Source organism: Candidatus Palauibacter soopunensis (genome assembly GCF_947581735.1).
Lineage (GTDB): Bacteria > Gemmatimonadota > Gemmatimonadetes > Palauibacterales > Palauibacteraceae > Palauibacter > Palauibacter soopunensis.
Map to the genome: position 1 here is coordinate 1 of NZ_CANPVT010000026.1, position 57,671 is coordinate 57,671.

At 69.0% G+C, this 57,671-nt stretch carries 46 protein-coding genes (1 of these 46 running past the window's edge); 23 read left to right on the forward strand and 23 right to left on the reverse strand.

The window, feature by feature from the left end:
* Nucleotides 1-174: 174 nt before the first annotated feature.
* Genes lipB through lipA form a run of 6 tightly spaced genes read right to left on the reverse strand, consistent with a single transcriptional unit; the run spans nt 175 to nt 6,807 of the window.
* On the reverse strand, nt 175-954 hold the full coding sequence (lipB, locus tag RN901_RS07950; RefSeq protein WP_310757729.1) for a lipoyl(octanoyl) transferase LipB: 780 nt from the start codon (nt 952-954) through the stop codon (nt 175-177).
* A gap of 25 nt (nt 955-979) precedes the next feature.
* Nucleotides 980-2,392: a dihydrolipoyl dehydrogenase gene (gene lpdA, locus RN901_RS07955; protein WP_310757731.1), complete on the reverse strand. Its 1,413-nt coding sequence runs from the start codon at nt 2,390-2,392 to the stop codon at nt 980-982.
* A 24-nt stretch (nt 2,393-2,416) separates the two neighbouring features.
* Complete coding sequence (locus tag RN901_RS07960) at nt 2,417-3,739, reverse strand: dihydrolipoamide acetyltransferase family protein (protein WP_310757733.1); 1,323 nt, start codon at nt 3,737-3,739, stop codon at nt 2,417-2,419.
* A 37-nt stretch (nt 3,740-3,776) separates the two neighbouring features.
* Nucleotides 3,777-4,760 carry a pyruvate dehydrogenase complex E1 component subunit beta gene (locus RN901_RS07965; RefSeq protein ID WP_310757735.1) on the reverse strand — a complete coding sequence of 328 codons (984 nt, stop codon included), beginning with the start codon at nt 4,758-4,760 and terminating at the stop codon, nt 3,777-3,779.
* A complete protein-coding gene (pdhA, locus tag RN901_RS07970; RefSeq protein WP_310757738.1) occupies nt 4,760-5,881 on the reverse strand; it encodes a pyruvate dehydrogenase (acetyl-transferring) E1 component subunit alpha in 1,122 nt (373 codons plus the stop codon). Before pdhA ends, RN901_RS07965 begins: the two co-directional genes overlap by 1 nt.
* Entirely contained in the window at nt 5,878-6,807 is a 930-nt protein-coding gene (gene lipA / locus RN901_RS07975; protein WP_310757740.1) for a lipoyl synthase, read from the reverse strand. Before lipA ends, pdhA begins: the two co-directional genes overlap by 4 nt.
* A gap of 194 nt (nt 6,808-7,001) precedes the next feature.
* On the opposite strand from lipA, the gene RN901_RS07980 reads away from it, so the two are divergent.
* The 4 genes from RN901_RS07980 to RN901_RS07995 are packed head-to-tail and all read left to right on the forward strand — an operon-like array spanning nt 7,002 to nt 9,640.
* Complete coding sequence (locus RN901_RS07980) at nt 7,002-7,250, forward strand: ferredoxin family protein (RefSeq protein ID WP_310757742.1); 249 nt, start codon at nt 7,002-7,004, stop codon at nt 7,248-7,250.
* A gap of 46 nt (nt 7,251-7,296) precedes the next feature.
* Nucleotides 7,297-8,409, forward strand: a complete 1,113-nt coding sequence (locus RN901_RS07985; RefSeq protein ID WP_310757744.1) for a hypothetical protein — start codon at nt 7,297-7,299, stop codon at nt 8,407-8,409.
* Between the two features lie 8 nt (nt 8,410-8,417).
* The gene (locus RN901_RS07990) at nt 8,418-9,371 is read left to right on the forward strand and encodes a DNA-formamidopyrimidine glycosylase family protein (RefSeq protein ID WP_310757745.1); all 954 of its coding nucleotides are present in this window, start codon (nt 8,418-8,420) and stop codon (nt 9,369-9,371) included.
* Nucleotides 9,368-9,640 (forward strand): DUF4031 domain-containing protein, encoded by a 273-nt coding sequence (locus RN901_RS07995; RefSeq protein WP_310757746.1) that lies wholly within the window; start codon nt 9,368-9,370, stop codon nt 9,638-9,640. The genes RN901_RS07990 and RN901_RS07995 overlap by 4 nt, the downstream gene beginning before the upstream one ends.
* Before the next feature lie 14 nt (nt 9,641-9,654).
* Here RN901_RS07995 and RN901_RS08000 read toward each other — a convergent pair whose 3' ends face one another.
* A complete protein-coding gene (locus RN901_RS08000; protein WP_310757747.1) occupies nt 9,655-11,823 on the reverse strand; it encodes a dehydrogenase E1 component subunit alpha/beta in 2,169 nt (722 codons plus the stop codon).
* 52 nt (nt 11,824-11,875) lie between these two features.
* Complete coding sequence (locus RN901_RS08005; protein ID WP_310757748.1) at nt 11,876-12,535, reverse strand: hypothetical protein; 660 nt, start codon at nt 12,533-12,535, stop codon at nt 11,876-11,878.
* A 167-nt stretch (nt 12,536-12,702) separates the two neighbouring features.
* Between RN901_RS08005 and RN901_RS08010 the strand changes: the two genes are divergently transcribed.
* From RN901_RS08010 to RN901_RS08020, 3 genes are read left to right on the forward strand one after another with little or no spacing between them, the layout of a single operon-like run.
* Nucleotides 12,703-15,000 carry a DUF5916 domain-containing protein gene (locus RN901_RS08010; RefSeq protein WP_310757749.1) on the forward strand — a complete coding sequence of 766 codons (2,298 nt, stop codon included), beginning with the start codon at nt 12,703-12,705 and terminating at the stop codon, nt 14,998-15,000.
* A 23-nt stretch (nt 15,001-15,023) separates the two neighbouring features.
* Nucleotides 15,024-15,437 (forward strand): arsenate reductase ArsC, encoded by a 414-nt coding sequence (locus RN901_RS08015; RefSeq protein WP_310757750.1) that lies wholly within the window; start codon nt 15,024-15,026, stop codon nt 15,435-15,437.
* Entirely contained in the window at nt 15,434-16,144 is a 711-nt protein-coding gene (locus tag RN901_RS08020; protein WP_310757751.1) for a molybdenum cofactor guanylyltransferase, read from the forward strand. Before RN901_RS08015 ends, RN901_RS08020 begins: the two co-directional genes overlap by 4 nt.
* A 12-nt stretch (nt 16,145-16,156) precedes the next feature.
* On the opposite strand, the gene RN901_RS08025 is transcribed toward RN901_RS08020, so the two are convergent.
* From RN901_RS08025 to RN901_RS08060, 8 genes are read right to left on the reverse strand one after another with little or no spacing between them, the layout of a single operon-like run.
* Nucleotides 16,157-17,377, reverse strand: coding sequence for a hypothetical protein (locus RN901_RS08025; protein ID WP_310757752.1), 1,221 nt, complete (start codon nt 17,375-17,377; stop codon nt 16,157-16,159).
* A gap of 9 nt (nt 17,378-17,386) precedes the next feature.
* A complete protein-coding gene (locus RN901_RS08030; RefSeq protein ID WP_310757753.1) occupies nt 17,387-18,190 on the reverse strand; it encodes a tryptophan 2,3-dioxygenase family protein in 804 nt (267 codons plus the stop codon).
* A 52-nt stretch (nt 18,191-18,242) separates the two neighbouring features.
* The gene (locus RN901_RS08035) at nt 18,243-20,549 is read right to left on the reverse strand and encodes a bifunctional salicylyl-CoA 5-hydroxylase/oxidoreductase (RefSeq protein WP_310757791.1); all 2,307 of its coding nucleotides are present in this window, start codon (nt 20,547-20,549) and stop codon (nt 18,243-18,245) included.
* Nucleotides 20,546-21,706, reverse strand: a complete 1,161-nt coding sequence (locus RN901_RS08040) for an acyl-CoA dehydrogenase family protein (protein WP_310757754.1) — start codon at nt 21,704-21,706, stop codon at nt 20,546-20,548. Before RN901_RS08040 ends, RN901_RS08035 begins: the two co-directional genes overlap by 4 nt.
* Nucleotides 21,703-22,503, reverse strand: a complete 801-nt coding sequence (locus RN901_RS08045) for an enoyl-CoA hydratase family protein (protein WP_310757755.1) — start codon at nt 22,501-22,503, stop codon at nt 21,703-21,705. Before RN901_RS08045 ends, RN901_RS08040 begins: the two co-directional genes overlap by 4 nt.
* A gap of 31 nt (nt 22,504-22,534) precedes the next feature.
* Entirely contained in the window at nt 22,535-22,942 is a 408-nt protein-coding gene (locus tag RN901_RS08050) for a RidA family protein (RefSeq protein ID WP_310757756.1), read from the reverse strand.
* On the reverse strand, nt 22,939-23,721 hold the full coding sequence (locus RN901_RS08055; RefSeq protein WP_310757757.1) for an SDR family NAD(P)-dependent oxidoreductase: 783 nt from the start codon (nt 23,719-23,721) through the stop codon (nt 22,939-22,941). The genes RN901_RS08050 and RN901_RS08055 overlap by 4 nt, the downstream gene beginning before the upstream one ends.
* Nucleotides 23,718-24,482: a creatininase family protein gene (locus RN901_RS08060; RefSeq protein ID WP_310757758.1), complete on the reverse strand. Its 765-nt coding sequence runs from the start codon at nt 24,480-24,482 to the stop codon at nt 23,718-23,720. Before RN901_RS08060 ends, RN901_RS08055 begins: the two co-directional genes overlap by 4 nt.
* A gap of 130 nt (nt 24,483-24,612) precedes the next feature.
* Here RN901_RS08060 and RN901_RS08065 point away from each other — a divergent pair, with 130 nt between their 5' ends.
* Nucleotides 24,613-26,211 (forward strand): benzoate-CoA ligase family protein, encoded by a 1,599-nt coding sequence (locus tag RN901_RS08065; RefSeq protein WP_310757759.1) that lies wholly within the window; start codon nt 24,613-24,615, stop codon nt 26,209-26,211.
* Nucleotides 26,212-26,224: 13 nt separating this feature from the next.
* Here the strand turns inward: RN901_RS08065 and RN901_RS08070 are convergent, their stop codons facing one another.
* Nucleotides 26,225-27,469, reverse strand: coding sequence for a DUF1015 family protein (locus RN901_RS08070; protein WP_310757760.1), 1,245 nt, complete (start codon nt 27,467-27,469; stop codon nt 26,225-26,227).
* Nucleotides 27,470-27,714: 245 nt separating this feature from the next.
* Here RN901_RS08070 and RN901_RS08075 point away from each other — a divergent pair, with 245 nt between their 5' ends.
* The 7 genes from RN901_RS08075 (at nt 27,715) to RN901_RS08105 (ending at nt 36,514) form a co-directional block, all read left to right on the forward strand.
* Nucleotides 27,715-28,263 carry a hypothetical protein gene (locus RN901_RS08075; protein WP_310757761.1) on the forward strand — a complete coding sequence of 183 codons (549 nt, stop codon included), beginning with the start codon at nt 27,715-27,717 and terminating at the stop codon, nt 28,261-28,263.
* Nucleotides 28,264-28,282: 19 nt separating this feature from the next.
* Nucleotides 28,283-29,059, forward strand: coding sequence for a DUF6065 family protein (locus tag RN901_RS08080; protein WP_310757762.1), 777 nt, complete (start codon nt 28,283-28,285; stop codon nt 29,057-29,059).
* A 106-nt stretch (nt 29,060-29,165) separates the two neighbouring features.
* Nucleotides 29,166-29,378 carry a cold shock domain-containing protein gene (locus RN901_RS08085; RefSeq protein ID WP_310757763.1) on the forward strand — a complete coding sequence of 71 codons (213 nt, stop codon included), beginning with the start codon at nt 29,166-29,168 and terminating at the stop codon, nt 29,376-29,378.
* Between the two features lie 186 nt (nt 29,379-29,564).
* Complete coding sequence (locus tag RN901_RS08090; protein WP_310757764.1) at nt 29,565-30,479, forward strand: hypothetical protein; 915 nt, start codon at nt 29,565-29,567, stop codon at nt 30,477-30,479.
* A gap of 121 nt (nt 30,480-30,600) precedes the next feature.
* Nucleotides 30,601-33,366: a TonB-dependent receptor gene (locus RN901_RS08095; protein WP_310757765.1), complete on the forward strand. Its 2,766-nt coding sequence runs from the start codon at nt 30,601-30,603 to the stop codon at nt 33,364-33,366.
* 161 nt (nt 33,367-33,527) lie between these two features.
* The gene (locus RN901_RS08100; RefSeq protein ID WP_310757766.1) at nt 33,528-34,964 is read left to right on the forward strand and encodes an aldehyde dehydrogenase family protein; all 1,437 of its coding nucleotides are present in this window, start codon (nt 33,528-33,530) and stop codon (nt 34,962-34,964) included.
* Between the two features lie 8 nt (nt 34,965-34,972).
* Nucleotides 34,973-36,514, forward strand: a complete 1,542-nt coding sequence (locus RN901_RS08105) for a CoA-acylating methylmalonate-semialdehyde dehydrogenase (protein ID WP_310757767.1) — start codon at nt 34,973-34,975, stop codon at nt 36,512-36,514.
* Nucleotide 36,515: 1 nt separating this feature from the next.
* Here the strand turns inward: RN901_RS08105 and RN901_RS08110 are convergent, their stop codons facing one another.
* The 5 genes from RN901_RS08110 to RN901_RS08130 all read right to left on the reverse strand — a co-directional run bounded on the left by RN901_RS08110 (nt 36,516) and on the right by RN901_RS08130 (nt 45,491).
* Nucleotides 36,516-38,639 carry a N,N-dimethylformamidase beta subunit family domain-containing protein gene (locus RN901_RS08110; RefSeq protein WP_310757768.1) on the reverse strand — a complete coding sequence of 708 codons (2,124 nt, stop codon included), beginning with the start codon at nt 38,637-38,639 and terminating at the stop codon, nt 36,516-36,518.
* A gap of 125 nt (nt 38,640-38,764) precedes the next feature.
* Entirely contained in the window at nt 38,765-40,867 is a 2,103-nt protein-coding gene (locus RN901_RS08115) for a N,N-dimethylformamidase beta subunit family domain-containing protein (protein WP_310757769.1), read from the reverse strand.
* 149 nt (nt 40,868-41,016) lie between these two features.
* Nucleotides 41,017-42,513, reverse strand: coding sequence for a calcineurin-like phosphoesterase family protein (locus RN901_RS08120; protein WP_310757770.1), 1,497 nt, complete (start codon nt 42,511-42,513; stop codon nt 41,017-41,019).
* Nucleotides 42,514-42,517: 4 nt separating this feature from the next.
* Nucleotides 42,518-44,086 (reverse strand): alkaline phosphatase family protein, encoded by a 1,569-nt coding sequence (locus tag RN901_RS08125; protein ID WP_310757771.1) that lies wholly within the window; start codon nt 44,084-44,086, stop codon nt 42,518-42,520.
* A gap of 19 nt (nt 44,087-44,105) precedes the next feature.
* Nucleotides 44,106-45,491 (reverse strand): sodium-dependent transporter, encoded by a 1,386-nt coding sequence (locus RN901_RS08130; RefSeq protein ID WP_310757772.1) that lies wholly within the window; start codon nt 45,489-45,491, stop codon nt 44,106-44,108.
* A 105-nt stretch (nt 45,492-45,596) separates the two neighbouring features.
* Here RN901_RS08130 and RN901_RS08135 point away from each other — a divergent pair, with 105 nt between their 5' ends.
* The 8 genes from RN901_RS08135 to RN901_RS08170 all read left to right on the forward strand — a co-directional run bounded on the left by RN901_RS08135 (nt 45,597) and on the right by RN901_RS08170 (nt 57,573).
* Nucleotides 45,597-46,553, forward strand: coding sequence for an adenosine deaminase (locus tag RN901_RS08135; RefSeq protein ID WP_310757773.1), 957 nt, complete (start codon nt 45,597-45,599; stop codon nt 46,551-46,553).
* Between the two features lie 77 nt (nt 46,554-46,630).
* Nucleotides 46,631-49,813: a PD-(D/E)XK nuclease family protein gene (locus RN901_RS08140; protein WP_310757774.1), complete on the forward strand. Its 3,183-nt coding sequence runs from the start codon at nt 46,631-46,633 to the stop codon at nt 49,811-49,813.
* Entirely contained in the window at nt 49,806-53,006 is a 3,201-nt protein-coding gene (locus tag RN901_RS08145) for a UvrD-helicase domain-containing protein (RefSeq protein ID WP_310757775.1), read from the forward strand. The genes RN901_RS08140 and RN901_RS08145 overlap by 8 nt, the downstream gene beginning before the upstream one ends.
* Nucleotides 53,007-53,076: 70 nt before the next feature.
* Nucleotides 53,077-54,375: an NCS2 family permease gene (locus RN901_RS08150; RefSeq protein WP_310757776.1), complete on the forward strand. Its 1,299-nt coding sequence runs from the start codon at nt 53,077-53,079 to the stop codon at nt 54,373-54,375.
* Nucleotides 54,376-54,427: 52 nt separating this feature from the next.
* A complete protein-coding gene (locus RN901_RS08155) occupies nt 54,428-55,213 on the forward strand; it encodes a hypothetical protein (protein WP_310757777.1) in 786 nt (261 codons plus the stop codon).
* Nucleotides 55,214-55,233: 20 nt separating this feature from the next.
* The gene (locus RN901_RS08160; RefSeq protein ID WP_310757778.1) at nt 55,234-56,007 is read left to right on the forward strand and encodes an aminopeptidase P N-terminal domain-containing protein; all 774 of its coding nucleotides are present in this window, start codon (nt 55,234-55,236) and stop codon (nt 56,005-56,007) included.
* On the forward strand, nt 55,958-56,623 hold the full coding sequence (locus tag RN901_RS08165) for a M24 family metallopeptidase (protein ID WP_310757779.1): 666 nt from the start codon (nt 55,958-55,960) through the stop codon (nt 56,621-56,623). The genes RN901_RS08160 and RN901_RS08165 overlap by 50 nt, the downstream gene beginning before the upstream one ends.
* Complete coding sequence (locus RN901_RS08170; RefSeq protein ID WP_310757780.1) at nt 56,620-57,573, forward strand: DUF1684 domain-containing protein; 954 nt, start codon at nt 56,620-56,622, stop codon at nt 57,571-57,573. Before RN901_RS08165 ends, RN901_RS08170 begins: the two co-directional genes overlap by 4 nt.
* Before the next feature lie 12 nt (nt 57,574-57,585).
* Here the strand turns inward: RN901_RS08170 and RN901_RS08175 are convergent, their stop codons facing one another.
* A protein-coding gene (locus RN901_RS08175; protein ID WP_310757781.1) for a GMC family oxidoreductase crosses the window boundary here: on the reverse strand, nt 57,586-57,671 show its 3' portion. 1,546 nt of this gene lie beyond the right edge of the window; the window shows 86 of its 1,632 coding nt (coding positions 1,547-1,632); its start codon lies beyond the right edge, outside the window — the gene reads right to left on this strand; it ends in the stop codon at nt 57,586-57,588.

The following is a 57,671-nucleotide window of genomic DNA, read 5'->3' on the forward strand; positions in this document are numbered from 1 at the left end:
CCCACCATAATACACACCACATGGCGGGAGATGCAAGGGGACGGAGCTAGCCGGTCCGGGATGAGAAAAATGCTCGCATCACGCGACAATATACTGAAAATAAGCTACTTATGGACGCTACGGGACCTGCTTGCACGACGCGAGCGTTTCGTAGAATACAGCCCCGCGGGAACGTCAGATGCGGAGGCCGACTTCCGGCGCGGGTGACGTCGCGAGGCTCGGGAACGCGGCGGGGAAGGCGCGCACCACGGCTTCGCCGGCCTCTTCCAGGGTGAGAGAGGCGCCCTCGGAGGCGAGGCTCGTCATGCGGACGCCGTGGATGCCGCACGCGACGATCCCGCGGAAGTTCTCAAGGGGCTCGGGCGTCACGTTGAGCGCGAAACCGTGCAGGGTGATCCAGCGACTCGCGTGCACGCCGATCGATGCGACCTTGCGGATCGCACCGGCCCCGATGAGGGCGTCCGCGCGTCCGGCGGCGACCGTTCCGAACCCGTCGTGCTCGACCGTCTCGAGGCTCCCGGCGGGTGGAGAACCCGTCCACACGCCGGTGTACGATTCGACCCGGAACGCGGGGAGGCCGCACTTCGCCAGGACGCGCAGCAGCACCTCCTCGATGCGGCGCAGATACCAGTGGAGGTCCTGCCGGTGCGCGCGGAGGTCCAGGATCGGGTAACCCACCAGCTGGCCGGGGCCGTGATACGTGAGGTCGCCGCCGCGCTCGATCTCGACCAGATCCAGCCCCGCCTCGGCGAGCCATGCCTGGTCGGGGGGGATGAAATCCTCCCTCGATCCCCGCCCGATGGTGATCACGGGGAGGTGTTCGACGAGGAGAAGAAGATCATGGTCCGGCGGAGATTTCCGCCGCCAGCGGGCGATGGAGCGCTGAAGCTCGAGCACCTCCCGGTACTCGCGCCGGCCGAGGTCGACCGCGCGGAGTTGCCGCTCCCCGCTCATCGAAGCTCCGCCTGCCCCCGCCCGCCTACATGTGGATCGAGCGCCCGAGCGCGGCGAACGCGGCCTCCATCACGGCCTCGGCCATGCTGGGGTGTGCGTGCGCGTGACCCACGATCTCGTCCAGCGTGGCTTCCAGTTCGCGCGCCATGCCGACCTCCGCCACGAGCTCGCTCACGTTGTGTCCGATCATGTGGACGCCCAGCACTTCACCGTACTTGGCGTCGGCCACGATCTTCACGAAACCGTCCGCGGATTCGGCGGTCAGCGCGCGTCCGTGCGCCCCGAGCGGGTACTTGCCGGTGACGACTTCGTAGCCCGCCTCCTCGGCTTGCGCCGCGGACATGCCGATCGAGGCGACTTCGGGGTGGCAGTATCCGACGGAGGGGATGTTCCCGTACGTCATCGGGTGCTTGGCGGCGCCGGCGATATGCTCGGCGGCGACGATGCCCTCGTGCGACCCGACGTGCGCCAGCATCGGCTGCCCGGCCACGTCCCCGATCGCGTAGACCCCCGGCTGGTTCGTCCGGCACCACTCGTCGATCCGGATGAAGCCGTTCTCCACGGCGACCCCGTTCTTCTCGAGGCCGAGATTCTCGGACACGGGCCGCCGTCCGACGGCCATGAGCACGAGATCCGTCTCCTCGGCGGTCTCACTGCCGTCGGGGTTCACGACCGTGAGGACCATCGGGCTCGCGTCGCGGTCAAGGTGCTTGACGCGGGTGTTCGTGAGATTGCGGATCCCCCGCTTCTTGAACGAGCGTTCGAGCGCCTTCCCGATCTCGGGATCCTCGAAGGGCACGAGCGTGTCGAGCGCCTCGATCAGCGTGACGTCCACGCCGAAGGCGTTGAAGACATCGGCGAACTCGACGCCCACGAATCCGGCGCCGACGACCGCCATCTTCGCCGGGAGTTCCTGGAGACCCAGCGCCTCGCGGCTGCCGATCACCTTCTCGCCGTCGAGTTCGAAGCCGGGGAAGGTCTTCATCACGGAACCCGTTGCGAAGACGACGTTGCGGGTGGCGATCTCCCGGGTCTCGCCGTCCTCCGACTCGACCGCGACGCGGCCCGCTCCCGCCAGCCGGCCGCGACCCTGCACGATGTCGACCTTGTTCTTCCCGAGCAGGTACTTCACGCCGGCCGTGAGCTTCCGGGTGATGATGCGGCTCCGCTTCACCGCCGCGGAGAAGTCGTACTCCACTTCGACCGGCTTCACGCCCATGCGGGCGCCGTGGTGCTGGAGGTTGTGCGCGAGCGCGGCGCTCTCGAGCAGCGCCTTGGCGGGGATGCAGCCCCAGTTCAGGCAGGTGCCGCCGAGGCCGCCCTCGTACGACCCGCTCTCGACGCAGGCGGTCCGAAGTCCGAGTTGGGCGGCCCGGATCGCGCATACGTAGCCGGCCGGTCCGGCCCCGACTACGACGACGTCGTATGTCTCCGACATCTATCCCTTCACTCTCTGGATTTTTTAGAGGATCATCTCGAGCGGGTTCTCGAGCATCGCCTTGAAGGCCCCGAGGAAAGCCGCGCCCGAGGCGCCATCGATGACGCGGTGATCGCACGACATGGTCACGCGCATCCGCTTGCGGACGACGACCTGGCCGTCCACGGCGACGGGCTTCTCGACCGTCTGTCCGATGGCGAGGATGCCGGCTTCCGGCGGATTGATGATCGCCGTGAACTGGTCGATCTCGAACATGCCGAGGTTGCTGACCGAGAAGGTCCCGCCCTGGTACTCCTCCGGCGCGAGCTTGCGCGCCCGCGCCCGGGCGATGAGGTCGCGCGCCTCGACCGAGATCTGCCGCAGCCCCTTGCGGCCCGCGTCGCGCAGCACCGGCGTGATGAGGCCTTCGTCGAGCGCGACCGCGATGCCGAGGTGGACCGCGCCGTGGTAGCGGATCGCGTTCTCCTCCCACGACGCGTTGACCGCCGGATGGCGGTTGAGGGCCTCGGCCGTCGCCTTCAGGAGCAGGTCCGTCACGCCGATCTTGCCGTCCGCGAAGCGGGCGTTGAGGTCCGCGCGCAACTCGAGCGCGCGGCCCATGTCGACCTCGGTCGTGAGGAAGAAGTGAGGGACGGGTCCGATCGACTGGCCGAGCCGGCGGGCGATCGCCTTCCGCATCTGGCTCGCCTCCTCGACCCGGTCCTCGAGACCGGGAGGGGGCGGCGCGGGCGCGGGTGGAAGGGGCGCCTCGGTGGGCGGCGCGGGCGCGGGCGCGGGGACCGGGGCGACGCCCGGGGCGCCGCCGGCCAGGGCGGCCTCGATGTCGGCCTTGACGATCCGGCCCCCCGGCCCGGACCCGGTGAGGCCCGCCAGCGCGATCCCGCTCTCCGCGGCCATTCGCCGCGCCACGGGCGAGGCCTTGATGCGGCCCCCGGCCACCGCGGCCGCGCCGCCGGGCGCCGCACCCGCCGGATCGGCCGCGACCTCGACCGGCGCGACGGGCTCCGGCGCCACCGCGGTCGCGGCGGGCTCCACGGCCGCCGTGGCGGGCTCCTCGGCCGGACCTTCCGCCGGCCCGTCGCCGCCGGCCGCTTCCGCTTCCGCGAGCAGGTCGTCGATGGCCTCGTCCGGCTCGGCGATCACGCCGATGAGCGCGCCCACCGGGACCGTGGCGCCCTCCTGCACGATGATCTTGCGCAGCACGCCGCCGCCGAGCGCCTCGACATCCATGTTCGCCTTGTCCGTCTCGATCTCCGCGACGACGTCTCCCTGCGCCACGGCATCGCCCTCGGCGACCTTCCACTCGATGAGCTTGCCCTCCTCCATCGTCGGGCTCAGCTGCGCCATCACGACTCTCGTAGGCATATCGGTCGACGTCCCGCGGCTAGTCGGCGTAGCACACGTGGCGCACCGCCGCCGCCACATGGTCCGCGTTGGGGGTCACGAGCTTCTCCAGGTTCTTCGCGTAGGGCATGGGCACATCCAGCCCGTTCACGCGCGCCACCGGCGCGTCCAGCGAGTCGAACGCCTCGCGCTGAATGTCGTCCACGACCTGGGCCCCGACGTTGCACATCGGCCACCCCTCCTCCGCGACCACGGCCCGGTTCGTCTTCCTCACCGACGCCACGATCGCGTCCACGTCCAGCGGACGTACGGTGCGCAGGTCCAGCACCTCCACATCGATATCTTCCTTCTCCAGCGCGCGGGCCGCCGCGAGCGCCTGGTGCACCATCTTCGAGTGGCACACCACAGTCACGTCCGACCCTTCGCGCTTCACCTCGGCCTTGCCGATCGGGGTCAGGTATTCCTCTTCCGGCACCTCGTCCCGGACGAGGTTGTACATGATCTCGCTCTCGATGAACACGACGGGGTCGTTGTCGCGGACCGCGCTCTTCAGGAGTCCCTTCGCGTCCTTCGCCGTGGCGGGCGCGATCACCTTCAGCCCCGGCACGTAGCTGTACCAGGGCTCCGGCGACTGCGAGTGCTGCGCCGCGAGCTGGAGCGCCGCGCCCCCCGGTCCCCGGAAGACGATGGGGACGTTGTACTGTCCGCCCGACATCTGGTACATCTTCGCCGCCGCGTTCACGACCTCGTCGATGGCGAGCAGGGCGAAGTTCCACGTCATGAACTCGACGATCGGCCGCAGACCCGCCATCGCCGCGCCCACCCCGAGCCCCGCGAACCCCAACTCGGCGATGGGGGCGTCCCGCACGCGCCATTCCCCGAACTGGTCGAGCAGCCCCTTCGTGACCTTGTAGGCGCCGTCGTACTCCCCCACCTCTTCGCCGATGATGAAGATCGAGTCGTCGCGCTCCATCTCTTCGCGGAGGGCGTCGTTCAGCGCTTCCCGATACGTGAGGACGGCCATCAGCGCAGCTCCTTCCGCCACGCGTCGCGCCGCCGCATGTCGTCGGGATACCCGTCCGAATACACGTAGCGATACAGCGCTTCCGAATCGGGGAAGGGGCTCCGGTCCGCGAAGGCCGCGGACTCTTCGGCGATGTCCTTCGCCTCGCGGTCGATCGCCTTGTACTCCTCCTCCGTCAGCCGCCCCGCGTCCATGAGTTGGCGGGTGAAGGAGAGGATCGGGTCATCCGACCGCCACTTCTCGACTTCCTCGCGCGTCCGGTACGTCCCGTGCATCGGATCCGCCATCGAGTGGCCCATGTAGCGGAAGCAGCGCGCCTCGATGAAGCTGGGCGTCTTCTCGTTCCGTGCCCGCTCGATCGCCTCCTCCATGGCCTGGCGGACCGCGAGCACATCCATGCCGTCCACATCGAGCGAGGTGAGGCCCTCGTACGCCCGGCCGCGGTCCTTGAGTTCCTTCACCGCCGCCACGCGCCGGAAGTCGGTCCCCATCCCGTACCGGTTGTTCTCGAGGAGGAAGATGACGGGCAGCTTCCAGCGCGCGGCCATGTTCATCGACTCGTGGAAGGCGCCGATGTTGACCACCGAGTCTCCGAAAAAGCAGAGGCAGACCTGGTCTCCGCCCCGGTACCGGATCGCGTAGCCGACCCCGACCGCGAGCGGCAGGTGGCTCCCGACGATGCCGTGTCCGCCCATGAAGTTGAGCGTCTTGTCGAACATGTGCATCGAGCCGCCGAAGCCCTTCGAGCAGCCGTCCACCCGTCCGTAGAGTTCGGCCATGACGGCGTTCGGCGTCATCCCGCGCGCGATCGCCTGCGCGTGGTCGCGATACGCCGTGACCACGTAGTCATCGTCCCGCAGCGGAGAGATCGATCCGGCGGAGACCGCTTCCTGCCCGATGTAGAGGTGGCAGAAGCCGCCGATCTTGCCGACCTGGTAGACCTCCGCCGCCTTCTCCTCGAAGCGGCGCTCGATGATCATCTCCCGCAGGAGTTCGACGCATTCCTCCTTCGAGAGTCCGAGGAAGGCGTCCGGGTCTCCGCTCGATGCCCCCTCGGGGGCCGCGCCCGCCGGAGCGTCGGAGATGGTGGCCGCGGACCGGTCGGAGTTCGCCGCGCTCATCCCGCCGCCAACGCCGCGACCCGCCGGCGCAGTTCGACCACCTGTTCGCGCGCATGATAGCTGGACCGAACGAGCGGCCCGCTCTCGACGTGCAGGAACCCCCGCGATTCCCCGATCTCCTTCCAGCGCAGGAACTCCTCCGGGGACACGTAGCGGTCGATCGGAAGATGGTCCCGGGACGGCCTCAGGTACTGGCCCAGCGTGAGGATCTGCACGCCGGCTTCGAGCGCGTCTCCCATGAACTCCTCGATGTCGGCGGCCGTCTCGCCGAGCCCGAGCATGATCCCCGTCTTGATGAGGACCCGGTCATCCAGTTGCCGTCCCGTCGTCAGGACGTCCAGAGAGCGGTCGTAGCGGCCGCCGGGCCGGGCGACCCGGTGCAGCCGGCGCACGGTCTCCATGTTGTGATTGAAGATCTCGGGCCTCGCGTCGATCACCGTGCGGATCGCCTCGGGATTCCCCTGGAAGTCCGGCGTCAGCACTTCGATCGAACACTCGGGACGGCGCAGCCGGATCTCGCGGATCATCTCGGCGAAGATCCAGGCGCCGCCATCGGGCAGGTCATCGCGGTCGACGGACGTGATGACGCAGTGGTTGAGTTGCAGTCGCTCGATGGCCTCCGCGACGCGTCGCGGCTCGTCCTCGTCGAGTTCCTCCGGCCGGCCGTGCGCGATCGCGCAGTAGGGGCAGTTGCGCGTGCACACGTCGCCCATGATGAGGAACGTCGCCGTCCCCGCCTCCCAGCACTCGCCGATGTTGGGGCAGCGCGCCTCCTCGCAGACGGAGCTGAGTTCCAGCCCTCGCATCAGTTCCTTGAGGCGCAGATAGTTGGGCCCTCCGGGCGCGCGCACCTTGAGCCAGCGCGGCTTCCGCGAAGGCCAGGCATCGGCCGTGCTCCCTCCCTGTATGACCTCTAGTGGCTTCAACGCCGCCGCCTTCTCGCCAAGTAATCCGCCCTGTATTTTCGGGTCCCGCGAACCCCGCCGAACCGTCCAGATGCCGTCCGCCCGGAACCATCCAAGATACCGGCTGTTGCACGACGGACCAACCCGATGCGCCCGTCCGCGCGGGCGGCATTGCGGAATTGCTCAGCCTTCGGGCCTCGGGTATGTTCCCGCGCATGACCTACATCATCACCGAACCATGCATGAGCGAGAAGGACGCATCCTGCGTGGATGTGTGCCCCGTCGACTGCATCTACGAGGGAGAGGATCAGTACTACATCCACCCCGAGGAGTGCATCGACTGCGGCGCCTGCGTGCCCGAGTGCCCCGTGGAGGCCATTTATCCGGACGACGAAGTGCCGGAACAGTACGACGCCTTCACCGCGAAGAACTACACCTACTTCGACGTTCCCCCGCCCGACTGACACCGGGCGTGAGCCTCGAGTCCGACCCCTGAGGCGAGCCACCGCGATGTGGAACCGGCGCCCGCGCGGCCTGCTCGGACCGCACCTGGTGAGCCTCGGTCTCCTGCTTTCGCCGTACGCCTCCGCCGCGCAGGAACACGCACACGAAGCCGCGGCGCATGCCGACGACTCGTCCCCGCCGCGCCTGCCCGCCGCGAGTCCGCTCATCGACGTGCGGGTGTACGCGGCCGATCGCGAGTTCGAGATCATCGTCGGCCCCGTCTCGCTGCCGGCCGGCGGTCCGCACCTGCGCCTCCCGGTGCAACTCGCGGACGTGCCGGTCGCGGGCTGGATGCACGGTTTCTCGTGGCGGATGCGGGACCGGGAGGGCAACCCGCTCCCCGACCGCCTTCTCCATCACGTCAACGTCATCGACCCGGACAGCCGCGAACTCTTCTCCGCCGTCCCGCGCCGTATTCTCGCCGCGGGCCGCGAGACGAAGAACGAGTTTCTGCCGGGCGTGCTGGGTTATCGCCTCGCGCCGGGCACCCGGGTCCTCGTAAGCGCGATGTTCGCCTCGCTCCCCGAAGCGTCGCACGACGAAGCCTTCCTCCACATCCGGCTTCCGTACACGCCGTTCGAGGATCCGGGCCTCGTGGGGCCCGTGGAAGTCTATCCGTTCTATCTCGACGTGATGGGCCCCGTCGGCGAGAAGGAGTTTCCGCTTCCGCCCGGGACCCACGGGATGAGTTGGGAGGGCAGCCCCGCCGTGGACGGACGCATCCTCGCCGTCGGAGGGCACCTGCACGACTACGGGGACTGGATTCGGCTCGAGGATCTCACAGCGAACAGGGTGATCTGGGAAATGGGGCCCGAGGTGGACGGCGAAGGCCGCACCGTCGGCGTGCCCACGAGCCGGCTCTGGTGGCGCGGGGGCGTGCGGATCCGGAAGGACCACCTCTACCGCATCTCCGTCCAGTACTCGAACCCGCTGGGACACCCGGCGCCGGACGGTGCGATGGGCGCGATCGGCGGCATCATCATCGCCGCAGACGCGGACTGGCCGGCATTCAGCCGGGACCACCCGGACTACGTCCAGGATCTCCGCAATACGCTCGAGAAACCGATCGAAGCCGCTCACGCCCACGGCCACGCATCCCGCTCGAGCGGTGGCGGCTGACGGGTAGCATGCCCGAGCTGCCCGACATCACGGTCTACCTGGAAGCGCTGGACGCGCGGATCCTGCGACGAACCCTCGAGCGCGTACGGCTTGCGAGTCCGTTTCTGCTCCGGAGCTTCGAGCCGCCGCTGACCGAGGCGCACGGCCGCAGGGTCGTGGCCCTGCGTCGGCTGGGGAAGCGAATCGCGATCGGGCTGGCCGTCCCGGATGACGGCGAAGACGAGCCGGAGCTGTGGCTCGTTCTCCACCTCATGATTGCGGGGCGGCTCCGGTGGCGGGATCCCGGCGTGACGATCCCGCGACGGCTCGGTCTCGCCGCCTTCGACTTCGCCGACGGGAGCCTCCTTCTCACCGAGGCCGGGACGAAGAAGCGGGCGTCGCTCCACGTCGTGAAGGGCGCCGAGGCCCTCGCCCGGCACGATCCCGGCGGCATCGATCCCCTCACCGCGGACCCGGACGTCTTCCGCGAGACGCTCACGGCCCGCAACCACACGCTGAAGCGGGCGCTCACGGACCCGCGGCTCTTCTCGGGCATCGGCAACGCGTATTCCGACGAGATCCTGCACCGGGCGAGGCTGTCGCCGATCAAGTGGACGAGCCGGCTCGACGACGAGGAGATTGGCCGGCTCCGCGAAGCCACGCGCCATACGCTCGAGCAATGGACGTGCCGGCTGCGCGACGAGCTGGCGGGGGAGTTCCCGGAGAAGGTGACCGCGTTCCACGACGAGATGGCGGTGCACGGGAAGTACGGGCGGCCGTGTCCGGAGTGCGCGGCGCCGGTGCAGCGGATCCGATACGCGGACAACGAAACGAACTACTGCGCCGCCTGCCAGACCGGCGGAAAGGTGCTGGCGGACCGGGCCCTCTCCCGGCTGCTGGGAAAGGACTGGCCCCGCAGCCTGGAAGCGCTCGAAGAGCTTCGGTCGGGAGGGCCGGAGCCGGCCCCCGGGGACGGCGCGTGATTCGCTACCACTACCACACGTCGCGGAAGGACATCCCCCGCCTCGGGATCGCGAAGGGGGACCCGCTGTGCCACGTCTACAGCGATGTCTCCCGCGAGGAACTGGAGGCGTGGGGCCGGCGGCACGGCCTCGAGCCCGCGTGGATCCACGACTCGACGCTCCCGCACTTCGACGCCTTCGGCGCCCGCCTGGAGTGGTGCGGCCCGGCCGTGACGCGGGCGGAACTAAAGGATCACATCCGCGCCTGGCGCGCCCGCAGGAGAGCTTAGGCTGGTTCTGCCGATTACCAGGTGGCGAGTTCCACGATCGCTTCGGCGATATCGTCGACCTGCGGCAGGGACGCGTTCTCGAGCGACGGCGCGTAGCCGATGAAGGTGTCCGTCGAGGTGATCCGCCGGATCGGCGCATCGAGCCACTCGAACAGTTCATCGGCCAGGCGGGCCGATATCTCGGCCCCGTAGCCCCACGATTTCGCATCCTCGTAGGCCACGAGCACGCGGTTCGTCTTCATCACGGAGCGGCGGATGGAATCCATGTCGACCGGGTTCAGCGACCGCAGGTCGATGAGGTCCGCCCGCACCGGCTCCCCCGCCCGGTCGAGCTTCAGGAGCGCCTTGCGCGTGCGCTCCACCATCGCCCCGTACGTGACGATCGTGAGATCGTCGCCCTCCGCGAGGAGCGCGGCCTTGCCGAACGGGATCATGTACTCGGGCCCCGGATAGACGCCCTTGTTGTACGTCTGCCGGTACAGGTGCTTGTGCTCGAGGAAGAGCACCGGGTCGTCGCACCGGATCGCGGTCCGCAGGAGCCCGTTCGCGTCGACCGCGTTCGAGGGGCAGATCACGTGCATGCCGGGCGTGTGCGTGAAGAGCGAGGCGCCCGTCTGCGAATGGTACATCGCGCCGCCCGAGATATAGCCGCCGTACGTGGTCCGGATGACGAGCGGGCACTTCCAGTGTCCCGCGGAGCGCCAGCGGAAGGTCGCGACCTCGTTCCGGAACTGGTGGTAGGCGGGCCAGATGTAGTCGAAGAACTGGACTTCGGCGACCGGCTTCAGCCCGCGCACGGCGAGACCCACGGCGCGTCCGACGATGTTCGCCTCCGCGAGGGGCGCGTTGTACACCCGCAGCGACCCGAACTCGCGCTGCAGCCCGTACGTCACCTTGAAGACGCCGCCCTTGCCCTTCACCTCATCGAGGATCTCCTCGCGGCTCGCGTCCGCCACATCCTGCCCGAACACGACGATCCGCGGATCGCGCCGCATCTCGTCGCGGATGCAGGCGTTGAGCAGGTCGACCATCGTCTTCGGATTCCCCTCGGGGTCGGGCCGGGCCTCCGTTTCGAAGGCGCTCGAGGTGGGGTCGACATCGTGCGAGTACACATGGGCGTAGACGGTCTCGGGGCCCGGCTGCGGACGGGTCATGGCCCGGTCCGCCGCGTCGGCCACATCGGCCTTGATCTCCGCCTTGAGCGATTCGAGTGCGTCGGCCTCGATCACGCCTTCCCGAACGAGGTAGTCGGCGAAGGTGAGGAGCGGGTCGCGCGCGGACTCGAGTTCCCGTTCGCCATCGGACTTGTAGAGCCGCTCATCGTCGGACATCGAGTGGCTGTAGGGGCGGGTGACATGCGCATGAACGAGCGCCGGACCCTGGCCGGACCGCACGTATCGTGCGGCGCGCCGCATGACGACATAGCTCTCGAGCGGATCCGTTCCATCGACCTCTTCGACGTGGAGGTTCGGGAAGTTCCGCACGAGACTCGAGATGCTGCCCCCGGCGGTGTTGACTTCCACCGGCACGGAGATCGCGTATCCGTTGTCCTCCACGAGGAAGAGGATGGGAAGCTGCAGGTTGGAGGCGGTGTTCATCGCCTCCCAGAACTCTCCTTCCGAGGTCGTGCCGTCCCCCGTGCAAACGAGCACGATCTCATCCGACTCCACGTGCGGGGCGACCGCGTCGAGCCCGTCGAGGCCGGCGGTCCGGGCGCGCACGATGCCCTCCGCGCACCCCACCGCCTGGTTGAACTGGGTGCCCGTCGGACTGGAAGGCGTGACGAGGCGCAGGGCCGGGGAACCGAAGTGCGCCGGCATCTGCCGTCCGCCCGTCGATGGATCCTCCTCCGCCCCGACCGCGCCGAGGAACATCTCGTACGGCGACATGCCGAGTTCGAGGCAGAGCGCGCGGTCGCGGTAGTACGTGAAGAACCAGTCGTAGCCGGGTCTGAGCGCGCGTCCCGCCGCGACGAGGAGCGCCTCGTGTCCGGCGCCGGAGATCTGGAAGAAGATGCGGTTCTGCCGCTTCATCGCGATTTCGCGGTCGTCGATCGTCCTCGACGTGTACATCACGCGATACATCGCGAGCAGGTCCTCGGCCTGGAGGTCCCGCCATTCGGGGCGGGCGAGGGCGCTGAGCGCGCGCTCCAGGTCGTCGGTCTGGTCGATAGGGGTTGCCATGTGGCGGGAATCTAATCGTCCCTCCGGCGTCTAGAAACCGTCCCTCCGACGTCTAGAAGCCGACCGTGCGAAAGCGGCGCAGTTGCGGGAGAATCGAGGTGGAGTGGTCCCCGATCGGGTCGCCGTCGCCGCTCTCGGGCATGAGCTGGCTCAGCGCGTGCAGCATCGCGACGGCGTAGTCGGAGAACGCCCGGTAGGGCGGCGCGTGGCGAAACCCCCACGCTCCCGGCGGAAGCAGGAGGAGCCAGCGCAGGTCCCCCGCCAGCTCGATGAGGTCCCCTTCATCCAGCGCCAGCTTCGGTTCGCCCATGGCCAGCCGCGTCAGCGCCGCCATGAAGAGGGCCGAAGCTTCCGGGGAGAGCAGTTCGAGGTCGGGATAGCGCGCCAGAACCCGAGTGGCGAACGAGCGCTCCCCGTCCGCCGGCGATCCCGCCTTCGTCTCGAGCCCCTCGGGCGCGGCGAGTCGCTCGGCGATCGTCGTCGGCTCGCCGTCGCCCAGAATCAGCCACTCGAGTCGGAGGCGAGGGAAGGCGCGCTTCAGCGCCGCCAGGAACTCGGCGCGCGGGCCCGCCCGCGAGGACCCGCCGGCCTCCCGTTCGTAGTTCGAGAGCGTGCCGAGGCTTACGCGCGCGTGCTCGGACAACTCCGCGTTGACGCGGCTGCGAAAATCGCGTAACGACAGTCCCTGAACATCTTTACGGAAGAATCGCATCCGTGATTGAACAGTGTCCATATATCTGAACATAGCGATGGTTCGTTCGCCGCTGCAACCGCGCGGAGCCGGTACGTGTTAGGTTTTCCGACGCGGCCACCGTCCGGGCGCCTGGACGCCCGGCGGGACCGGGCATGTGCAGGTCCACTCTCCAAGGCATTCGTCATATGAATTTCCGAAGAAACCATCGTCTCCCCGCCCGTCGACTCAGCCGTCGACCCGGGTTCGGGATCGCCTGTCTCATCGCCCTGTTGGTGCCGGCCGCGGAGTTGCGCGCGCAGGACGGTCCCGGGCAGCACGAACCGGAAGAGGCGCCGCCTCCGCCGCTGGAGGGTCTCGCGGTCCGCGCGGCGCAGGCTCCCGTCGTCGATGGCGTCCTGGACGATGCGGCCTGGAGCGGGGCACCGGTGATGACGGACTTCATCCAGCGCGAGCCCTTTGACGGGCAGCCGGCGTCCGAGCGCACCGAAGTGCGCATGGTGTTCGATGACGAGGCAATCTACATCGGGGTCTGGGCTCTCGACGGGGACCCCGCGGGGATCATCCCCGGGGACCGGATCCGGGACGCCGAGGTTTCCGAGGCCGACCACATCCTGCTCGCGTTCGACACCTATCACGACTACCAGAACGCGTTCGTGTTCGGGACGACCCCGGCGGGCATCGAGTACGACGGACAGGTCGCCAACGAAGGCCGCGGAGGCGGTTTCTTCCTGGGGGGCGGCTTCATCACCCAGCGGCGAATGCAGTCGGGCGCCGGCGGAGGCTTCAACAAGAACTGGGATGGCTCGTGGAACGTCGCGACGAGCCGCGACGGCGAGGGCTGGTACGCCGAGTTCCGGATTCCCTTCAACACGCTCCGCTACGGGACCGACCCGACGTGGGGCTTCAACGTCTCCCGCCAGATCCGGCGCCGGAACGAGGAATCCTTCTGGTCCGCCGTCCCACGCGAGTTCAGCCTCTACCGGCTCAACTACGCGGGCCACCTGACGGGGCTCCAGCTTCCCTTCCGGCGGCTCGGCTCGGTCACGCCGTACATGCTGGGTTCGACGGCGCGGGATTACGCGGGCGGGCAGACGGCGTTCGACCGGAACTACGAGTTCGGCGGCGAGGCGAAGCTCCAGCTTACGCGGGGGATGACGCTCGACGCGACGTACAACACGGACTTCGCGCAGGTCGAAGTGGACGACCAGCAGGTCAACCTCACGCGCTTCAGCCTGCTCTTCCCGGAAAAGCGCCCCTTCTTTCTCGAGAACGCGGGCTTCTTCGCGGTCGGGGGCGGCGGGGCGGATCTCTTCTTCAGCCGCCGCATCGGCATCGCCAACGGCCGGCAGGTCCCGATCACCGGCGGCGCCCGCGTGTCGGGGCGCGCGGCCGGATTCAACGTCGGGATGCTGCACATCGGGACCGACGGAATCGAGGGCGTCCAGGGCGCGAACGCGTATTCAGTCGCCCGCGTGGCGCGCGAGCTGCCGAACCGGTCGCGGATCGGCGGCGCCTTCATCAGCCGCGACGGGAGCGCTTCCGGCGATTACAACCGGACCTACGCGGTGGATGGACAACTGGGACTGGGGGAGGCGTGGACGTTGACGGCGTGGGGGGCGAGGACGGCGACCCCCGGATTGACGGACGCGGACCAGGCCTTCGACGCGACCTTCGGCCTCACGACCCGCAAGTGGCGGGGGAACGTCCAGTATCAGTACTTCGGCGAGAACTTCAACCCTGAAGTGGGCTTCCTGCGGCGGGCGGGCCACCAGTACTACCAGGTCTTTCTGATGCACAACATCCATCCGGCCGAGACCTTCCGCGAGATCCGCCCGCACGTCTCGTACTACACCTTCCGGAGCGACAAGACGGGCGTGCAGCCGGGGTTCGAGGAGTCGGCCCGGCTCCACATCGACACGCACTGGGAGTTCAACGACGGGATGGAGGCCCACACCGGCGTCAACTGGGTTCGGGAAGGGCTGTACGAACCGTTCACGATCTTCGGCACGGACGTCACCGTGCCCACCGGCACGTACGACGGGTGGGAGACGCAGCTGCGCTTCTGGACGAACGAATCGGCGAAGGTCTCCTTCAACAGCGGGGCGAACATCGGCTCGTTCCTGTCGGGTTCGCGCCGCAGCCTGAACGGGACGCTGACCGTGCGGCCGGGCTCGTCGTTCAGCACGTCGCTCCGGCTCGACTACAACAACGTCACGCTGGAACACGGGGACTTCGTCACGACCCTGGCCGGGGTGAACTTCGGATACTTCTTCACGCCGCGGATCTACCTGCAGTCGCTCGTCCAGTACTCGACGCAGCTCGACACCTTCTCCGCCAACGTCCGGTTCGGGTGGCTCAACACGGCGGGGACCGGCCTGTTCATCGTCTACAACGACATCCAGGGGATCCAGGATCTGCATGGGCCGCAGGGCCGCTCGCTGATCGTCAAGTTCAGCCGGCAGTTCAACGTCCTCGGGGGCTAGTGCCGAGGCTCCTCTTCGTCTGCGTGGAGAACTCCTGCCGCAGCCAGATGGCGGAGGCGTTCGCACGCATGTTGACGGGTGACGGCGTGGAGGCGTCGAGCGGGGGTTCAAGGCCTTCGGGCGTCGTGAATCCGCGGGCGATCGAGTCCATGGCGGAGTTGGGCTACGATCTCGGCGTCCACCGGTCGGAGGGGTTGGACGACGTGCCGCCCGGGCCGTTCGATGCGGTCGTGACGATGGGGTGCGGCGACGCGTGTCCGCACGTGCCCGCCCGGCGGCGGGAGGACTGGGAGGTGCGGGACCCGAAGGATCTGCCGGCGGAGGAGTTCCGCGCGGTGCGGGACGACATTCGCCGGCGGGTGGCCGCGTTGCTCGCGGATCTCGGCGTGGCGCCCGGGGCGGAGGCGACGGGCCCCGGAGGGCCTCCCGGGGCGTGAGCGGGCCGGACAGGTCGCTCGTGATCGTGGCCGGCGGACGTTCACGCCGCCTCGGCCGCGACAAGCCGCTGGTCGAGATCGGCGGCCGCACCGTGCTGTCGCGGATCCTGGAAGCCACGGCGCGGTTCGAGGACGTGGTCCTGGCGGTACGCGAAGTGCCGCCCTTCCGGCGCGCCCTCGCGGCGGAGGGCTGGGAAGCCGACACGGAACGTGTCGCCCCCCCGCCGGGCTCCGTCGCGCTCCGCGGCCCCGAAGGCCGCGCCCTCCTCATCGTGCCCGACCCCGTGCCCGACCTCGGCCCCCTCGCCGGCGTGGCCTCCGGGGTGAACGCGGCGCGCGGCGCGATCTGCGTCGTGCTGGCGGGCGACCTCCCCTTCGTCACGCCGGATCTCGTCGACCGCTTGAGCCGTGAACTCGAGGGCGACGCCGAGTCGGACGCCGTCGTGCCGCACGCGCGCGGCCGGACCCAGCCGCTGTGCGCCGCCTATCGGGGAGAGGTCGGCTGGCTGGCCAGCCGGCTCGTGGCGCGTCCTGCCGCGTCCGGCGACCCGTCCCCGTCGATGATGAGCTTCCTCGAGCGGTTGCGGGTGCGAACCGTCACGGCGGAACAACTGGCCGGGATCGGCGACCTCGAGACGATGATCCGCGGCGTGGACAGCCGGGCCGACCTGGACTGGGCCGAACGGAGCGCCGACCGATCCGACTAGCGTTACGTTACGCTAGAACCCGGCCGCCACCTCTCCCAGAGCGGCTACCGCATCGTCGAGTTGCCGGTCGCTGAGATAGGGGGCCGGGCCCAGCCGCAGCAGGTCGTCGCGGTAGTCCGTCGCCACGCCCCGTGCCGCGAGGGCTTCGTGGAAGTCCCGTGCCCGCGGCGTGCGGAGCGCGAGGAAGCCGCCCACCGCCTCGGGCGGCGTCTCCCGGTCGCGGTCCAGGAGTTCAGGATCCGCGTCGAGCCCGTCGAACCCGCGCGTGAGACGGTCCATCTGATGCCGGCTCACCGCGCGCAGAAACTCCGGAGAGAGTCCCCGCTCCCGGAAGAAGTCGAACACTTCGGCGGCACGGTAGTGGCTCGTCGGATCGTATGTGCTGCCCGCGAACCGTTCCGCTCCCGGCCCGTACCTCACCCGCCCCGCGTCCTCCCCCCCGTGCAGCGTCGAAAACTCCGCGAACCACCCCGTGATGGCGGGGCGCAGCCGGCAGCCCGGCGGCACCCGCAGGAAGCAGTTCCCCTCGCCGAGCTGGCAGTACTTGTACCCGCCGCCCACCACGAACGCGCCTTCAAGTCCGAGGCTCGAGAGATCGAAGGGGATCGCGTTCAGCGCGTGATAGGCGTCCACGAGGAGATGGGCCCCCACCCCTTCGCAGCGTTCCGCCACGCGGTCGAGCCCGCCGACGATGCGGGCGTCCCGGTAGAGGACGGCGGAGACCAGCACCCCCGCCGTCTCGTCGTCCGTCGCGAGGCCGAGCCGCTCGGACAGTGAGTCGATCGGGTCCACGGGCACGCGAACGATGGACAGCCCCTCCTCCTCCAAGCGGTCGAGCTGGCGTCGGATGGAGTGAAACTCCCCGGCGGTCGTGACGAGGCGGGGCCGCGCGCGCAGGGGCAGGGCGGAGAGCAGGCGGACAACGAGTTCGTGCGTGTTCGAGCCCAGGGCGTAGTCCCCGTCGTCCGGACGTTCCGGGCGGCCGAGAAGTTCGGCGTACCCGGTGCGTACCCGGTTCCCGCGGGCGAACGCCTCCTCCCACTTCCCGTCCACCAGGCGGGCGGCGTCCTCCCAGGCCCGGAGCTGTCCCGCGAATCCGCAGTCGGGCCACGCCTGGTGCGAATGGCCCGTGAGGAGCAGCCGCTCCGAGACCCGGAAGCGGGAGTAGTGTGGAGCGAGCGCGTTCGGCTCCCGGTACAGGTCCTCCGGCGCGAAGCTAGTGTGGTGTCGCATGAATCCTGGTCACAGGTCGGTGCGGATCGCCCACAGGTCGGGAAATACGGGGCGGTTCAGCGACTTCCTCAGGTAGGCGGCGCCTCCGGTCTGGCCGGTCCCGGGCCGCGCCCCGATCGTGCGCTCCACCATCTTCACATGCCGGTAGCGCCACTCCTGAAGTCCCTCGTCGAGGTCCACGAATCGCTCGCACAACTGGACGAGCTGCGGATCCTCCCGGTACAGCCGGATGAGGGCGGCCCGCACGCCCGCGGATGGCTCGGTCGGCGCCGTGACGTCCCGCTCCAGGTCCTCCGCCGGGATCGCGTACCCGCGCGCGTGGAGAAAGCGAAGGAAGGCCGCCCACAGCGACGGCGCCTCGTAGCGGGATTCGAGCCGCCGGCGCGCGTCGCTTCCAGCCGGGTATCGGTCGAAGACGTCCCACCGCTTGTGGCCGAGAATGAATTCAAGCTCGCGGAACTGGTACGATTGCAGGCCGCTCGCCTCCTCCAGCCTCTGCCGGAAGGCGAGGAACTCCAGCGGACGCATCGTCTCGAGGATGTCCAGCTGGGCGACCTGGACCTTCAGGATCGTGAGGATGCGTTCCATCGTATGGAGGAGCCGCGGCATGTCGTCCGCACCCATCCGGTCGCACGCGAACTCGAGTTCGTGCAGAAGCTGCTTGAACCACAACTCGTATACCTGGTGGATGATGATGAACAGCATCTCATCGTGCTCGCGGCTCCCGTCCTCGCCCGATTGCTCCACCTGGAGCGACAGCAGCTCGTCAAGGTGCAGGTACCCCGAATAGGTCAGGTATTTTCCGTGCGCCATGAATCTCCCTCCGGCGGCCCGCCCTCGGGCTCGCGTCATCAGGCCCGCATCCTCAGTACCCCCACTCGAATCTCGGCGTGTAGCCGTCCAGCGACGAATACTGCGGAGGCCAGGGGATCGGCGCCCCCGACGCGTAGGCGGCGTGCCGGGTCCAGTATGGGTCCCAGAGGTGTGCGCGGGCGAGACAGCAGAGGTCCGCGCGCCCCGCCGCGAGGATCGTGTTCACGTCCATGAACGAGGAGATGTTGCCCACGGCCATGGTCGCGATCCCCGCCTCGTGCCGGATGCGGTCCGAGAAGGGGGTCTGGTACTGGCGGCCGTAGACGGGCTCCTGCCAGGGGACGGTCTGCCCCGCCGAGACGTCGATGATGTCCACGCCCGCCTCGTTCAGGCGGTGCGCGACCTCGACGGCTCCGTCCGGCGTCATTCCGCCCTCGGCCCAGTCCACCGCGGAGATCCGGACGGAGATCGGCTTCTCCGGCGGCCACGCGGATCGCACCGCCGCCAGCACCTCGAGCGGGAAACGCAGCCGGCCGTCCACGTCGCCCCCGTATTCGTCCTCACGGACGTTGGTGAGAGGAGAGATGAAGCTGGCCAGCAGGTAGCCGTGCGCGAAGTGGATCTCCAGCAGGTCGAACCCGGCTTCCTCCGACATCTCCGCCGCGCGGCGGAACTCGGCCGTCACCCGATCCATGTCCTGCCGCGTCATTTCGCGCGGAACCGGGCTGTGCTCGAACCAGGGCACGGCGGAGGCCGCCATGATCGGCCAGCCGCCCTCTTCGAGCGGTTCGTTGTCGCCCTCCCACGACAAATGCGTGGAAGCCTTCCGGCCCGCGTGGCCGAGCTGCATCCCGATCGCCGCGTCGGAATGGCGGTGCACGAAGTCGACGATCCGCTTCCAGGCGCCCACATGCGCGGGAGCGTACATCCCTGTGCAGCCCAGCGAGATGCGGCCCTCCCGGCTCACGTCCGTCATCTCCGACATCACGAGGCCGGCGCCGCCGATCGCGCGGCTGCCGAGGTTCACCAGGTGCCAGTCGTCCGGCGTCCCGTCCTCCGCCGAGTACTGGCACATGGCCGAGACGACGACCCGGTTCTTCAACTCGAGCTCCCGGAGCCGGAACGGGGCGAGGAGCGGGGGCGGCGCCGGGCCGCCCCGGATGGTCCCGGGGGGAGGTGCTCCGGCCCCGGCTGCCGCGTCCGCCGCGGCCCGCTCCGCGAACCAGCGGTCGACGCGCGCGGTGAACTCCGGATCGCGCAGGGCGAGGTTGGAATGGGTGATGCGAAGGCTGCGCGTGATGAGATTGAAGGCGAACTGCACGGGGTCCGTCTCCAGGAAGCGCTCGGTGCCCTCGAACCATTCGAGGCTCGCCTGGGCCGCCCTCTGCACGCTCTCGACCTCCGGCCTGCGGGCCGTCTCGTAGGCCTCCAGCGCGGGAGCCACCGCGAGATCGTGGGCGAGAAGCGACTCGTGAAGCGAGATCGCGTCGATCATCGCAAGCCGGGTGCCCGACCCGATGGAGAAGTGGGCCGAGTGCGCGGCGTCGCCGACGAGCACGATGTTGCCGTGGCGCCACGATCGGTTCCGGACGGTCGGGAAGCCCCGCCAGATCGAGCGATTCGCGATAAGTCGATGGGAGCCCAGTTCCTCGCGGAAGGTGTCCTCGAGGAAGGCGACGGTCTCCTCTTCGGAGGCGGCGTCCATGCCGGCGGCGCGCCACGTCGCCTCGGTCGCCTCGACGATGAAGGTGGAGACGGCTTCGTCCCCGGCGCCGCCGGGCCTGTACTGATACGCGTGTACCCGCCACAGACCGTGTTCGGTCTCCCGAAAATGGAACGTGAAGGCGGGGAACGGCTTCGTCGTGCCGAGCCACACGAACCGGTTGGGACGGAGATCGATGCGGGGGCCGAACGCGTCCGCGTATCGGTCCCGCATGCGGCTGTTCACTCCATCGGCGGCGAGCACGAGATCGGCGTCCGCGTACGCGTCCTCCGACTCGACGTCCACGCCGTACTTCAGATCGACGCCGAGTTCGCGCGCCCGCGACTCCAGGATCTCGAGGAGCGTGGTGCGCGCGAGGCCGCTGAACCCGTGTCCGGTCGACGTGAGCCGGTGGCCCCGGTAGTGGATGTCGATGTCGTCCCAGTGGTGGAAGGACCGCGTGATCGCGTCGTAACTCTCGCGGTCGGCGGCGGCCAGTTCCTCCAGCGTGGCGTCGGAGAACACGACGCCGAAGCCGTAGGTGTCGCCGGGATGGTTGCGCTCGAGGACGACGACGTCGTGCGCCGGGCCCGAGCGCTTCATCAGGATCGCGAAGTACAGGCCGGCCGGCCCGCCTCCGACGCAGACGATCCTCAGAGGTCGTCCTCGTCGCGCGCGGCGTCGAGCAGATGACGCGCGATGATGAGACGCTGAATCTCCGTTGCGCCCTCGTAGATGCGGAGGGCTCTCACGGAGCGGTAGAGCCGGTCGACCGGATGGTCCGCCAGCACGCCGCGTCCGCCGAGGATCTGCACGGCGTCGTCCACCACCCCCTGCGCGATTTCGGTCGCGAAGGACTTTGCCATGGCGGCTTCGAGGTCGGTGCGGTCCGCCCCGCCGTCGCGTTCCCAGGCGGCTCGATACACAAGAAGCCGGGCGGCGGTCAGGTCGGTGCCCATGCGTCCCACCTTCTCCTGCGTGATCTGGAAGTCGGCGAGCGCCCGTCCGAACTGTCGGCGCGAGAGGGCGTGGTGGAGCGCTTCGTGCAGCGCGCGCCCCGCCATCCCGCACGCCGCGGCTCCGACGGTGGGGCGCAGGCGGTCGAGCGTCGCGAGCCCGAGCTTGTACCCTTCGCCCTCGGCTCCGACGCGGGCCGCGGCCGGCAGCCGACAGTCCTCGAGCGCGATCTCGCCCAGCGGGTGGGGGTCGGCCATCACAAGCGGCCGCACGAAGCGGAACCCCTTCGTGTCCGCCGGGAGGAGGAAGGCGGAGATCCCCGCCACGCCCTCGCCGGGGTCGGTGACCGCGAACAGGAGATAGAAATCCGCGATCCCGGCGTTCGAGATGAAGGTCTTCACGCCGTTGAGGATGTAATCGTTCCCGTCACGGACGGCGGCCGTGCGCATGGCGGCGACGTCGGACCCCGCCTCCGGCTCGCTCATCGCGAAAGCGGCCACGGCTCGCCCCCGGATGGCGCGGTCGAGCCACAGCCGCCGCTGCCGCTCGTCGCCGGCCAGTGCGATCGGGGTCGAGCCCAACGCCTGGAGCGCGAACATCGCGTCCGCGAGCGGCGAGTAGAAGGCCAGCGTCTCACGGATCACGGAACAAGCCCGGAAGTCCTGTCGGGCGATCGCCTTCAGCCAGCCGCCACGCCCGAGGGATGCGCAGATCTCCCGTGCATACCGGCGGGCGAGATCATCGTCGTCCCGATGCGCGTGTTCGGCGAACTCGGACGCCGCGTAGCGCTCGAGGCCCTCCCCGAGTTCGAGGTGCCGCGGTTCGAGAAAGGCGCGGACCGGATGGAGGTCGATCACGAGAATACCGCCGCCCGCTTCTCGACGAAGGCCCGGAAGCCCTCGCGGAAGTTCGGGTCCTCCATGCAGGCGGCCTGCAGACGGGCCTCCTCGGCGAGCGCGTCGCGTAGCGTCATGTGCGCCTCCCTCTCCAGCGCGTGCTTGGTGACGGACAGCGCGGAGGATGGTCCCGCCGCCAGCCGCGCCGCCCACTCCGTTCCCGCGGCGAGCGCTTCGCCATCGGGCACGACCCGATTGTACAGCCCGAGACGGAGCGCCTCCCGAGCGTCGAGAAAGTCGCCCGTCATCAAAAGCTCCGTCGCCCGCCCGAGACCGATGATTCGCGGCAGGAGCCAGGCGATGCCCATGTCGGCGCCGGAAAGCCCGACGCGGGTGAACAGGTAGGCGATCTTCGCGGATTCCGCCGCGATCCGCACATCGCACGCGGTTGCGATCACGGCCCCGGCTCCCGCCACCGTCCCGTTCAGGGCGCCGACGACGGGTCGGCCGCACTCCCGCATGGCGGCGATCAGGTCGCACGTCATTCGTGTGAAGTCGAGCAGTTCCGCGGAGTCCATTTCGAGGAGCGGCCCGATGATGTCGCGCACATCTCCGCCCGTGCAGAAGGCGGTGCCGGCCCCCGTGATCACGACCGCGCGGACCCCCGGTTCCGCGTCGAGTGCGCGGAACGTGTTTCGGAGTTCGTCGTAGACCTCGAAGGTCAGGGCGTTACGCCGTTCGGGGCGGTTCAGCGTGATCGTCGCCACGGAGGTCGCGGCATCGACATCGTACAGGAATGAAGTCGGGGTCAGAGGCACGGCGCGCTTCCTTCCGAGGGGTGGTGCGGGGTCACGGCAGGACGGCGGTCGCCTCGATCTCGACCTGCGCGCCGGCATCGACGAGCGCGCTGACCTCGACGAGCGCCATGGCGGGGTAGTGCCGGCCGAGCCGGGCGCGCCACGTCGCCCCGAGTTCGGAACGCGCGTCGCGGTAGGTGGCGAGATCCGTCACGTAGATGGTCATCCGTCCGATATGCGCAGGCTCTCCGCCCGCCGCCCGGACGACCGCCAGCACGCGGTCGAGCGCGAGCGCGAACTGCGCGGCGAAGTCCGGCGTCTCAATGCGTCCGCTCGATCCGCTCGCCGTTTGCCCGGCGACGAACAGCACGCGCCCGCCGGGAGGAGCGAGGAGCCCATGATTCCAGCCCCGCGGCTCGCCCAGCGCGGCCGGATTCAGCACCTCGAACGGGTCGGTCACTGGAGAGCCGACGTGGCGCCGCCGTCCAGCACGACGGTCTGGCCGTTGATGCTCAGCGCTTCGTCTTCACACAGGAACGCGATGGTTGCCGCGACCTCCCCGGGGGCGATGAGCCTCCGCTGCGGCGTCGTCGCAAGAATCGCGTCGAGCGCGTCCGTCTCTTCCATGTCCGTTCGCTTCACGATGTTCTCGATCGTTGCATCCGTCATCGGGGTGTCGACGTAGCCGGGACAGACCGCGTTCACCGTGACCCCGGCTCCGGCCACTTCGGCGGCGGCGGAGCGCGTGAGTCCGAGAAGGGCGTGCTTCGACGCGGCGTAGGCGGCGATGTAGCGTGCTCCGCGCAGCGCGGCGACCGAGGCCACGTTCACGATCCGGCCCCAGCCGCGTTCCATCATGCCGGGAAGCACGCCCTGCATCGCGAGCAACGCACCGGTCGCGTTGATGCGCCACAGCCGGTCCCACTCCTCCAGGGCGAGTTTCACGATGGCGGCCGAACTGGCCACGCCGGCATTGTTGACGAGGATGTCCACGGCTCCGAGCCGGTTCGCGGCCTCGCGGCACAGGTCCTCCACCTTCGCCGGGTCCGACACGTCGCACGTCGCCGCCCACGCCTCGCCGCCACGGTCCCGAAGCTCGGCCGCGACCGCCCCGATCTCCGCCGTGCTCCGCGCCGCGAGGACCAGTCGGACGCCTCGGTCCGCCAGCGTCCGTGCCGTCGCGGCTCCGATGCCGCGCCCTCCGCCCGTGATGAGAGCGCCACGTCCGGCGAGACTCATGCTTTCTCCTCCCTCAGGGCTTCTCCCACCGCTTCCGCGAGGATGTCTCCGAGCGTCTCAATGGTAGCACGTCCCTCTTCCGCCGTCGCCTGCGACGGGTAGCCGAAATAGGCCCGCGTCCCCCCCGCTTCCGCGAAGTCTCCCAGTCCGGCCCCAATCGCCGCGGAGAGGGAGACGGGATTGTCCTCCAGCTCGCGCATGATCTCCTCCCGCACGCGCCCGGGGCTGCGGGCGAGGAGGATCGAGCCCTCGTACTGCCCGGCATGACAGGCCCCGCTCCGGAACTCCTTCGTCAGCCGGTTTCCCCACGGCCGGCGCGTCACATCCGGAAACACGACGCGAATGGCGTCGCCCTCGGCGATCGCCGCGGCGGCGGCCCGGAGCGCCTCGAGGTTGGCGGGGTCGAAGTGCGCGTTCGCGATCGCCAGGGTGACGATCCCGGCCCGTCGCAGGCTGGCGGCGATGTCGACGAGCAGAGCGGTGAGCGTCGCGGGGCCGATGTCGATCGTGCCGGGAAACCTCGCGGCGAACGCGGCGGGCGTGTAGCGGAGGCCGTCGAGGAGCACGATCTGCAGACCGCGAGCCGAGAGTCGTCGCGCGCCGGCTTCCGCCATCGCTTCGGCGATGGTGACATCGGTGTCGAGAGGCAGGTGGGGGCCGTGCGCTTCGGTGGCTCCCACGGGCAGGATGGCGACCGTCCGATCGGAGTCGAGCGCCCCGACCTCTTCCCAGGTGAGGTCCGAAAGCCTGTACAGAGTCATGGAGTCTCGCTACGCCGTGCCAGAGAGGGGCGCAAGTCCGGGCGGGCCGCGTCGGTTGTAGACGCGCCGGGCCGCGCATACCACACTAGACCCGAGCCAGACGCCGGACGACCCCCGCCGACGGAGCCCGATGCGAGACCCCGCGCCGCAGCAGATCTTCGATCCGCCCGAGCGCTTCAACATCGCCGATTACTTCCTGGGCGACCGCATCCGGGAGGGGCGGGGCGGCCGCCGCGCGCTCCTCACCGACGACGGCGAGACGACCTATGCCGAGGTCGACGCGCTCGCGAACCGCTACGGCCACCTCCTGCGCCGCGCCGGCGTGCGACCGGAGGAGCGGGTCCTCATCGCGCTCCCGGACGGACCGGACTTCGTCGGCGCGCTCTTCGGCACGCTGCGGATCGGCGCCGTGGGCGTCATGCTGAACCCGTATCTTCGGCGCGACGAGATCTCGTACTTCTTTCGTTACACGCGCGGCGCCATCCTTCTCGTGGACTCCGGGCGCGCGGACGCCTTCCGCGAAGCCGGGTCCGCGACGGATGACGGAGGGGCGATCCGCTGGGGCGAAGGGATCTCCGCCCCGCGCGAAACGTTCGTTGTGGACCGGCCGCGGTTCAGGGAGCGTCTGGACGGCCAACCGGCGACGCTGGATCCGTACCCCACTCACCGGCACGATCCCGCCCTCTGGCTGTTCAGCGGCGGGACGACCGGTCGCCCGAAAGGCGTCGTGCAGACGCACGCTTCGTTCGCCAACACGACGGAGTGCTACGGCAAGCGGATACTGGGTCTGACGGAGGACGACATCACGCTTTCCGTCCCGAAACTGTTCTTCGGCTACGCCACCGGATCCAACCTCTTCTTCCCCTTCTCGGTCGGGGCGACCGCGGCCCTCTTCCCGGAGCGCTGCAGTCCGGACGTCCTGTTCGGGAAGATCGCGCGATTCCGCCCCACCGTACTCGTCAACGTGCCCACCATGATCCGGCTCATGGTGGCGCACCCGGACGCGGCCGCGAGCGATCTCTCATGCCTTCGTCTCGCGACCTCGGCGGGCGAGGCGCTGCCGCCCGAACTTCACCGGCGCTGGCGGGACGCGTGGGGCGTACCGCTCCTGGACGGGCTGGGGACGGCGGAAATGTGGCACATCTTTCTCAGCAACCGTCCGGACGAGGTGCATCCGGGCACGCTGGGGCGCGCGGTGCCGGGTTTCGAGGTGCGGGTCTGCGACGACGAGGGGCGAGAACTTCCGGACGGCGAAGTGGGTTGGCTCCGGGTCCGCGGCGGATCGCGGGCGCTGGGGTACTGGCAGCGGGCGCGGGCGACGGCGGAGGCCTTCCGGGGCGAGTGGTACGTGTCGGGCGACATGGTCGTCCGCGACGAACGGGGGGTCTTCCGCTACTGCGGGCGCGGCGACGACATGCTCAAGGTGAAGGGAAAGTGGCTGTCGCCCGGCGAGGTGGAGGACTGCCTGCTGCGGCACGAGGCCGTGGCGGAGGCGGCCGTGGTCGGCGTCCCGACCCCCGAGGGTCTCGTGGAGCCGGTCGCCTGGGTCGTCCCGACGAAACCGGCCGCCGGAAGAGCCGGCGAGCTTCCACCGGAACTCAGGGAATTCGTCGGTGCGCGGCTGTCCTCGTACAAGACGCCCGCCGCCGTTCACGTAGTGGCGGATCTGCCCAGGACACACCTCGGAAAGGTCGATCGCGCCGCACTCCGCGATCGATCCCGGAGCTGACCCCCGCGGCGTTCTAGTCGCCGTCGAGATGTGCCATGACGAGTCCGCTCCGGATCTTGGGCTCGAACCAGGTCGACTTGGGAGGCATCATCCGGCGCTGCCGGCAGACCGCGACAAACTGGTCCATCGTCACGGCGGGTAGCGTGACGGCCAGATCGGCTCGACCCCCGTCCACTTCGGCCGCGAGCCACGCCGCGTCCTTGTTGGCGCCGACGAAAGTGAGCCGCTCGTCGGCCGCATCGGGGATGCCCAGATCCGCGAAGAGCGTCCGCTGCACGATATCGTGGTCGATGGAGGCCGCGGCGTCCGCCTCGTCGTAGACGCCGGCCCGCGGCGAGGCGCGCCGCCAACCCCCGTCCGCCGTGTACACGCCGATCACATGTGTCTCTTCCGGCTGCAGGGGCCCGTCTCCGGCAAGCGCTACGTCGAACGAACGCGCCAGCGCCGACTCCACCGGCGCGACGCGGTCGCCGGGAAGCCGGGCCAGCCGATTGTAGGGGGAGATCCCCATCCGGTCGGCCGGAAAGAACACCGCGAGAAAGGACTCGTGTCCCAGCATGGCCGCGGCGGCGCTCCGGTGGTTCCCGTCGGCCACGTACGCCTCCGGCTGGTCCGCAAGAAGGCGCTGCAGACGCGTCACCGCGCCCGGCTCGGCGACGAGCCAGATGTGATGCGTCGTCCCCAGGCGCCCCTCGACCTCGAAATCGGCCGCCGTTCCGTCCGCATGACGCTCGAGCGCCGCCGCGAACGCCCCGGACTCGTCCGGGACCGCATTGTTCACGGTCCCGATGATGGCGCCCGTCGCCTCGATGAGCCGGGCGCGTCCCCTCGCCTTGGGCGGGCGAACCCCTTCGTTCCGGATGATTGGCCCGGCCGGCGTGTCTTCCGTCCGGATCTCGTCCGTGCGGGCCAATCCGCCGAGGCCGATCTGGCGCACGCCGGGGCGCCGCGGATCCACGATCTCATAGATGTACAGGGTCCTCTTCACCTCGTGCGTAAGCGGGGAGGCGCGCAGGCGCTCGAAGTTGCGGCGCGCCCGCGCGAGCGACTCCTCCGAGTCTCCCCTCAGGATCCGGTCCGGGCTCGTCACGGCGCAGTGCGCCATGGTGACGTTCAGCACCGAATCAGGTGCGTCCCGGATGGCTTCCCAGATCTCGTGGTCCCCCTGAAACTCATCGTAGTTGAGCGCGGAGACGCGGCGCGCGGCCGCGGAATCGACGGGCACGAGCGCGCGGCGGATGGGGCGTATCGTGAGCATTTCGCAACGAACCGGGTTCGAGTATCGAGTCGGGCGCGGTTGACCTCGCCAAGACCCTGTCAACCGGAGACATCCCGCGCAACGCCCCCTGGTGAAGGGAGCCTCCCGGCGCCTGATGCGCGGACGGCGGGTTGCCCGCGCGAGGCCGGAGCGTTTCTTATTCAGAGGAGTGTCGCGTCCCCCCGGCCGGCTCGGCCGTGCCCGGGGGGTGTGGCATGCCGGTCGAAACGAGTGCTGGAGGCTTCATGAGATCTCTGCGGGTCCGGAACATCGCGAGCGCGGCCACGGGCGCCATCCTCGCCGGCGGCATGGCGGCGTGCGAACTGGACAACAACCCGTACGGCCCCGCCTACCGGACCGTCCATCACACCATCGTCGGCGCCTACCGACCGCTCGAACTTCTCCAGCGCCAGGTGCCGGACCTCCCCGACGACTTCCAGCCTCTCCCCCCGGGTTCCGATGTCCGTCTGGTCTTCGGGTCGATCCAGAACCTGAGTTCACGGATCACGTTGACCGGACTTGGGCCGGGCGGTACGACCCTGGAAACCCGGTTCTACGGTTCGTGGGAGTACGACGTCGCCGCGCGGCGGATCACGATGAAGATCGACCCCAGCGCGACGACCGACGGTTTCGAGACCGTGCTCCAGGTGACGCTGCTCGACCGCTGGGTCCGCATACAGGGCGTCGCGGAGATCGGCGGCCGTCTCGTGCCTCTGGACCTGGGCAAGTCGCTCGTCGACGCTGTCGAGGGCGGAGGCGGAGGCGGGCCGGCGAACCGGGTCTCGGCGCGGTAAGGCGCACGGCGTCCGCCCGGTGGCGAAGAAGGCCAAGGCGCGGCCCCAATCCGCGCGCGGCATCGAACTGACGGCATTCCGGGTCGCCGACACCGCCCTCGAGATCGTGACGGGCGACCAGCGCCGCGAGTGGATGGACGAAACGCCGGACCGCTTTGCCTACCGCTGCCTCCCGCTCCTCATCGCGAACCAGGCCGGTTGGGATCTGCTCTGCCCCACGAAGTTCTGGCTTCGGTGGGACGGCGGGGCCGAGTTGGAGTCCATCCGTTTTCGCTGGGAGGACGAGCCCCACCCCGCCATCGCGAGCCATTTCGGGAGCGGAGTCGTGACGTTCACGCCCGGCTATCTGTTCCGTACCACGAAGGGCCACAACCTCTGGGCGCGAGGCTGCCCCAACCTCCCGAAGGACGGCATCGTCCCGCTCGACGGGATCATCGAGACCGACTGGGCCCCGTTCTCGTTCACAATGAACTGGAAGGTCACGCGGCCCAAGCACTGGATCCGCTTCGACGAGGGAGAGCCGATCTGCCGGATCATGCCCATGCCGCGACACTATCTCGAGAACGCGCGCCCCCGCACGCGCGAGCTCTGGGACGACAAGCTCATCGCGAAACAGTACACGGCATGGCACGAGTCCCGAGCCCAGTTCATTGACGACCTCCACGCCCACGACGAGGAGGCCGTTCAAGAGGGCTGGCAGCGGACCTACATTCGCGGCCAGAACATGCGCGGCATGCGGATGCAGGACCACCAGACGAAACTCCGGCTTCGCGATTTCATGTCCATGGGGAAATAGACGCGTCCCGTCCGGCGCATGGACAACCGCAAATTTCCCGTGTATTCTGGGCTCCGGAAAACGCGAACCGGATCAGGTTCACCGGCATTGTGGCCAGGAGCACGGCATGCGCAGAAGCGGCACAGTCAAGTGGTTCAACGATCAGAAGGGCTTCGGGTTCATCGCGCTCGATGATGGGTCCGCGGAGGTCTTCGTTCACCACACGGCGATCCAGGCGGATGGTTTTCGGAGCCTGGCGGAAGGTGAGAAGGTCGAACTCGATGTCGTCGACGGACCGAAGGGCCCCAAAGCCGAGAACGTGGTCAAACAGGCCTATTGATCCGACGGTATCATCACGGGTTACGTAGAGAGGTACATGGAAGGAAGGGCGTCCCGAGACTGGGCGCCCCCGTTTTTTCGCAGTCTCGCGCGACCCCTCTCGCACCGTCACATCTAGCAATCCCGCGCTCGTTTAATCAACTTGAAGGCGTAACGGCCGCCTAACCTCCAGCGCCGGGAGGGAAGCATGGAGATCGACCGAAGAAAGTTCCTCGCATCGGTTGGTGCCGGTGCCCTCGCGGTGATGACGCCCGAGGACAAGGCGGAGGCCCTGGAGCACTACATGTGCGATCTCCTCGACGGCGAGGATCCGGGTCACGCTCACGACCATCATCACCACCACGGTCCCGTCCCGCGGACCGAAGACCTCGACCCGCGGCTTCTCGACGAGAACGAGTTGCTCGCGGAGGCTGCGGAGGCCGAAGCGGAGTTCGCGGACGAAGACCACGACGACGATCACGACGACCACGCCGCCGCGCAGGAACTCAACGCCCCGCGCGGCACCGGCAACCTGTTCAGGCCCAGCGACGAGATTCTCGAACCCCTGCCGGCGAATCCGACGCTGGAAGATTTCTTCCGGCGGAGGTTCTGGCCCGCCCGGCATGTCCTGCAGAGCGCGACTCACGCGTTGAATGACGGGCAGCCCGAGGAAAACGTCCTCGCCGGCCTGCTCCACGACACCGTGCAGAACCTGATCAAGGTGGATCACGGCTGGTGGGGCGCGCAGTTGTACGAACCATACGTGCCCGAGTACGTGAGTTGGGGCATCCGGTATCACGGCGCGCTGCGCTTCTATCCGGACGAGGAGTACGGGTACGAGTACCCGGAGCTGTACAACCGGATCTTCGGCGAGGACTACATCCCGCCGGACTACATCAAGCAGGCTGCGGAATACGCGAAGGGCCATCCGCTGTACGTTTCGGCCCGCATGATCTGCGTCAACGACACGTATGCCTTCCAGGAGGGCATGGAGGTTTCGCTGGATCCGTTCATCGACATCGTCGGGCGCCACTTCAAGCAGCCAAAGGAGGGTCTCGGGTACGACAACAGTCCGGTTGCACACATGTGGAGGTCCCTCGAGATGCCCTGGGCTCCGCTCTAGAGCATCTCCGGATGTCCCGCGGGCCCCTCGGCTCGGGCCCTCGGGAACGGGAAGTTCCGAGCCGACCTGTTTGAACCGACCAACTTCGGGAGTTGAGTACAACCAACCTCAGGAGATGAGTATGCTGAAACGAGCATTGCTGGCCCTCGCCTTTCTGGCGGCGCCGGCGGCGGCGTATGCCCAGGGGACCATCGAGGGCAGGGTGACCAATCCGGCCGGCGCCGGCCTCAGCGGCGCGAGGGTCGCGATCCCCGCGCTCGACATATCGGTGGGCTCGGGCGCCGGCGGCGCCTATTCGATTTCCGGCGTTCCGGCCGGCGACCACGCGGTCGAAGTCCGGCTCATCGGTTACGCCATTCAGACGCAGACGGTCTCGGTCGTGAGCGGCCAGACGGCGAACCAGGACTTCGCGCTGGAACTCCAGGCGATCAACCTTGGTGAGCTGGTGGTCGTCGGAAGCCGCGCGCAGCCGCGAACGGTGACCGAGTCGATGGTGCCTGTGGACGTGATCCCGGTGTCCGAGATCACCAGCCAGGCAGAGACGAACATCGACTTTCTGCTTCGCACCGTGGTCCCGTCCTACAACGTCCGCGTCGAGCCCATCAGCGACGCCGCCACGATCACGCGTCCCGCGAACCTGCGGGGGCTCGCGTCCGATCACACGATGGTGCTGATCAACGGGAAGCGGCGGCACCGCGGGTCGATCATCACGTGGCTCGGGGCCGGTCTCTCGGATGGGGCCCAGGGCGTGGACATCGGCTCAATTCCCGGCATCGCGCTGCGGCAGGTGGAAGTCCTCCGCGACGGCGCCTCGGCGCAGTATGGTTCCGACGCCATCGCCGGCGTGATGAACTTCATCCTGAAGGACGACCGCGACGGCGGCATGATCGAGGTCAAGAGCGGCAGTTACTACGAGGGCGACGGCGACATGCTCACCGTCTCCGGCAACATCGGCGTCCCCCTGGGGGCCACCGGCTTCGCCAACCTCAGCGTGGAATACGGCAACCAGGATCCGACCGACCGGGCCATCCAGCGCGCCGACGCCATCGCACTCCTCTCGGCCGGCAACTCCGCCGTGCGGACGCCCACGGCCCAGATCTGGGGGTCGCCCGAGGTCAACGACGACCTCAAGGTGTGGCTCAACACGGGTTACACGTTCAGCGACGACGAGCAGTTCTACGCGTTCGGCAACCTCTCCACCAAGGAGGTGGACGGCGGGTTCTTCTTCCGTAATCCGAACACGCGCGGCTCTGTGTTCAGCGGTGACGGCGGGCAGTCGCTCCTCATCGGTGACGTGCTGGAGGCGAAGGGCCTCGGATCGGCGAACTGCCCCGAGGTCCTCATCACGAACCATGTCCCCGACCCGGTGGCGTTGGCGCAGGTCTTCGCCGACCCGAACTGCTTCTCGTTCCAGGAGATGTTCCCGGGCGGCTTCACACCCCAGTTCGGCGGCAACGTCACCGACTGGTCCGTCGTCAGCGGCGTCAAGGGCGGCAACGCGGACGGCTTTACCTGGGACGCGAGCGCCAGCTTCGGCAGCCACACCGCCGACTTCTTCATCTACAACACGGTGAACGCGGCGCTCGGGCCGGAGACGCCCACGCATTTCGACCCGGGGCTCTACCGGCAGGATGAGTTCAACATCAACCTCGACTTCGCGTACGACGCCAGCGAGCAGGTCCACGTCGCGGGCGGGCTCGAGCGGCGGGACGAGCGCTTCACGATCGGGCAGGGACAGGACGAGTCGTGGAAGATCGGGCCCTACGCCGCGCAGGGCTTCAGTTCGTCGTCCAACGGCTTCCCGGGCTTCAGCCCGATCGCCGCGGGAAACTGGGACCGCCAGAACGTGGCGATCTACGGAGACATTCACCTGGGCGGCAGCGAAGACCCGTGGACGCTCGGCGCCGCGTTGCGCTGGGAGGACTTCTCCGACTTCGGAAGCCAGGTGACGGGGAAGGTCTCGGGCCGCCTCGAGGTCAGCGACCGGCTCGCCCTGCGCGCCGGCGGGAGCACCGGCTTCCGCGCCCCGACGCCGGGGCAGCAGAACGCCTTCAACGTGTCGACCGTGTTCGACGCGACGATCGGCGACCTCGTCAACCGCGGCACGATCCCCTCGACGTCGGCCGTGGCGGCCCTTGAGGGCGGGCGGCAGCTGACGCCCGAGAAGGCGTTCAGCCTCACTGCCGGAGCCGTGTTCGACGCGGATGCGTTCAAGTTGACGGTGGATTACTACCGGATCGCGATCTCGGACCGCTTCGCGCAGACGCAGACGTTCAAGCTCGCGCCCGAAGACGTCACGCGCCTTCTGTCGGAGGGAGTCACCAGCGCCGCGAACCTCGCCGAGTTCCGGTTCTTCACCAATGACTTCAGCACGAGGACGCAGGGGCTCGATGTCGTGGCGAACTACACGCCCCCGGGGATGGGTGGCGCGACGAGCTTCAGCGCGCTCTTCAACTACAACGGCACGTCCGTCACCGATTTCAACCCTGACGTCATCGACACGGACCGGGTGGATCAGCTCGAGCAGTCCGTCCCCTCGTGGCGGGGTTCGCTCAACGTGCTGCACACGCTGGGCGGGGTGCGCGCTCTCGTCCGCGGTACCTGGTACGATTCGTGGGTGGACGTCGGCGGCGTGGTGATCGGCGGCGTGGAGGGCACGGCCTTCCCCGGCCGGTTCCTCGTCGACTTCGAGTTGTCGACCGACCTCACGGACGATGCAACAATCACGATCGGCGCGAACAACCTGTTCGACACGTATCCGGCCACGCAGGCTCCGGACACGGCCGACGACGTGGGTCTGCTCTATCCGGAGAGCTCGCCGTTCGGTTTCAACGGCGGCTACTACTACGTGCGCGTGAACTACCGGTGGTCGTGGTTGACCGGGTGAGTTTCGAAGCGTAGTCGGTGGGATCCGGGGTCGCCGGTAGTCGAGGCCGACCCCGGAGGGTAGGATCGACCCCGGCGGGAGGCGAAGGTCGCTCCCCGCCGGGGTCGTGTTTTTGTACGAACATCGTGACGCCGCATCGCGCGGCGCGGGAAAGGGGATCCGTGGAGAACCTCCGCAAGTTCTACATCGACGGCGCGTGGGTTGGACCGTCGGTCGATGAGACGCTGGATGTGGTCAACCCGGCCACCGAGGAAGTGATCGGAGCCATCGCGATGGGTGGGCAGGCTGATGCGGACGCCGCGGTGGCGGCCGCGAAGGCCGCGTTCGACCCCTTCTCGCAGACGAGCCGGGAGGAACGGGTCGCGCTGCTGGAACGCATCTGCGAGGGCTACGGGGCCCGTTCGGCGGAGTTGGCCGCGACCGTCAGCTCAGAGATGGGCGCGCCGATGGCGCTGGCCGCGCAGGCACAGGTTCCGTCCGGCATGGCCCACTTCCGAACCATGCTGAAGATCCTCGCGGACTTCGAGTTCGAGACCGACCTCGGAACGTCTCTCCTCGTAAGGGAGCCGGTGGGCGTGTGCGCCTTCATCACGCCGTGGAACTGGCCGCTGAACCAGATCGCCTGCAAGGTGGCGCCGGCGCTGGCGGCGGGGTGCACGATGGTGCTCAAGCCGTCGGAAGTCGCGCCGCTCAACGCGCTGATCTTCGCGGACATCCTGCATGAGGCCGGTGTGCCGCCGGGGGTCTTCAACCTCGTGAACGGAGCCGGTCCGGTGGTCGGCGCAGCGCTATCGTCGCACCCCGATGTCGACATGGTCTCGTTCACGGGCTCCACCCGGGCCGGGGTGGAGGTGGCACGGAACGCGGCGTCGACGGTGAAGCGCGTGGCCCAGGAACTGGGCGGCAAGTCGGCCAACATCATCCTGGACGACGCCGATTTCGGGCGAGCGGTGTCCCGGGGCGTCTTCGCCGTCTGCAACAACACGGGACAGTCCTGCAACGCGCCGACGCGCATGCTCGTGCCGCATTCGCGGATGGACGAGGCCGCGGACATCGCGGCCGCGGCGGCCGGGAAGGTGGTGGTCGGCGATCCGGGCACCGAGGGGACGACGATCGGCCCGGCGGTGTCCGACGTGCAGTTCGACAAGATCCAGCGGCTGATCGAGCGGGGAATCGAGGAGGGTGCCCGCCTCGCGACCGGAGGGCCCGGGCGACCGGAGGGACTGGAGCGGGGATACTACGTCCGGCCGACGGTCTTCTCGCACGTGAACAACGAGATGGTCGTCGCGCGCGAAGAGATCTTCGGTCCGGTCCTCGTGCTCATCGGATACGAGGACGACGATGACGCGGTTCGCATCGCGAACGACACGCTCTACGGCCTCGCCGGCTACGTGTCGGCGGGCGACCGCGAACGTGGGCGGTCCGTCGCGCGCCGGATCCGGTCGGGCCAGGTCAACCTGAACGGCGCGCGCCCGGACTTCAGGATGCCGTTCGGCGGCTACAAGCAATCCGGCAACGGGCGCGAGTGGGGCCGCCACGGACTCGAGGAGTTCCTCGAAGTGAAGGCGATCCTCGGCTACCACGAGGGGGCCAAGTGAGCACAGCGATGCCTTCGGCGTCAGCCGCGACGAACCGGGCGGCCGCCGATGCGCCGGATCCGGTCGAACGGATTCCACACCTGGTCGGCGGTGAACCGCGAGCCGGATCGTCCGGCCGGACCTCGCCCGTTTTCAATCCCGCGACCGGCCGGCAGACGGGCGAGCTGCCGATGGCGAACGCCGATGAAGTCGATGAGGCCGTGGCGGCGGCGCTCGCGGCGTTCGACGAGTGGCGCTGCGTCAGCGTCGCGCGGCGCACGAAGCTCATGTTTGCCTACCGCAACCTGGTTGTGGAAAATGCCGAAGAGATCGCGAAACGGCTCACCGCCGAGCACGGAAAGGTGCTGGCCGACGCGATCGGCGAGGTCGCGCGCGGCGTGGAGAACATCGAGTACGCCTGCGGCCTCTCCGAACACTTGAAGGGGACGTACAACGAGCAGGCATCCTCGGGCGTCGACGTCTATTCCGTCCGGCGGCCGCTCGGGGTCGTGGCGGGGATCACGCCGTTCAACTTCCCGGCCATGGTGCCGCTCTGGATGTTCCCGAACGCGGTCGCGTGCGGGAACACGTTCGTGCTGAAACCGTCACCGCGCGATCCCAGCGCCGCCAGCTTCATCGCGGAACTCTTCCACGAGGCCGGCTTCCCGGGGGGCGTTCTGAACGTCGTGCACGGAGACCACGTGGCCGTGAACCGCCTGCTCGAGCACCCTGAGGTGCAGGCCGTCAGCTTCGTGGGATCGACGCCGGTCGCCCGGCACGTGTACGAGACGGCCACCGCGCACGGAAAGCGTGTGCAGGCGCTCGGCGGCGCCAAGAACCACATGGTCGTGCTGCCCGACGCGGACATCGATCTCGCCGCGGACTCCGCCGTCTCCGCCGCGTACGGATCGGCTGGCGAGCGGTGCATGGCGATCTCCGTCGCGGTCGCGGTCGGCGACAGCGCCGATCCGCTCGTCGACGCCATCCGCGCCCGCATGGAGAAACTGCGCATCGGCCCCGGCGACGATCCCGCCTCCGAGATGGGCCCGCTCATCACGGCCGAGCACCGCGACCGCGTCGCGGATTACGTGCGCCAGGGCGCCGAAGCCGGGGCGCGCGTCGTCGTCGATGGTCGAAAGGCGCACTTCGAGGGCGACGGTTTCTTCCTCGGCGTCACGCTGCTCGACGAGGTGACGCCCGACATGACCGTCTATCGAGACGAGATCTTCGGTCCGGTCCTCTGCGTCGTGCGCGTGGGGACGTACCACGAAGCCGTCGACCTGTTGCGGCACAATCCCTGGGGGAACGGGGCCGCGATCTTCACGCGCGACGGCGGCGCCGCGCGGCAGTTCCAGGAGGATGCGGACGCGGGCATGGTCGGCCTCAACGTCCCGATTCCGGTTCCGGTCGGATATCACTCCTTCGGCGGCTGGAAGGAGTCGGCGTTCGGGGCGCACGCGATCTACGGCCCGGAGGGCGTGCACTTCTACACGAAACCGAAGGTGATGACGACGCGCTGGCCCGACCCCGCCGGCAGCCGCGTCGACCTGGGATTCCCGACGAACCGCTGAATCAGCCTCCCCCGTCCGCGCCGCCGGTGGTCGAGCTCGGCGTCTCGAGGTTGCCGCTGTCGTCCACCGCGCGGCTCAGGATCGAGACCTCGTCTCCGGCAGCGGCGGGGTCGTACTCGTAGCTCCAGTCCGTCCGGCCGCGGGCCGGGTGCCAGGTCGCTCCCCCGTCGAGCGAGACTTCGACGGCCGCGACAACGCCACCGCCGGTGTCCGACGCCGTCCCGGTGACGGTCACCATACCGCTCTCCTCGTTTGGCGCCGACGGCGGCCCGAACGAGGATGTGGGTGGCGTGCGATCCGTCGAAGCCGTCGCGGCCACCAGGTCCGGCTGCATCGTGGCGGGCTGCACGCCCATGTCCGCGAACAGGTTCATCGTCGCCTGCTGCAGGACGAGGTCGGGGCCATGCGGGTCGACGCCCACGCGGGTGTCGGCGCCGTTCTGACGCTCGGGGGGGACGCCCGTCTCCGTATCGTGGTGCGCGTCGAGCCCCCACGACCACTGCAGCGTCCCGGAGCCGAACACGAGCGCCCCGCCCTCGTGCCGGTACAGCACCGCGTGATGCGTGGCCGTGCCCGTCTCGCAGCCGCGCCCCGGGTGCACGCAGTAGAGGGTGTTGTCGATCTCCGTCGCGGCCACCTGGAACAGTCCGGGCGGCCGGAACCCGTTGTCGATGTCCGAGTCCCATTCATGGCCGAGGATTCCCTTGATGGAGACGTACCGCTCACCGGGCCGCAGGCGCGCGACCTCCGTATTGCGCCAGAAGCGCAGGTCGGCGAACTCGGCATCGACGATGATGGGGTCGTTCCGCCACGCGTTCACGGTGAACAGCGTCCCCGTGAGGGCGTTCTCCGGCCACGGCCCTTCGGCGTTGATCGATCGGTGGTCGCGGAACTCGCCGGTCCATTCGACAGGGTCCAGACGCCGGTGGTCCTGTGAGTCCTTGTACGTCACGAGTGTCCGGTAGGGCTCACCCGAGCCGTCGATGCTCGCCTCCCAGCGCACCTTCCAGTACACCTCGTTCGAACTGAAGAAGGCGAGGTTCAGGCCGGCGGCCCGGGCGGCCTCCACGTTCCGCCGCTGCCGTCCTGTCCAGTACTCATCGTGTCCGACCGAGAGGAAGACCTTGTGCTCGAGCAGTTCCTCGCCGCGGCGATCCGTGTCGATGCCCGAGAAATAGCTGACATCGTACCCGTTGCGCTCCAGCCAGCGGACCATCGGATACTCGGAGTTGAAGACCTTGTTCACGGCCCGGTAGTGGCGCGTCTCGAAGGGCCGGTTGTAGCTGACCTTGGGCGCCCGCGGCTCTCCGCCGTGGAGGCGGAGGCGCTCCGGGTTCAGCCGGCCGTACACGCTGTGCCCGCCGTAGCGGTTGTACGCCTGCCACGTGAGGTCCGACGTCTGGAAGAGCATGTCGGACTCCCCGTCGTCGTCCCGCACGACGAAGTAGATGTGGCTGGCGCGCGGCTCGCGCAGGCCGTTCCGCATCACGGCCCGGAAGCCGGGCGCCTCCCAAAGCGAGTCCTCACCGGTCGGCGGGAGCGGCGTCGCCCGGAACTGGTCGTTCTTCACCCAGCCCTCGATCGGGTCCTCGCGCACGAGCCGTGCGAAGTAGATGCCCGAGGTCGCATCCTCCGGCGCCTGCCAGGAGGCCGACACCGCCCAGTTGCCGCAGTCGACGAGCGGCGCGGGCCACGTCTCCATCCCGCCGCCCTCGGCCAGCACCGGGATCGGGCCCCGCAGACATTCGGGCTGGATCTGGGGCAGCGTCGCGGCGGGCTCGAAGGAATCCACCCGGCGCGCGCCCATGCCGCCGTAGTAGCCCATGCGGTAGATGTCGATCCGGTAGTCGTCCGAGTCCGTGTCGATCTTGAACTCGATCGTCTCGCCCTGGGCGATCGCGATGTCGGTGCCGAAGCCCTGGATGCTGGGGTCGCCGTAGCTGTTGATGTCCCACTCGGTCGGCGGGTGCCCCTCGAGACAGTTCTCGGCCACGATCTCGTTGGCGGGGTTCGCGCACGGATCCCCCGCGGACACCTGCAGGCTGCAGCCGGAGCCCGCGGCGACCACAACCAGGAAAAGGGAGGAGGCGGGGAACGGACGGAAGCGCGTTGGGGACGCGATCATGGCGACATCTCCGAGCCAGAGCAGGGCGTCGGCCGACCCCCGGCCGCCGCGTCTCCGCAACATGCCCCCGCCGTCAGGAGTCTACAACGTCGGCGGGGGCTCGCGTCGGCTCACATCGGCTCGGCTCAGCCGCCCTCGCCCGGAGTCTCCAGGTTGCCGCTGTCGTCCACGGCGCGGCTGAGGATCGAAACCTCGCCGCCCGACGCATCCGGATCCCACGCGTAGCTCCAGTTCGTGCGGCCACGGGCCGGGCGCCACGTCATCCCGCCGTCCAGCGACACCTCGACGGCAGCGACCACGCCGCCCCCGGCGTCCGAAGCCGTCCCGCTGACCGTCATCAGGCCGCTCTCCGCATCGGGCCCGGAGGGAGCCTCGAAGGAGGACGTCGGCGGGACGTCATCCGTCGAAGCCGTGGCCGGCACCAGGTCCGCCTGGATCGTGGCGGGCTGCACGCCCATGTCCGCGAACACGTTGAGCGTCGCCTGCTGCAACACCAGATCCGGGCCGTTCGGGTCCACTCCGACCCGCGTGTCCATGCCGTTCTGGCGCTCGGGCGGGACGCCGGTCTCGGTGTCGTGGTGGGCGTCGAGGCCCCACGGCCACTGCAGCGTCCCCGTGTCGAAGACGAGCGCACCGTTCTCGTGCCGGTACATGACCGCGTTGTGCGTGGCCGACCCCGTCTCGCAGCCCCGGCCCGGGTGGACGCAGTACTGCAGGTTGTCGATCGTCGTCGCGGAGAGCCGGAACAGCCCCGGCGGGCGGAAGCCGTTGTCGATGTCCGAGTCCCACTCGTGGCCGAGGATTCCCTTGATCGACACGTAGCGCTCACCGGGCTGGAGCCGTGCGACCTCCGTATTGCGCCAGAACCTGAGGCCGGCGAATTCGGCGTCCACCATGAGCGGGTCGTTCCGCCACGCGTTCACCGTGAACAGCGTCCCGGTGAGGGCGTTCGCCGGCCACGGGCCCTCCGGGTTGATCGAACGGTGATCGCGGAATAGACCCGTCCACTCGACCGGATCGAGCTTCCGGTGGTCCTGCGATTCCTTGTAGGTCACGAACGTGCGGTACGGCTGCTCCGATCCGTCGATGCTCGGCTCCCAGCGCACCTTCCAGAAGATGTCGTTCGAACCGAAGAAGCCGAGGTGAACGCCGGCCGCGAGCGCGGCCTCCACGTTGCGCCGCTGCTGGCCCGTCCAGTACTCGTCGTGTCCGACGGAGAGGAAGACCTTGTGCTCGAGCAGTTCCTCGCCCCTGCGATCCGTATCGACGCCGGACGTGTAACTCACGTCGTAGCCGTTGCGCTCGAGCCAGCGGACCATCGGGTACTCGGAGTTGAACACCATGTTCACGGCCCGGTAGTGCCGGTTCTCGAAGGGCCGGTTGTAGCTCACTTTCGGCGCGCGCGGGGGTCCGCCGTGGAGCCGGAGGCGCTCGGGATTCAGGCGCCCGTACACGCTGTGGCCGCCGTAGCGGTTGTACGCCTGCCAGTTGAGATCCGAGGTCTGGAAGAGCAGGTCGGATTCGCCGTCGTCATCACGGACGACGAAGTAGATGTGGCTGGCGCGCGCCTCGCGCAGCGGGTTCCGCATCACGGCGTGGAAGCCGGGAGCTTCCCAAAGCGAGTCCTCGCCCGTCGGCGGGAGCGGCGTCGGTTCGAACGCATCGTTCTTCACCCAGCCCTCGATCGGGTCCTCGCGTACGAGCCGGGCGAAGTAGATGCCCGAAGTCGCGTCGTCCGGCGCCTGCCATGAGGCCGACACCGCCCAGTTGCCGCAGTCCACGAGCGGCGCGGGCCACGTCTCGAGGCCGCCCCCCTCGGCGAGCACCGGGATCGGAGCGCGCAGGCACTCGGGCTGGATCTGGGGCAGCGTCGCGGCGGGATCGAAGGAATCCACCCGGCGCGCCCCCATGCCGCCGTAGTAGCCCATGCGGTAGATGTCGATCCGGTAGTCGTCGGAGTCGGTGTCGACCTTGAACTGGATCGTCTCGCCCCGGTTGACCGCGATGTCGGTCCCGAACCCCTGGATGCTGGGATCGCCGTAGCCGTTGATGTCCCACTCCGTGGGCGGGTGCCCCTCGAGACAGTTTTCCGCCACGATCTCGTTGGCGGGATCGGCGCACGCCTCCTCCATGGTCATTTGGGGCGGCGCGCAGGCGCCCGCGAGGAGCAGCGTCGAGGCGGGGAGGAAGAAGGAAGACGGACGGAAGCGCGGGCGTGGCTGGGTCATGGCTACATCTCCGGGCCCGGGTCAGCATGCGGACGGCCGACCCTCCGGCCGCCCCGTCCCCGCAACATGAGCCCGGAGTCCGAGGTCTACAACGCCTCGCCTCGCGCCCCACCGCTCGCGGCGCGGACGCGGGTTCTTGCCGCGGGCCGCTAGGGCAGTCGCAGGGCCTCGGAGTAGACGCGGCCGAAGCGGTCGGTGGCCTCCACCCGCACTTCCGCGATCCCCGGGTCGACGGGCGCCTGGAACATATGGTTCGTGATGCGCGGTTCGACCCACGATCGGCGCGGCGGGAGGTCGTCGCCCGTGTGCAGTTCGACGCTGAGCGGGTCCAGCCCGTTTCGCCGCGTCATAGGCCCCCGGGCCTCCCCGTCGGCGAACCACCGCACCGTCCACTCCGGGTCCCAGTCCCACACGTTCGCGACGACCGCCCCCGGCGCGTTCGGGTCGGCCCCCGGGGCGTACAGCCGCATCTGGTGCGTCGCGTCGAACCCCGTGGACTTGTAGCGCCACGAGATCTCCTCGCCCGCCGCCTCGTAGACGCAGTAGCCGTTCGGGGCGCCGTCCCAGCAGATCGGCCCGCTCCACCACGCCCCGCAGATCGCACCCGCCACGTGCTCGTGCGTGCCCGCTTCGAATACATGCTCCAGTTCGTGCGTGTGGCCCGTGAGGATGTGCGCCTGGAAGGGCTCCAGCAGCCGATAGAGCGCGTCGCGATTCATGATCGCGCCCGGCGGGTCGGGGGAGGTCAGGCCGCGTCGGACGTGGTTGCTCCCAAGCGCGGGGATGTGCGTGGCCACGATGACCGGCGCCCCCGCCTCCACGCGGCTCAGGTCCGCCGCCAGCCAGGTCAGCGCGTCGGCGTCCAGGTAACCGAGGTATCCGCTCCCGTGCCAGAACACGTCGTCGAGCACCACGTAGTGCACCGCCCCGCGATCGAAGGAGTAATAGCGCGGTCCGAAGTGGCTGGAGAAGGTGTCCGAGGAGGCCTCGTCCGTGGGGCTCTCCATGTCGAGGTCGTGGTTCCCGATCACCTGGAAGAAGGGGATCCCGATCCGGTTCACGCCGCGCTCGTACTCCGGATAGAGCTCGAGACGGTCGTACATGATGTCGCCGTCGGAGATGCCGAAGACGTGCATGTCGCCCAACTCCCGCACGGTTTGCCGGAGGTCGGGGACGGAGCGTTCGTGAAACCACCCCATCTCCTCTTCGGTCTCGGTCTGAATGTCCCCGAGGAGGAGAAGCGTGTGCCGTTCGTCCGACACGCCGAGCGGCGCGAGGTCGAACGCGACGGACATCCCGCTCCGCGTCGGGTCGATGCGCTCGTAGAAGCGCGCCGTGCCGGACGGGTTCGTGGGGATCTCGTATCCGGAGGGGACCCGCACCCAGACGAAGCCCCGGTCGGCCGAGGTCACGAGTTCGAACCGGCCGTCGGCGTCGGAATCCACGACCTGGAGTCCATCGGAGACCGCGATGCGCCCCACGCCGCGACCCCCCGCGCGGACCATCCCCTGGACGCGAATCGGGTTCGCGGTTCCGGGGAGGCGGGGAAGAGGATCGTAGGGGGCGGCGAGGAGAGAATCCGCGCGAGTCGCGAGTCCGGCTGCCGACAGGGCGCCGGTCTTGAGGAAGGTCCGCCGGTTCAACATCTGCCTACCTCCGTGCAGGGAGCGCCTGTCGCACTTCGTCCTCGGTAATCGCGAAGCCCACGGCCGGGGACTCCTCCAGCGTCCGCGCGATGTCGTCGGGCGCCAGCCCGAGCGCTTCCAGCCGCGCGTGGTCGAGGAACATCTGGTTCTCCGACCCCTCGTAGTACTCGACCACGCCCGGCCCGCCGGGGTCCACACGCTCGTTCAGCCAGGCCGTCACGTCGTCGTACGTGACCCACAGGTCGTCGCTCGCCGGGGCGTCCGGCATTCCGTGATCGGCCGTCACGATCAGGGCCAGCCCGTCCGGCCCGGCCTTCGCCTCGAGCGCCGCCGCGATCCGGCCCAGCCAGCCGTCGAGTTCCGCCAGCGTCGCATCCATCTCGGGCGAGAAGGGGCCGTACTTGTGGGACACGTAGTCCGGGCTCTTCAGGTTGGCGAGGAAGAGATCCGTAATGTCGTCCTCGCCGAAGGCGCTCCCCTCGATGAGCGCGACCGCCGCCTCCCCCTCGAACGCGGCGAAGTGCGAGGAGCGCCGAGCCTCGCCGTAGCTGTCGAGTTTGTGACCCATCCACGCGTGGTCCACGGCGTCGAGCCGGGGGCCGAATTGGAGCGCAGCCACGGCGGGCGGGAGGCGGTAGCAGTCCTCGTTCGTGCGCCACGCGCCGCTATCGGAGTCGTAGTACGCCATCCACGGCGGGTGGCCGCCGAGAATGCACGCCCCGTGGCCCGCGAGCGCCACCGCCGGGTAGTCCGTCCCCGCCTGCGCCACGATCTCGGCGCGGCCCCGGGTGGCGACGCTCCAGCGGTCCGCGAAGGTGAGCGCCATGAGGTTGTAGGGTGCGACCCCCTCGTAGGCCAGGCTTGATTCGCCGGTCCGCCGGTCGTAGAGCCCGTTGCCGACGATCCCGTGAATCGCGGGGTCCGTCGCCGTCGCAATCGTCGAGTGCGCGGTGGACGTGTTCGTCGGGAGGTAGTCGACCCGGGCGTTGGCGAAGCGGGCCCCCTCCTCCGCGAGCCGGCTCAGGTTGGGGAGGAGGTCCGCCTTCCGTTCCAGGTAATCGGAGCGCAGCGCGTCCAGCACGAGGACGGCGACCAGCCCCGGTCGCCCGGCCTCCTCGCCGTTCGCGAACGCCTCCCTCAACGGACGTCCCGTCGCGCCTGACCAGCGCGGAAGGCCGAGCAGTTCGGTCACGGTCGCGCCGACATCCTGGTGGGAAGCCGGCGCGTCGTAGACGCCGGGACGGAAGAAGCTCGCGCCGTGGAGGAGCAGCGGGAGGTCGCTGTCGTGGGGCCACGGCCCTCCGTGCATGAAGCGGTTGCTCTCGCTTCGGTACGTGATGGTCGCCCGCGGGTTGGGGATCACGGCGATGTCCCCCACGCGGCCGGGGAACCAGCCCCGGGCCAGCGCCTCGACGACCTGCGCGCGGCCGACGTCGGGGCGCCCCCCGGCCCCGCCGCCCCCGTCGCCGTCCCGGGAGGACGCGGAAGGTGGGCCGCCACAGCCGCAGAGGAAGACGGCTCCGGCCAGCGCGCCCGCTCCGGCCCGAGCTCGCCTCAAAGCGCCACCCGTCACGGTCGTCGGTCGTCTCCCGTCAGCTGAAGTCGCGGCCCAGGATGACGGAGACGATGATCGCCCCCACCGCCAGCGGCGCCACCCAGCGGATGAAGAAGCGCCACGCCCCGTAGTGGAACCACCGCGGCTCCGTGCCGTCCACGAGTTCGCGTTCCGTCGCGTTCCGCGTCATGAACCAGCCCGCCGCGAGCGTGATGGCGAATCCGCCGGTGGGCAGCATCCAGTTGGAGACGAAGTGGTCGACGGTGGAGAACCAGCCCACCTTCTCCGCGAAGATCTCCAGCGTGGAGAGGAACGGCGTGCCCGTGAACGAGAGCGCCGCGAAGATCGTGAACACGAAGATAGCCGCGCCGCAGAGGACCGTCGCCTTGTGTCGAGGGATCCGGTGCTCATCGATCACGTAGCTCGACACGACCTCGAGGAGGGAGATCGTCGAGGTCAGCGCCGCGAGCGCCACGAGCACGTAGAAGAGCGGCCCCAGCACGACGCCGAACGGTACCGCGGTGTAGAACAGTTCCGGCAGCGAGATGAAGAGCATCCCCACCGGCGAACCGCTCACCTGGTCGCTCATCCCCGCCACCGAGAAGATGACCGAGAACATGATGATCGTCGCCACGAGCGCGATCAGCGTGTCGAGCGCCACGATCGCCCCGGACGCCTTCACGATCGAATGCTTGCGCGAGATGTAGGAACCGTAGGTGATCATCGCCCCCATCCCGAGGGAGAGCGTGAAGAAGGAGTGACCCAGCGCCTCGAGGACGCCGCTCATCTCCAGCTCCCCGAAGTTGGCGCGGAAGATGAAGCGCATCGCCTCCCCGGACCCGCTCATCCCCAGCGCGCTCACGAGGAGGAGGAGGAGGATCCCGAACAGGATGGGGAGGAAGATGCGGGCGATCCGCTCGATCCCCTTGCTCACGCCGAAGTAGACGACCGCGATCGTCGCGATGCTGAAGCTGAGGGAGAGCGCGAGCTGGAGGCCCGCGTTCCCCACCTGCTCGTTGAACAGGTCGCCCGCCGCCATCCCCGCGGGATAGCCGCCGAACGTCCAGCCGATGGACTGGGCGAAGTAGTACAGGGACCAGCCCGCGATGACCGTGTAGTAGCTGAGGAGGATGAAGCCGGCGAGCACGCCCCACCCGCCGACGATGCCCCACCACGGCCCGGCCGCCTCCTTGAGCGCCCCGACCGCGCTCTTCTGGCTCCTGCGCCCGATGAGCAGTTCCGCCATCATGATCGGCAGGCCCACGGCGACGATGCAGACCAGGTAGACGAGGACGAAGGCGCCCCCCTCGTTCTCCCAGGTGATGAACGGGAACTTCCACAGGTTGCCGAGGCCGATCGCGCTGCCGGTCGCGGCCAGCACGAGACCGACGTTCGAACTCCAGTTATCGCGGGGTTGGCTCATGGGACATGTCCAGTCGGGCGTTATCCGGGCAGGGCGTCGCCGCCCCTGCATGAGTTCGACGAACCAACCTACCCCGTCGTCACGAGAGGCCACCAGACGCGCGCCATGCCGAACCTGAACGAAGTCATCCGGAGCACGCCCAAGGCGGAACTCCACATCCACGTCGAGGGCTCGCTCGAACCCGGGATGATGTTCGACCTGGCCCGTCGCAACGGCGTGTCACTCCCTTACGGCGACGTCGAAGAGGTCCGCCGGGCCTACTCGTTCGGCAACCTCCAGGAGTTTCTCGACCTCTACTACGAGGGGATGAACGCCCTCCGGACGGAGGAGGATTTCTTCGAGCTTGCCGACGCGTATCTGCGGCGGGCGGCGGCGGACCATGTGGTCCACGTCGAGATGTTCTTCGATCCGCAGGCGCACACCGGACGCGGCGTGCCGCTGCGCACGCTGATGGGCGGCCTCGAGCGGGCCGTCGTCGGTTCCCGGGAGCGGGGGGTCAGCGTCTCCCTCATCCTCTGCTTCCTGCGCCATCTGACCGAGAAGGAGGCGTTCGAGACACTCGAAGCCGCGGCACCCTACCGGGACCGGCTCCTGGGCGTGGGCCTGGACTCGAGCGAGGTAGGGCATCCGCCGTCGAAATTCGCGCGCGTGTTCGAGGCGGCCCGCGACATGGGTCTGCGACTCGTCGCCCACGCCGGCGAGGAGGGACCGCCGGAGTACGTCTGGGAAGCGCTGGATGTTCTCGGTGTCGAACGGATCGACCACGGGAATCGCGCCCTGGAAGACGACGCGCTCGTGGCGCGCCTGCGCGACGACCGCATCCCGCTCACCGTGTGCCCGCTGTCGAACCTCGAACTCCGCGTCGTGGAGGACCTCGGGGCGCACCCGATCAAGCGCATGCTCGACCTCGGCCTCCTCGCGACCGTGAACTCCGACGATCCGGCCTACTTCGGCGGCTACATCAACGAGAACTTCCGCCGCGTCGCCGAAGCGGTCGACCTCTCGGTCGAGGACATCGAAACGCTGGCGCGCAACTCCCTCGATGCGTCCTTCGAAACTTGACGGAGCGCGTGAACCTCACGACCGTCGAGCGTAGATCCCGATCCTCGGAGACCATTGATTCGTCCGATATCTGACGCGTGCCTCTCAACGTAGTTCGAGCGCCGGCGGCGGCCCCGCTGTGGGAGGCGTGCGTCGACCGTTTTCTGGCGGAGGCCGCCGCACCGGCTGAGGCAGGCACGGGGGCGCGCGCGTGGATCTGGCTCAACCACCGGAACCTGCGGGATCTCCTGTTCGAGGCCGCGCACGAACGCGGCCTCCCGGGGTGGCTCGATCCCCCCGTCACGCTGTTCGGGGAACTGACCGACCGTTTCGGCATCCGGGAGAAATCCGTCGGCCTCCTCACGCGCCGCCGGCTTGTAAGCCGGGACGCGGCGCGGCTGGGGCGCCGGATCCTGGGGCGGGAGCCGGGCCGCGGGGACGGCGTCATCCGCGGGCACATGCTCGACCGCCTGTTCGGCGACCTGCTACCGGAGGGGGTTCCGCCGGGCGAGTTGGAGCGGGCGCTGGCTCAGCTTCCCGGGGACGACTTCGCGCGCCGGCGCAACGCATGGGCCGTGGCCGTCTACCGCGCGTACCTCGCTTCGCTCGAGAAGCGGGGATTCCTCGACCGGCGCTCGGTGAACGCCCGCATCGCGGAGCGGATCGAGGCGGGAGGGCTGGCGGCGGCGATCGGTGGCGCGACGGAGTTGCACGTGTACAGCATCGCGAGCCCCCGCACGCGCCGCCGCATGCTCGAGGCCCTCTCCCGGCAGGACGAGGTGGAGGTCCACCTCTACCTCCCGCTGGAGTCCGAACCGGATCCGTTCTTCGATACGCTGGCGGCCCGGACCGAGGTGATCGGCGCTCTCGGCGAGAGCGGTGATGGCGGCGGCGCGGGGCCGTTGGCCGTGCAGCCCGTTCCGGACGCCGCGCGGGAGATGGCGTGGGTGGCGCGGCAGGTCAAGGAAATTCTCGCCGCGGGTACCGCGGAACCGCATCGGATCGCCGTCGTCGCAAGGTCGGGTCGCGAGAACACGCACCGCGCGTACCGGGCGCTGCGGCGGGCGGGCGTCTCCGCCACGGCCCGCATCCGGACGCCGCTGGACGAGGTCCCGGCCCTCCGGGCTCTCCTCCTTATCCTGCGGGGGGCCGCGCGGAACTGGGACTACCGGTCGCTGCGGGCCGTCCTCGCGCACCCCTACTTCGACACCCGCGTCGATCTTCGGGGCATCGACACCATCGCGGCGCTCCGCCGCGTCGTGGGGCTCGATGCCTGGAGCGAGAATCTCGAGCGACTCCGCACCCTCGTCGCGGACGCGGCGCGAGAGATCCGGGGCCGCGGGCTCTTCGCCGATCGCATCGAGAAGGACATCGAGGCTTTCGCGGCCATGCGAGACGTGCTCGAACCGCTGGGCGAGGCCCGCTCCGAGGCAGCCTGGATCGACCTCACGCTGGGGCTCCTCAGGGAAGAACGCGGCGTGTTCCGGCTGAGGCGCCGGGTCTGCGACCCCGTGGAGGAACGGTGGGAGGTCGTTCGCTCCGACCAGCGCGGGATCCTCCTCCTCGAACGACTCCTGCGGGAGTGGCGGGATCTCGACCACCCGGACGATCCGCTCTCGCCGGCAGGGTGGCACGCGCTCCTCGGGAAGCTCCTGCAGACGAACGAACTCGTCCTCTCCACACCGGGGCAGAAGGGCGTCCAGGTGCTGGAGGCGCACGACGCGGCGCTCGTCCCCTTCGCCCACACGTTCGTCGTGCATGCGAACGATGGCGAGTTTCCGCGTGCGACCGGCTCCACGGGCGTGTTCACCGATGGAGAGCGCCGCCGCCTCGCGGAGTTGGACCTGCCCGTCGCGCACCGGGACGAGACGCTCCGCCGCGAGCGGGCGCTGTGGCGCGCCGTCACGCAGCAGTCGGGCCCGGTATGGATCACCTACCGGACGACGGACGCGGGGGGGACGCCGCTCCTGCCGTCCCTCATGGTCCCCCCGCACGAGGACGCGGCCGAACTACCCAGAGTCCGGCGCCCCGTGGACGACGGAGAGCCCGTGACGCCGGCCGAGGCGGATCGGCGGGCGGCCTTCTCCCTGTACCGTACGCTCGGAACCCCCGACTCGACGGAGCGGCCAGGCATCGCTCCCGCCCGCCCCGGACGCCTCGCGCGCGCGGTAGTGGCGGCCGCGGGCGAGACCCACCGCGGCCCCGGGCTCGAGCGCTATCCCGGATTTTTTGTCCCCGCGCCTCCAGCGAACGACGCCGGTGTCCTGCATCCCGCTTTTCGGCCGAACCCGTGGAACGGCCACCTGCGCGACCCCGACGTGCTGCGGGAGCTGGAGCGCCGCTTTGACGATGACTACCCGTGGTCAGCCGGCCAGCTCGAAGCCTACGCGCGGTCCCCCTTCACCTTCCTCATCGAGCGCCTGCTCCGGCTCGAAGGCGTGGAGGAGGCGGAGGAGGAGACGACGCCGCTCACGTTCGGCAGCGTGGCGCACGAGATCCTCGAACGGTTCTACGCCGAGTTCATGGATCGGCTCCCGACCTCCCTCGCCGGGCCCGCCGGGCGCCGCCTCGCGGAGATCTCCGAGGAGGTATGCGCCGAACGCGCGGCGAAGGGCGAGTGGCTCGGCGTCGCCGCTCTCTGGGAGCAGACCCGCGAAGGGATCGTGACGGGGGTGCGAGACTACGTCGCCTGGGAACTCGAACACATGGCGGAGGACGGGGAACGCCCGGTCCACACCGAGTTGCGATTCGGTTGGGACGACGAGCGAACGTTCGTGGATGGCGAAGACGTGCGGGGGCGGATATCGCGCCTGCGCCTCCGCGGCAGCATCGACCGGGTGGATCGGGTGGGGGAGGGGGCCGGTGTCCATCACGTGCTCGACTACAAGAGCGGTAAACCCCCGTACAAGACCTGGTTCGACGACGCGACCGCCCTCCAGGGTGTCCTCTACGCCCAGGTGATGGCCGACCGGGGCTACGAGATGTCCTCCTGCCGCTACCGGTCGATCAAGAACCCCGGGGACCCGAAGAACGGAGGTCAGGTCAACTTCGGCGAGGCGAGGTACGGCAAGGCTCTTTCCATGGCCCTCTCCATTCCCGCCCGAGTCCGGAACGGCTGCTTCGAAGCCGTCGCTTCGCAGAAGGGAGGCTGGAAGTTCTGGGATCCGGCCCTCGAGATCCGCCGCAACCAGGCCCGGCTCACGGAGGGCCACCGCTTCGACGATTTCGGGGACGACTTCGGAGACGACGCCCGGGGTGGCGGGGAGGGCGCCGGTGGCTGAGATCCGGTGGACTCCGGAGCAGGTGCGCGCGATCCAGTCGGAGGACGACACGCTGCTCGTCGCCAACGCCGGCACGGGCAAGACGACGACCGTGGTGGGGAAGATCATGTGGCGGCTCGGCCTTCCCTTCGGCGTGAACGGCGAGACGGGGGAACCGCTCGCGCCGCCCGCCGTCCCCTGCCGCCTGGACGAGATCGCCGCCATCACGTTCACGGAGAAGGCGGCCTACGATCTCAAGCGGCAGCTCCGAAAGCGGATCGAGGCCTCGTCGCGCGCGGACGAATTGCGCTGGGAGATCGACCGCGCCTCGGTCGGCACCATCCACTCCTTCTGCGGCGAACTGCTCCGCGAACACGCGCTGCGCCTGGGGATCGATCCGACCTTCGAGATCCTCGATGAAGACGAGGCGTGGGCCGAGCAGGACGAACTCATCAAGACGCTCCTGCTCGACAGACTCGAAGAGGGGAACGCCGCGGCCCGGGCGATCCTGCGCCGGTGGAAACTCACGGGCTGGCAGCACTCCAACGGCGCGATCGACCACGTCCGGGATGTGCTCCGCGACCTGAGGTGGCGGGACCGGCGGTACGCGGGATGGCTCCGGAGCGCCGCGCCGCCGGCGAGCGACGGCACGCTCGACCTGTTTGCGTCCGACAGTTCCGGCCTCGATCTGCCGGCGGTGAAGCGCCTGTTCCCGGAGAGCGACGAAAAGGACGAGGAGGCCCTCGCGATCTGTTCGGAACTGGTCGAACTGGCACTCGAAGCCCGAACGCGCTGGGACGCCTGGCTCGAGGAAGAGAACCGGCGCGACTTCGACAGCGTCGTCCTGGGGGCGGCCGATCTCCTGCTCGGTCCCGTCGGCGCCGCCGCGCTCGGCGCGATCCGGGATCGCTACCGGATGCTCATCATCGACGAGTTTCAGGACACCGACTTCACGCAGCGCGACATCGCCTTCGCCATCGGACGCGGCGAGGATCGTCCCCAGCTCTTTCTCGTCGGCGATCCGAAGCAAAGCATCTACCGCTTCCGCGGCGCCGACATCTCGGTGTGGAACGCCGTCGCCGATAACTTCGGCGAGAAGGGCGACATCCTCGACCTTCCGCGGAACTTCCGCAGCGCCCCTCCGATCGTCGACTTCGTGAACATCGTCGGCCGCGTCTCGATGGACGAGACGGGCGATGCGCTCGCCGAGGAAGGGCTGCCCAGCCGGATCGACTACGCGGACCTCGTGGCGGGCGTCGACGATCATGAGCAGGCCGGCGTCGAGTGGATCCCGGCGCAGGGGAAGAACGTAGCCGAGCGCCGCGAATCCGAGGCCGTCCGCATCGCCTCCCGGGTCCTCGCGTCGGTGGGCCGCGACGAAATCCGCGATCCCGACAGCGGCGAACTTCGTCCGCTCGCGTTCCGCGACATCGCCCTCCTTTACCGCGCCCGCAGCGGGCTCGAGCACTTCGAGACGGCACTCAAGCGCCACGGCATCCCCTACTTCGTCGCCGGCATGACGCACCTCGGGGAACGTCAGGAGATCCTCGATGTCCTCAACGCGCTCCGGTTGCTCGGGAACGAGCGCGACGACCTGCGCGCCTTCGGCTACCTCCGCTCGCCCTTCGTGGGTCTCCGGGATGAGACGATCGCCCGCATCCGCCTGCTGCAGCGGGGGGGACCGCTCCTGCGCCAGGCGAAGCGATGGCTGGAGGAGGGGGAATGGCCGGAGGCACCCGACCACCCGCAACTGGCCGGCATCGAACGCCGTGCACTGGAGGATGGGCTCTCGGTCCTCGATGACCTGCGCCAGCTCGCCCCGCGGCTCGCGCTCGACGAGGTCATCGAGGAGCTGCTCGAACGCACCGGATACCGTCTGCATGTGCTGCTCATGGAAGGGGCGGAGGAGGTCCTCGCGAACCTCCAGAGTCTCATCCACTTCGCGGAGTCCCACCGCGCGCACGACCTCTCGACCTTCTTCGAGGTGTGGGATCGATCGACGAGCCGCGACGTCGGGCTTCCGCAGGCGCCCCTCTATTCGAAGGACGACGACGTCGTCACGCTGTCGACGATCCATCAGGCGAAGGGGCTGGAGTGGCCGGTCGTCTTCCTGATCGGCGTCGACCGGCGGCTCTGGAGTCCGCGTACGAACGAATACTGGTCCGACCCGGAACTCGGACCTCTCTTCTGCCTCAAGGCGTCCGACCGGGGGGTGCGCGGCGACCGGATCCTGCGGCGCGAGGAACTCGAGGCGACGGCGGAGGAAGCGCGTCTTCTGTACGTGGCGGCGACGCGGGCCCGCGACCGCCTGATCGTCGTCGGCCCGACGGACGGGAGGAAGGGGTACGACCGCTGGCTCGTCCGTGGCGGGGCCGACGTGCGGAGCCACGTGGACACGCCGGCCGTCCCGCGGACGAGCCGCCCGCCGACGCTGGAGTGGCTGGACCGGTACGAAACGGCGACGCCGCCGGCGTTGATCCAGCCGCTCCCCGAGCCGCCGCTCCGCTGGACCTGCTCGGCGACCGAACTCATGCTCCTGGAAGAGGATCCTGAAGAATGGGAGCGCCGGTACAGGCACGGCGCCCTCGCCCCCTGGCACTTTGCGCCCGAAACCTCGCCGGAGGAGACGGGACTCCCGGCCCTGGTCCGGGGCCAGATCATCCACGGCGTGCTGGAGCGGCTGGAGGCGGAAGCGGAGATCGCCCGCGTCGTCGAGGAGACGATCGGTTCGCTGGACGAGCCCGAACTCGAGGCCATGCTCCGTCCGGGCAGCGAATACCGCGAGCAACTTGAGGAGGAGATCCGCCGGGTCGCCGCGAGCGAGGAGTGGGCCTGGTACACGGAGGGCGACCTCGGCCGCGACTACTGGAAGGAACTCACCTTCACGCACCTCGTGGAAGCACGGGATTGGCGGTTCGGCGCCTTCGACCTCTACCGGCGTCTCACAGGTCCCGCCACCGGCCCGGCCCCCGGCACCGCGCCTTCCCGCCTGGCCGGAGCCCTCGGTTTGGAAGAGGGACTGAACGCCCTCGTCATCGACTTCAAGACGCACGACATCACGGCCGCGCAGGCGCCGCGCGCGGCCCGCGACTACCGGATCCAGGCGGATGTATACCGGGCGGCTGCGTCGAGCATGGCCGGCCGGGTCGCCGTGGGCCTGCACTTCACCGGCCCGAACGAACTCGTTCCCATGTCGGAGCAGGCGCAGCCCTGATCCCGGGCGTGGCGGGATCGGGTGCCGCTTCGCAGGATCAGAGATCACACCCCTGCGAGGAGTCGAGCCGATGACCGGGACACTGGAACGCTGGTTCAGGCTGTCGGAGCGCGGCTCCGACGTGCGGACGGAGGTGATCGCGGGGGTCACGACGTTCCTGACGATGGTCTACATCGCCTTCGTCAATCCGTCGATCCTCTCCGAGGCCGGCATGCCGTTCGGTCCCGTGTTCGTCGCAACCTGCCTCGCGGCGGCGTTCGCCACGCTCGTGATGGGGCTGTACGCGAACTACCCCATCGCGCTGGCGCCGGGGATGGGGTTGAACGCCTTCTTCACCTACGGCGTCGTGCTCGGAATGGGGTATCCCTGGGAGGTCGCGCTCGGGGCCGTGTTCCTGTCGGGGACGCTGTTCGTCACGCTGAGCGTGCTTCCCGTCCGGCGCTGGATCATCGACGCGATCCCACGGGGCCAGAAAATGGCGATCTCGGCCGGCATCGGGATCTTCCTCGGGGTGATCGCGCTGCGGGCCGCGGGGATCATCGAGGGGAGCCCGGCCACGCTCGTCACCGTGGGCGAACTGACGTCGGCGCCGGCCGTGCTCGCCCTGCTCGGCTTCTGCGCGATCGCGGCGCTCTCGGCGCGTCGCGTTCCGGGCGCGGCGATCCTCGGCATGCTCGGCGTGACGGCGATCGGCCTGATCCTGGGCGTTTCCGAATGGCGCGGCTTCGCGTCGCTGCCCCCGGATCCGACCCCCACGCTGTTCGCGCTCGACATCGGCGCCGCGCTGCACATGGGCATGATCGCCGTCATCTTCACGTTCCTCATCGTCGACCTCTTCGACACGGCCGGCACGCTGGTCGGCGTCGCGCACCAAGCCGACCTTCTCGATGACGACGGGCGGTTGCCGCGCATCCAGCGGGCCCTCATGGCCGACTCGACCGGGACCGTGGCCGGAACCCTGCTCGGCACCTCGTCGGTCACCAGCTATATCGAGAGCGCCGCGGGCGTGAGCGCCGGCGGCCGCACCGGCCTGACCGCCGTCGTCGTGTCCGGACTGTTCCTGGTCTGTCTCTTCCTCGCGCCGCTGGCGGAGTCCGTCCCCTCCTTCGCGACCGCGGCGGCGATCCTGTACGTCGCCTGTCTCATGGCCCGCGCGTTGAAGGACGTGGAATGGGACGACATCACGGAGTCCGCCGCCGCGGTCGTGACCGCGATCGCCATACCCCTCACGTACTCCATCGCCGACGGAATCGGCCTCGGCTTCATCACCTATGTGGCCATCAAGGTGCTGGCGGGCCGCTGGCGCGAATGTCCGCCGATGCTGCTCGTGGTGGCGCTGGTGTTCGCCGCGAAGTTCATCTGGCTGTAACCTCCCGGCGCGTGAACACGTTGGCCCTGATCCTCCTCGATAGAGAGGCTGAATGAATCTGACCGCACGGTCATTTCGCGGGCTGTCCACAGTGTTGCTCTTTCTCGCGGTGCCGGCGGCCGCGGCGGGACAGACGGAGTTTCAACTCCAGCTCGGCAAGCTGGTGGATCCGTTCGCGGACATGAGGCACGGGACGACCGTCGTCACCTTCCAGAACGCCGCGCAGTGGTCGTGGGGCGACCATTTCATGTTCTTCGACTACACGGCGGATGGGGGAAACGACGGGTTCAACGAGAAAGACCTGTACGGGGAATGGTATCCATCGCTGAGTCTGGGGAAGATCAGCGGGGGCCGTGTGGGGCTCGGTCCGATCCGCGACTTCGCCGTGCTGGGTGGCGTGAACTACGGCTCGCAGGCGAAGGTGTTGAAGTACACGCCCGGGTTCCGTGCGTCGTGGGACATCCCGGGGTTCATCTTCCTCAACACGGACTTCGCCCGCATGGTCGACGCTTCGAGCGGGGCCGACCACGGCGGCGCGCCGAAGACGGACGATGGCTGGATGTTCGACGTGAACTGGCTCGCGACGTGGGAGATGCTGGGTCAGACGTTCACCTTCACCGGCCATGCGGAGTACATCAGCGCCGTGACGAACGAGTTCGGCGGCGAAGTCCGCGCCTGGATCCTTGCCCAGCCGCAGTTGACCGTGGACCTGGGCCGAATCCTGGGCGGCGACGGAGGTCGTCTCATGAGCGGCATCGAATACCAGTACTGGCGCAACAAGCTGGGGACGGACGTGTCGGAGAGCGTGGTCCAGTTTCTCGTCGTTTGGCGGCTGTGAACGCCGTCCCCGTCCCCCGCATGATGAGCAGGCGGCTCGCAGGCTGCCTGCTGGCGGGTTCGTTGCTTGCCGCCGCGGGGGTTGTCACCGGAGACGCCGGCCGGCTCTCGGCTCAGACGCCCGAGCAGCGCTACTCCGACTGGGTCCGACCGGGCTTCCGCCCGCAGGAGTACGAGTTTCGCCGCAACCGCATCCTCGACGGCCTGCGCGCCACCGGGGGCGGCCTCCTGCTCGTGCCTTCGTCGGACGGCATCACGCACGGCGGGACGTTCCGGCAGCTCGAGAACTTCTGGTATCTGACGGGGTTGGAAGTCCCTCAGTCGATGCTCGTGCTGGACGCCGGCCGCGACGTTGCGATTCTCTTCATGCCGCAGCGGGATCCGCGCTTCGAGAACCCGGGCCGGCCGAACGACTTCCCGGGCCGGCCACTGCTCGAGGACTACCAGATCCGCGGCATCGGCGGCGCCGACGACTATCGGGACATCGCTGAACTCGAAGGCTTTGTGCGCGAACGCGTGAGGAGGGGCGAGATCCTTCGGGTGAACGCGGGCGCCGCGGGCGAAGTCCCCGATCCGGTCGTTCCCCCTGGTCGGGAATCTCGACCCCACGGCGTCTCTCATCCGGCGGCTGCGGGACGACCATCCCGAGGCGGAACTGGTCAACGCGTTCGAGATCGTCGCCCGCCTGCGCATGGTGAAGTCGCCCGCGGAGATCATGCGCATGCGCCGTGCGGCGGACGCCACCATGGCCGGGATCCGGGCCGCCGCCGCCCTCGTTCGGCCGGGGGTCGATGAGCGCACCCTCCAGGGCGAGTTCGAGCGCGCCTGCAGGGAGGCGGGCGCCCAGTCCATCCCCTTCACGCCCATCATCAAGTCGGGCCCCAACAGCCTGTGGCCGTGGCGTGTGCTCGCCGCCCACTACAACCGCCGCAACCGCACGCTGCAGGACGGCGACCTCGTGATCTTCGACGTGGGGTGCGAGATCAACGGCTACGTGAGCGACGTGGGCCGGACTTTCCCGGTGAACGGCGCCTTCACCGAGATCCAGCGGGAGAAGCTCCTCGTGAGCACGCGGGCGGCGGAGGCCGTGATCGCCGCCGTGCGCCCGGGCGTCACCCTGCGCGAGCTCACCCGGGTGGCGTACGACGCGATCCCCGATGAGGAAGCGCCGTACATGCAGACGCCCTCCTTCTTCGGCCACCACATCGGGCTCTCGACCGGAGACCCCTCCCTCCTCGACGAGCCCCTCGCCCCCGGAATGGTGTTCACGATCGAGCCGTGGTACTACAACCACGACCTCGGCGTCTCGGTGTTCGTGGAAGAGGTCGTCCTCGTCACCGAGGAAGGAGCCGAAGTCCTCACCGACGCGCTCCCCCGCGACCCGGAAGCTCTGGAGGAATTGGTCCCGTGAAAAAGAAAGCCATCCAGACGGTGCGACCGGTCGCGGTGCTCAGTGCGGTGTTGGCGGCGTGCGGGCCGCAGAGTTGGCCCGATCCGCCGCCGGTGGAGGCCGACGTGTTGGCGGTCGAGCATGAGGAGTGGCGGGACGGGAGGCGGCGCAGCCTCGCGAATCCCAACGCGGGCGTCATCAGTTGGGATGGGCTTTTCGAACTGCGGGAAGGCGCGAACTCGTTCGGGTCCGATCCATCCGCGTCCATCGTCCTGCCTGAGGAAGACGCGCCGCCCCTGGCCGGTACGCTGTACCTGGAGGATGGGGCCGTGCGTCTCGTCCCCGAGGGCGGGAGTGGTCTGCATCTGAGAGACCAGGTGACCGGCGCGGTCGGCGATCCTGTCACGGAACCCATGCCGCTGCCGGACGACCGGAGCGAGGGGACGATCCGTTTGGCGCTGGGTTCGCTCGGGATGCGGGTCCACGCGGAGCCTGGAACGGAGAGGCTTTGGCTCCGCGTCTGGGATACGGACGCGCCGCGTCTCGATACCTTCGAGCTTCCCGAGTACTTCCCGATCACGAACGAATGGCGCGTCACGGCGCGGTTCGAGCCCTATGCGGAGCCGCGCACGGTGACGCTGGGGGATGTGCGGGGCGGTACGCTCGAGAACATGGCCCCCGGAGATCTCGTCTTCCGCGTCGACGGGGCGGAACACCGCCTCATGGCCTTCGCCGGCGCGTCGAGCCGCTCGTACTTCATCAGCCTGTGGGACTCGACCGCCGTCACCGACACCTACCAGGCGGGCCGCTACATGCGCGCGCCCTTCCCGGACGACGACGGGTGGACGACGATCGATTTCAACCGAGCCTACAACGCACCGTGCGCCTTCACCCCGCACTCCGTATGCAGTCTCCCACCACGCGAGAACTACCTCCGCTTCGCCCTCACCGCCGGTGAGAAGCGCCCGTAGCCGACGCCTGGCTCAGGCCGAGGGGAGTTCCTTCTGCATCTCCTCGGCGGACATGAGGGAGAGGGCGCAGAAGGTGAGCGTCCCGTTCGCGCAGCCGC

What these genes read in the sequence shown, in the direction of transcription:
- RN901_RS07965 (WP_310757735.1), bottom strand. Translation starts at nt 4,760, where the DNA reads ATGGCCGTCCTCACGTATCGGGAAGCGCTGAACGACGCCCTCCGCGAA.
- lpdA (WP_310757731.1), bottom strand. Translation starts at nt 2,392, where the DNA reads ATGTCGGAGACATACGACGTCGTCGTAGTCGGGGCCGGACCGGCCGGC.
- RN901_RS08030 (WP_310757753.1), bottom strand. Translation starts at nt 18,190, where the DNA reads ATGGCGCACGGAAAATACCTGACCTATTCGGGGTACCTGCACCTTGAC.
- RN901_RS07960 (WP_310757733.1), bottom strand. Translation starts at nt 3,739, where the DNA reads ATGGCGCAGCTGAGCCCGACGATGGAGGAGGGCAAGCTCATCGAGTGG.
- RN901_RS08110 (WP_310757768.1), bottom strand. Translation starts at nt 38,639, where the DNA reads ATGATCGCGTCCCCAACGCGCTTCCGTCCGTTCCCCGCCTCCTCCCTT.
- RN901_RS08065 (WP_310757759.1), top strand. Translation starts at nt 24,613, where the DNA reads ATGCGAGACCCCGCGCCGCAGCAGATCTTCGATCCGCCCGAGCGCTTC.
- RN901_RS07980 (WP_310757742.1), top strand. Translation starts at nt 7,002, where the DNA reads ATGACCTACATCATCACCGAACCATGCATGAGCGAGAAGGACGCATCC.
- RN901_RS08075 (WP_310757761.1), top strand. Translation starts at nt 27,715, where the DNA reads ATGAGATCTCTGCGGGTCCGGAACATCGCGAGCGCGGCCACGGGCGCC.
- RN901_RS07985 (WP_310757744.1), top strand. Translation starts at nt 7,297, where the DNA reads ATGTGGAACCGGCGCCCGCGCGGCCTGCTCGGACCGCACCTGGTGAGC.
- RN901_RS08120 (WP_310757770.1), bottom strand. Translation starts at nt 42,513, where the DNA reads ATGTTGAACCGGCGGACCTTCCTCAAGACCGGCGCCCTGTCGGCAGCC.
- RN901_RS08165 (WP_310757779.1), top strand. Translation starts at nt 55,958, where the DNA reads ATGGCCGGGATCCGGGCCGCCGCCGCCCTCGTTCGGCCGGGGGTCGAT.
- RN901_RS08135 (WP_310757773.1), top strand. Translation starts at nt 45,597, where the DNA reads ATGCCGAACCTGAACGAAGTCATCCGGAGCACGCCCAAGGCGGAACTC.
- RN901_RS07990 (WP_310757745.1), top strand. Translation starts at nt 8,418, where the DNA reads ATGCCCGAGCTGCCCGACATCACGGTCTACCTGGAAGCGCTGGACGCG.
- RN901_RS08090 (WP_310757764.1), top strand. Translation starts at nt 29,565, where the DNA reads ATGGAGATCGACCGAAGAAAGTTCCTCGCATCGGTTGGTGCCGGTGCC.
- RN901_RS08060 (WP_310757758.1), bottom strand. Translation starts at nt 24,482, where the DNA reads ATGACTCTGTACAGGCTTTCGGACCTCACCTGGGAAGAGGTCGGGGCG.
- RN901_RS08155 (WP_310757777.1), top strand. Translation starts at nt 54,428, where the DNA reads ATGAATCTGACCGCACGGTCATTTCGCGGGCTGTCCACAGTGTTGCTC.
- RN901_RS08005 (WP_310757748.1), bottom strand. Translation starts at nt 12,535, where the DNA reads ATGCGATTCTTCCGTAAAGATGTTCAGGGACTGTCGTTACGCGATTTT.
- RN901_RS08150 (WP_310757776.1), top strand. Translation starts at nt 53,077, where the DNA reads ATGACCGGGACACTGGAACGCTGGTTCAGGCTGTCGGAGCGCGGCTCC.
- RN901_RS08010 (WP_310757749.1), top strand. Translation starts at nt 12,703, where the DNA reads ATGAATTTCCGAAGAAACCATCGTCTCCCCGCCCGTCGACTCAGCCGT.
- RN901_RS08105 (WP_310757767.1), top strand. Translation starts at nt 34,973, where the DNA reads ATGCCTTCGGCGTCAGCCGCGACGAACCGGGCGGCCGCCGATGCGCCG.
- RN901_RS08085 (WP_310757763.1), top strand. Translation starts at nt 29,166, where the DNA reads ATGCGCAGAAGCGGCACAGTCAAGTGGTTCAACGATCAGAAGGGCTTC.
- RN901_RS08070 (WP_310757760.1), bottom strand. Translation starts at nt 27,469, where the DNA reads ATGCTCACGATACGCCCCATCCGCCGCGCGCTCGTGCCCGTCGATTCC.
- pdhA (WP_310757738.1), bottom strand. Translation starts at nt 5,881, where the DNA reads ATGAGCGCGGCGAACTCCGACCGGTCCGCGGCCACCATCTCCGACGCT.
- lipB (WP_310757729.1), bottom strand. Translation starts at nt 954, where the DNA reads ATGAGCGGGGAGCGGCAACTCCGCGCGGTCGACCTCGGCCGGCGCGAG.
- RN901_RS08115 (WP_310757769.1), bottom strand. Translation starts at nt 40,867, where the DNA reads ATGACCCAGCCACGCCCGCGCTTCCGTCCGTCTTCCTTCTTCCTCCCC.
- RN901_RS08025 (WP_310757752.1), bottom strand. Translation starts at nt 17,377, where the DNA reads ATGCGACACCACACTAGCTTCGCGCCGGAGGACCTGTACCGGGAGCCG.
- RN901_RS08095 (WP_310757765.1), top strand. Translation starts at nt 30,601, where the DNA reads ATGCTGAAACGAGCATTGCTGGCCCTCGCCTTTCTGGCGGCGCCGGCG.
- RN901_RS08160 (WP_310757778.1), top strand. Translation starts at nt 55,234, where the DNA reads ATGATGAGCAGGCGGCTCGCAGGCTGCCTGCTGGCGGGTTCGTTGCTT.
- RN901_RS08130 (WP_310757772.1), bottom strand. Translation starts at nt 45,491, where the DNA reads ATGAGCCAACCCCGCGATAACTGGAGTTCGAACGTCGGTCTCGTGCTG.
- RN901_RS08000 (WP_310757747.1), bottom strand. Translation starts at nt 11,823, where the DNA reads ATGGCAACCCCTATCGACCAGACCGACGACCTGGAGCGCGCGCTCAGC.
- RN901_RS08055 (WP_310757757.1), bottom strand. Translation starts at nt 23,721, where the DNA reads ATGAGTCTCGCCGGACGTGGCGCTCTCATCACGGGCGGAGGGCGCGGC.